Origin of the sequence: Mesorhizobium newzealandense, from assembly GCF_042682145.1 — a bacterium.
Lineage (GTDB): Bacteria > Pseudomonadota > Alphaproteobacteria > Rhizobiales > Rhizobiaceae > Mesorhizobium > Mesorhizobium newzealandense.
Genome location: NZ_JBHUGZ010000008.1, coordinates 1 through 57,671, shown reverse-complemented (window position 1 = coordinate 57,671; position 57,671 = coordinate 1). Strand labels below are relative to the sequence as shown.

General features: G+C 61.9%; 44 protein-coding genes, 1 tRNA gene and 5 pseudogenes (1 of these 50 running past the window's edge). 21 read left to right on the top strand and 29 right to left on the bottom strand.

Annotated features, from left to right (window positions below; translation table 11 throughout):
• Positions 1 to 502, bottom strand: partial view of an HWE histidine kinase domain-containing protein gene (locus tag ACFSOZ_RS13270; RefSeq protein WP_379098326.1) — the 5' portion only. Its footprint begins 551 nt before the window's first position; only the first 502 of its 1,053 coding nucleotides appear in the window; it begins with the start codon at positions 500 to 502; its stop codon lies beyond the left edge, outside the window.
• A gap of 560 nt (positions 503 to 1,062) precedes the next feature.
• Here ACFSOZ_RS13270 and ACFSOZ_RS13265 point away from each other — a divergent pair.
• The 3 genes from ACFSOZ_RS13265 (at position 1,063) to ACFSOZ_RS13255 (ending at position 4,002) form a co-directional block, all read left to right on the top strand.
• Positions 1,063 to 2,637, top strand: coding sequence for a polysaccharide biosynthesis/export family protein (locus ACFSOZ_RS13265; RefSeq protein WP_379098323.1), 1,575 nt, complete (start codon positions 1,063 to 1,065; stop codon positions 2,635 to 2,637).
• A gap of 731 nt (positions 2,638 to 3,368) precedes the next feature.
• A complete protein-coding gene (locus tag ACFSOZ_RS13260) occupies positions 3,369 to 3,566 on the top strand; it encodes a hypothetical protein (RefSeq protein WP_379098320.1) in 198 nt (65 codons plus the stop codon).
• Positions 3,567 to 3,711: 145 nt separating this feature from the next.
• A complete protein-coding gene (locus ACFSOZ_RS13255) occupies positions 3,712 to 4,002 on the top strand; it encodes an alpha/beta fold hydrolase (protein ID WP_379098317.1) in 291 nt (96 codons plus the stop codon).
• A 262-nt stretch (positions 4,003 to 4,264) separates the two neighbouring features.
• Here the strand turns inward: ACFSOZ_RS13255 and ACFSOZ_RS13250 are convergent, their stop codons facing one another.
• From ACFSOZ_RS13250 to ACFSOZ_RS13210, 9 genes and pseudogenes are all read right to left on the bottom strand, one after another.
• Positions 4,265 to 4,996: an ABC transporter permease gene (locus ACFSOZ_RS13250; protein ID WP_379098314.1), complete on the bottom strand. Its 732-nt coding sequence runs from the start codon at positions 4,994 to 4,996 to the stop codon at positions 4,265 to 4,267.
• A gap of 4 nt (positions 4,997 to 5,000) precedes the next feature.
• A complete protein-coding gene (locus ACFSOZ_RS13245) occupies positions 5,001 to 5,708 on the bottom strand; it encodes an ABC transporter permease (protein ID WP_379098311.1) in 708 nt (235 codons plus the stop codon).
• Between the two features lie 162 nt (positions 5,709 to 5,870).
• On the bottom strand, positions 5,871 to 6,668 hold the full coding sequence (locus tag ACFSOZ_RS13240; RefSeq protein WP_379098308.1) for a transporter substrate-binding domain-containing protein: 798 nt from the start codon (positions 6,666 to 6,668) through the stop codon (positions 5,871 to 5,873).
• A gap of 76 nt (positions 6,669 to 6,744) precedes the next feature.
• Positions 6,745 to 8,760, bottom strand: a complete 2,016-nt coding sequence (locus ACFSOZ_RS13235) for a DUF2817 domain-containing protein (RefSeq protein ID WP_379098305.1) — start codon at positions 8,758 to 8,760, stop codon at positions 6,745 to 6,747.
• 22 nt (positions 8,761 to 8,782) lie between these two features.
• Entirely contained in the window at positions 8,783 to 9,793 is a 1,011-nt protein-coding gene (locus tag ACFSOZ_RS13230) for an FAD-binding oxidoreductase (protein ID WP_379098813.1), read from the bottom strand.
• A gap of 6 nt (positions 9,794 to 9,799) precedes the next feature.
• A pseudogene (locus ACFSOZ_RS13225) lies at positions 9,800 to 10,309 on the bottom strand (FAD-binding oxidoreductase); the annotation flags it as partial.
• Positions 10,306 to 11,427 carry a histidinol-phosphate transaminase gene (hisC, locus tag ACFSOZ_RS13220; RefSeq protein WP_379098302.1) on the bottom strand — a complete coding sequence of 374 codons (1,122 nt, stop codon included), beginning with the start codon at positions 11,425 to 11,427 and terminating at the stop codon, positions 10,306 to 10,308. The pseudogene ACFSOZ_RS13225 and the gene hisC, both read right to left, overlap by 4 nt.
• A gap of 43 nt (positions 11,428 to 11,470) precedes the next feature.
• The gene (locus ACFSOZ_RS13215) at positions 11,471 to 12,601 is read right to left on the bottom strand and encodes a 2Fe-2S iron-sulfur cluster-binding protein (RefSeq protein ID WP_379098299.1); all 1,131 of its coding nucleotides are present in this window, start codon (positions 12,599 to 12,601) and stop codon (positions 11,471 to 11,473) included.
• Positions 12,598 to 13,638, bottom strand: coding sequence for an aromatic ring-hydroxylating dioxygenase subunit alpha (locus tag ACFSOZ_RS13210; protein WP_379098296.1), 1,041 nt, complete (start codon positions 13,636 to 13,638; stop codon positions 12,598 to 12,600). Before ACFSOZ_RS13210 ends, ACFSOZ_RS13215 begins: the two co-directional genes overlap by 4 nt.
• Positions 13,639 to 13,760: 122 nt before the next feature.
• Between ACFSOZ_RS13210 and ACFSOZ_RS13205 the strand changes: the two genes are divergently transcribed.
• Entirely contained in the window at positions 13,761 to 14,687 is a 927-nt protein-coding gene (locus ACFSOZ_RS13205) for a LysR substrate-binding domain-containing protein (RefSeq protein ID WP_379098293.1), read from the top strand.
• Between the two features lie 139 nt (positions 14,688 to 14,826).
• Here the strand turns inward: ACFSOZ_RS13205 and ACFSOZ_RS13200 are convergent, their stop codons facing one another.
• Entirely contained in the window at positions 14,827 to 16,233 is a 1,407-nt protein-coding gene (locus ACFSOZ_RS13200; RefSeq protein ID WP_379098290.1) for a mechanosensitive ion channel family protein, read from the bottom strand.
• Positions 16,234 to 16,524: 291 nt separating this feature from the next.
• Here ACFSOZ_RS13200 and ACFSOZ_RS13195 point away from each other — a divergent pair.
• Positions 16,525 to 17,136: pseudogene (locus ACFSOZ_RS13195) on the top strand (cytochrome b family protein); the annotation flags it as partial.
• Between the two features lie 212 nt (positions 17,137 to 17,348).
• Here the strand turns inward: ACFSOZ_RS13195 and ACFSOZ_RS13190 are convergent.
• Entirely contained in the window at positions 17,349 to 18,047 is a 699-nt protein-coding gene (locus tag ACFSOZ_RS13190; RefSeq protein WP_379098287.1) for a sensor histidine kinase, read from the bottom strand.
• A 485-nt stretch (positions 18,048 to 18,532) separates the two neighbouring features.
• Here ACFSOZ_RS13190 and ACFSOZ_RS13185 point away from each other — a divergent pair, with 485 nt between their 5' ends.
• From ACFSOZ_RS13185 to ACFSOZ_RS13160, 6 genes are all read left to right on the top strand, one after another.
• A complete protein-coding gene (locus tag ACFSOZ_RS13185) occupies positions 18,533 to 19,291 on the top strand; it encodes an SDR family oxidoreductase (protein ID WP_379098284.1) in 759 nt (252 codons plus the stop codon).
• A gap of 535 nt (positions 19,292 to 19,826) precedes the next feature.
• On the top strand, positions 19,827 to 20,663 hold the full coding sequence (locus ACFSOZ_RS13180) for an alpha/beta fold hydrolase (RefSeq protein WP_379098810.1): 837 nt from the start codon (positions 19,827 to 19,829) through the stop codon (positions 20,661 to 20,663).
• 91 nt (positions 20,664 to 20,754) lie between these two features.
• Complete coding sequence (locus tag ACFSOZ_RS13175) at positions 20,755 to 21,171, top strand: cupin domain-containing protein (RefSeq protein ID WP_379098281.1); 417 nt, start codon at positions 20,755 to 20,757, stop codon at positions 21,169 to 21,171.
• A 44-nt stretch (positions 21,172 to 21,215) separates the two neighbouring features.
• Positions 21,216 to 21,653, top strand: a complete 438-nt coding sequence (locus tag ACFSOZ_RS13170; protein WP_379098278.1) for a CBS domain-containing protein — start codon at positions 21,216 to 21,218, stop codon at positions 21,651 to 21,653.
• Positions 21,654 to 21,742: 89 nt separating this feature from the next.
• Positions 21,743 to 22,201: a carboxymuconolactone decarboxylase family protein gene (locus ACFSOZ_RS13165; RefSeq protein ID WP_379098275.1), complete on the top strand. Its 459-nt coding sequence runs from the start codon at positions 21,743 to 21,745 to the stop codon at positions 22,199 to 22,201.
• Positions 22,202 to 22,258: 57 nt separating this feature from the next.
• Positions 22,259 to 22,906: an HD domain-containing protein gene (locus tag ACFSOZ_RS13160; RefSeq protein WP_379098273.1), complete on the top strand. Its 648-nt coding sequence runs from the start codon at positions 22,259 to 22,261 to the stop codon at positions 22,904 to 22,906.
• 138 nt (positions 22,907 to 23,044) lie between these two features.
• Here ACFSOZ_RS13160 and ACFSOZ_RS13155 read toward each other — a convergent pair whose 3' ends face one another.
• From ACFSOZ_RS13155 to ACFSOZ_RS13135, 5 genes and pseudogenes are all read right to left on the bottom strand, one after another.
• Positions 23,045 to 23,743 carry a response regulator transcription factor gene (locus ACFSOZ_RS13155; protein WP_379098270.1) on the bottom strand — a complete coding sequence of 233 codons (699 nt, stop codon included), beginning with the start codon at positions 23,741 to 23,743 and terminating at the stop codon, positions 23,045 to 23,047.
• Positions 23,733 to 24,122, bottom strand: coding sequence for a response regulator (locus tag ACFSOZ_RS13150; RefSeq protein ID WP_379098267.1), 390 nt, complete (start codon positions 24,120 to 24,122; stop codon positions 23,733 to 23,735). The genes ACFSOZ_RS13155 and ACFSOZ_RS13150 overlap by 11 nt, the downstream gene beginning before the upstream one ends.
• A 2-nt stretch (positions 24,123 to 24,124) precedes the next feature.
• The gene (locus ACFSOZ_RS13145) at positions 24,125 to 24,766 is read right to left on the bottom strand and encodes a response regulator transcription factor (protein WP_379098265.1); all 642 of its coding nucleotides are present in this window, start codon (positions 24,764 to 24,766) and stop codon (positions 24,125 to 24,127) included.
• A pseudogene (locus ACFSOZ_RS13140) lies at positions 24,763 to 28,378 on the bottom strand (PAS domain-containing protein). The gene ACFSOZ_RS13145 and the pseudogene ACFSOZ_RS13140 overlap by 4 nt, the downstream one beginning before the upstream one ends.
• Before the next feature lie 828 nt (positions 28,379 to 29,206).
• Positions 29,207 to 29,482 (bottom strand): SPW repeat protein, encoded by a 276-nt coding sequence (locus ACFSOZ_RS13135; protein ID WP_379098809.1) that lies wholly within the window; start codon positions 29,480 to 29,482, stop codon positions 29,207 to 29,209.
• A 1,856-nt stretch (positions 29,483 to 31,338) separates the two neighbouring features.
• Between ACFSOZ_RS13135 and ACFSOZ_RS13130 the strand changes: the two genes are divergently transcribed.
• The 4 genes from ACFSOZ_RS13130 (at position 31,339) to ACFSOZ_RS13115 (ending at position 36,540) form a co-directional block, all read left to right on the top strand.
• On the top strand, positions 31,339 to 32,838 hold the full coding sequence (locus tag ACFSOZ_RS13130) for an ABC transporter substrate-binding protein (protein WP_379098263.1): 1,500 nt from the start codon (positions 31,339 to 31,341) through the stop codon (positions 32,836 to 32,838).
• Positions 32,839 to 32,887: 49 nt separating this feature from the next.
• Positions 32,888 to 34,690, top strand: coding sequence for an oligopeptide/dipeptide ABC transporter ATP-binding protein (locus ACFSOZ_RS13125; protein ID WP_379098261.1), 1,803 nt, complete (start codon positions 32,888 to 32,890; stop codon positions 34,688 to 34,690).
• Positions 34,691 to 34,809: 119 nt separating this feature from the next.
• Positions 34,810 to 35,550 (top strand): ABC transporter permease, encoded by a 741-nt coding sequence (locus ACFSOZ_RS13120; protein WP_379098258.1) that lies wholly within the window; start codon positions 34,810 to 34,812, stop codon positions 35,548 to 35,550.
• On the top strand, positions 35,551 to 36,540 hold the full coding sequence (locus ACFSOZ_RS13115; RefSeq protein ID WP_379098255.1) for an ABC transporter permease: 990 nt from the start codon (positions 35,551 to 35,553) through the stop codon (positions 36,538 to 36,540).
• Here the strand turns inward: ACFSOZ_RS13115 and ACFSOZ_RS13110 are convergent.
• From ACFSOZ_RS13110 to ACFSOZ_RS13085, 6 genes are all read right to left on the bottom strand, one after another.
• The gene (locus ACFSOZ_RS13110) at positions 36,530 to 38,395 is read right to left on the bottom strand and encodes a PAS domain-containing sensor histidine kinase (RefSeq protein WP_379098252.1); all 1,866 of its coding nucleotides are present in this window, start codon (positions 38,393 to 38,395) and stop codon (positions 36,530 to 36,532) included. The two genes, ACFSOZ_RS13115 and ACFSOZ_RS13110, sit on opposite strands and share 11 nt — an antisense overlap.
• A 114-nt stretch (positions 38,396 to 38,509) precedes the next feature.
• Positions 38,510 to 39,166, bottom strand: coding sequence for a response regulator transcription factor (locus tag ACFSOZ_RS13105; protein ID WP_379098249.1), 657 nt, complete (start codon positions 39,164 to 39,166; stop codon positions 38,510 to 38,512).
• Positions 39,167 to 39,939: 773 nt separating this feature from the next.
• Positions 39,940 to 40,869, bottom strand: coding sequence for an MBL fold metallo-hydrolase (locus ACFSOZ_RS13100; protein ID WP_379098246.1), 930 nt, complete (start codon positions 40,867 to 40,869; stop codon positions 39,940 to 39,942).
• 569 nt (positions 40,870 to 41,438) lie between these two features.
• On the bottom strand, positions 41,439 to 43,031 hold the full coding sequence (locus ACFSOZ_RS13095; RefSeq protein WP_465264460.1) for an MDR family MFS transporter: 1,593 nt from the start codon (positions 43,029 to 43,031) through the stop codon (positions 41,439 to 41,441).
• 71 nt (positions 43,032 to 43,102) lie between these two features.
• Entirely contained in the window at positions 43,103 to 44,350 is a 1,248-nt protein-coding gene (locus ACFSOZ_RS13090; RefSeq protein WP_379098243.1) for an HlyD family secretion protein, read from the bottom strand.
• 1,328 nt (positions 44,351 to 45,678) lie between these two features.
• Positions 45,679 to 45,754: transfer RNA gene (locus ACFSOZ_RS13085), tRNA-Ile, on the bottom strand.
• Between the two features lie 134 nt (positions 45,755 to 45,888).
• On the opposite strand from ACFSOZ_RS13085, the gene ACFSOZ_RS13080 reads away from it, so the two are divergent.
• Positions 45,889 to 46,602, top strand: a complete 714-nt coding sequence (locus ACFSOZ_RS13080) for an SIMPL domain-containing protein (protein WP_379098240.1) — start codon at positions 45,889 to 45,891, stop codon at positions 46,600 to 46,602.
• Between the two features lie 233 nt (positions 46,603 to 46,835).
• Here the strand turns inward: ACFSOZ_RS13080 and ACFSOZ_RS13075 are convergent, their stop codons facing one another.
• A complete protein-coding gene (locus ACFSOZ_RS13075) occupies positions 46,836 to 47,192 on the bottom strand; it encodes a hypothetical protein (RefSeq protein ID WP_379098237.1) in 357 nt (118 codons plus the stop codon).
• 272 nt (positions 47,193 to 47,464) lie between these two features.
• Complete coding sequence (locus ACFSOZ_RS13070; RefSeq protein WP_379098234.1) at positions 47,465 to 47,911, bottom strand: YcgN family cysteine cluster protein; 447 nt, start codon at positions 47,909 to 47,911, stop codon at positions 47,465 to 47,467.
• Between the two features lie 198 nt (positions 47,912 to 48,109).
• Between ACFSOZ_RS13070 and ACFSOZ_RS13065 the strand changes: the two genes are divergently transcribed.
• Complete coding sequence (locus ACFSOZ_RS13065; protein WP_379098231.1) at positions 48,110 to 50,311, top strand: OmpA family protein; 2,202 nt, start codon at positions 48,110 to 48,112, stop codon at positions 50,309 to 50,311.
• A gap of 333 nt (positions 50,312 to 50,644) precedes the next feature.
• Entirely contained in the window at positions 50,645 to 51,160 is a 516-nt protein-coding gene (locus tag ACFSOZ_RS13060) for a TIGR00645 family protein (protein WP_379098228.1), read from the top strand.
• Positions 51,161 to 51,272: 112 nt separating this feature from the next.
• On the opposite strand, the gene ACFSOZ_RS13055 is transcribed toward ACFSOZ_RS13060, so the two are convergent.
• Both ACFSOZ_RS13055 and ACFSOZ_RS13050 read right to left on the bottom strand, forming a co-directional pair.
• The gene (locus ACFSOZ_RS13055; protein ID WP_379098226.1) at positions 51,273 to 52,139 is read right to left on the bottom strand and encodes an SDR family oxidoreductase; all 867 of its coding nucleotides are present in this window, start codon (positions 52,137 to 52,139) and stop codon (positions 51,273 to 51,275) included.
• A gap of 210 nt (positions 52,140 to 52,349) precedes the next feature.
• Positions 52,350 to 52,688, bottom strand: a pseudogene (locus tag ACFSOZ_RS13050) (response regulator transcription factor); the annotation flags it as partial.
• A gap of 831 nt (positions 52,689 to 53,519) precedes the next feature.
• Here ACFSOZ_RS13050 and istA point away from each other — a divergent pair.
• Positions 53,520 to 55,019 carry an IS21 family transposase gene (gene istA / locus ACFSOZ_RS13045; RefSeq protein WP_379092803.1) on the top strand — a complete coding sequence of 500 codons (1,500 nt, stop codon included), beginning with the start codon at positions 53,520 to 53,522 and terminating at the stop codon, positions 55,017 to 55,019.
• A complete protein-coding gene (gene istB / locus ACFSOZ_RS13040) occupies positions 55,012 to 55,785 on the top strand; it encodes an IS21-like element helper ATPase IstB (RefSeq protein ID WP_095090157.1) in 774 nt (257 codons plus the stop codon). Before istA ends, istB begins: the two co-directional genes overlap by 8 nt.
• A 51-nt stretch (positions 55,786 to 55,836) precedes the next feature.
• Here istB and ACFSOZ_RS13035 read toward each other — a convergent pair whose 3' ends face one another.
• The gene (locus ACFSOZ_RS13035; RefSeq protein WP_379098223.1) at positions 55,837 to 56,427 is read right to left on the bottom strand and encodes a hypothetical protein; all 591 of its coding nucleotides are present in this window, start codon (positions 56,425 to 56,427) and stop codon (positions 55,837 to 55,839) included.
• Positions 56,428 to 56,435: 8 nt separating this feature from the next.
• Positions 56,436 to 57,308, bottom strand: a complete 873-nt coding sequence (locus ACFSOZ_RS13030) for a S1C family serine protease (RefSeq protein WP_379098220.1) — start codon at positions 57,306 to 57,308, stop codon at positions 56,436 to 56,438.
• 169 nt (positions 57,309 to 57,477) lie between these two features.
• Here ACFSOZ_RS13030 and ACFSOZ_RS13025 point away from each other — a divergent pair.
• A pseudogene (locus tag ACFSOZ_RS13025) lies at positions 57,478 to 57,671 on the top strand (serine protease); the annotation flags it as partial.

Below are 57,671 nucleotides of genomic sequence, written 5' to 3'. Positions count from 1 at the left end.
CCGTTGCAAGCGTGTTCTTCACACGATGGTTCAGTTCGTCGATGAGCATTTTGAATTGCGCCTGCTCCTCCTTGTGTTTGGTCAGATCGACGAAGGAGGCAAAATACTGGACGATGGCGCCGCTCTTGTCCTGGACAGGATTGGCGAAAAGACCCGCCCAGAATTCCGTGCCATCCTTGCGCCTGTAAAGTATTTCCGTGCCCACCTCCGCTTTGGCTTCGAACTCGACCTTGATGCGCTTCAGCGCCCCGGCGTCGGTGGCATCCGCCATCAGGAAATTGAAGTGCTGACCGAGCACCTCTTCCCTCGCGTATCCGGTCAGGGCGAGGAAGGCGTCATTGGCAAAGATGATGGGATGGCCGGGTTCTTTCGCATCGGCGAAAACCATGGCCATTCGTGTTGTCTCGGCGGCAACAACGAACGGGCCAAGGTCGTTGTGAAAGCCCGCGACTTCGGCTTCGGCGTCCTGCTGCTCTTCGGACTTGGCGACTACGCTGGACATGTCGTTAACCGGTCGGCGTCCGCTATGCCGTTGACCGCCATCGCGCTTCTCCCGTGGTTAAGGGGCGAAAGCGTGATCGACTCTTTCAATTGCCAGCGCCCACTCACAGGCTGACAACATCTGCTTTGTACGCTTCCGACAGTCAGTTAGCGAGTCGTTCCGCGCCCCGCTGAATTGGCCGCAGCCACGCCTCGCTGGAACGATTGTTTGGAGCTGCCGTTCCTTGACTGCTGCGGACCGCGTCAACCGGGCGTGGCGGTACGGTGAACAGGATGGTTTTCCCGGTTTCATATCCTGACCACGAATGGCAAAAGCGCCTGTCCCGCCCGGTCCCCAGCAACAGTGGCTAATCCTCATGGAAGGTCGAATCGCACAGCAGTCGGCTGTCGAGCCTGGTACGGACGCGTCCGCTTACCCAATTGGGCGATGCAACTTACGCTCTATTTGGTACTCACCACTGCTGATCGATCTTGCTAGGCTCACGCCGTGAGCTTTGTGCTGCGCGTGATGGTCCGTGACCTTTGTGCTGCGCGTGGTCTGTGAGTCATGGAGGTCCAGTGATGGATCATGTCCAGAGGTCCAAGGCCGATTGCCACAGCCCTGCATTCCACGGTGGCAACCGGCGATTCTCAACCATGGCAGCCTCGTTTCATGACACCAGCAAGAGGTCGCGCGGCGCCACGATAAGCCTCATCCCGTTCTGCCTCATCCTGTTGTTTGGTGCCCCAGCAAGGGGTCAATCGGAGACTGACGACAGGCTCGTCCCCCAAGACACTGTCGAGCTAAAGGTCTCGGGGTGGGATGCCTTGCGCGGCGGCGTTACAGAGGGCGTGGAGCTCAACGGTGCTTTTACGATCGATACAGCCGGGACGCTGGATCTTCCGGTCATTGGGCACGTTCCGGCCTTGGGTCTGCATGAGAGTGAATTGGCAAAGCTGATTACCGATCGCTTACAGGCCAGAAGTGGCTTCGACGTGCGTCCCGTCACGACCGTCCAGCGCAGTCAATCGGCAGCGTCTTCGGGCGGCGCCAAGGTCGAGGGACACCCGCCCGGGGCGCCGCCAGACGTGAACGGTTCTCGCACATTGGTGGAGGCGGCCGCGACGGGGCTAGAACGGGAACGATCCAAGACGGATGCGTCACTGACGGTTGCGTCACTGCATGAACTATCGGCCGTTCGCAAGGAGCTTGAGGCGGCTCGCCAGCAGGCGTCTGCAGATCGTCAGTCCGCAGACAAGGTTGAGCAAGTTCTTCGCAGCGAGCTGCAAGCGGCGCGAGAGCAACTTGATACGATGCGGCGCGTCACAGCCGACGCAGGCGCGCGGGCGCGTGCGATTGCAGACGCGACGACTCTTCAAGGGCAAGCCCTTGACGAGCAAAAGCAAAGGGCCGAACGGCTCGCGCGGGATCTGGCGACGGCGCAGCGCGAAGTCGAAAGCTTGCAGGCCAAAGCCGCTCTCGCGATCCACGACAAGGCCGCCGCACTCGGAGCGCACCAGGCTGCGGAGGCTTCCCTGTCTGGAGCGAGGCGCGCGCTTGACGAGGAGCGGCAGAAGGTTGAACGCTTCGAACGCGATCTTGCCACGGCGCACCAATCTCTCGATGCTCTGGAGGCAAGCGGAAAACTGGCCGTGGCTGCACAAGTGGCCGGCATTCGGGGCCGCGAGGTTGCCGAGGCCGCTGCAAAGCGAGCCGGCGAGGCGCTCGCATTGGAACGCGGGAGAGCAGATGCTCTCGAGCGCGATCTCGATGCTGCTCGCCAGGATCGCGACGCGGCAAAAGACGAAGTCGCCCGGCTCTCTGCTGCCTTGGAGCAGCAACGCGAAAGGGCCTTTGGCCTGGCCCGCGACCTCGCTGCGGCGCGCAATGAAACCGACATCCTGAAAGCTCGCGATGCGCCTCGCGATCAGCGCATCGAGCCCGCTCCCAAAGCACCCGCCGGTGATCGCGCAGGCCCTCGTACCAGTGCACTCGCAGGGAAACGGGCCCGATCGGCCCGTGAGCCCGAAAGGCGTGAAATCCGCAAAGTGGTGGTCCGCAAGTCACCGCGACCTGTTCGGCTGACGACGATTAGCCTTCCCGCCGCGTTGCTCCCGACGCGGGCGCCATTGCGCCCAGCACAAGGAATATGGTGATGCGCAAATTTCTGGCTGCCGCATTGGCGATGGCAGTTGCGATCGGGCCTGCTTCGGCTCTTGATGCGGGCCTTGGAGGCAATGTCGGTGGTATCGGGGTCGGCGCCGGCCTGGGCGTTGGCTCGAACGGCGCCTCCGTCGGTGTTGGTGCGAGCGTGGGCGGAATCGGGGGAGCAACCGTTGGAGGATCGGTCGGCACGAGCGGGGGATCGGCTGACCTTGGAGGCAACGTCGGTGGCGTCGGGGTCGGCGCCGGTCTGGGCGTTGGCTCGAACGGCGCCTCCGTCGGTGTTGGCGCGAGCGTCGACGGAATCGGGGGAGCAACCGTTGGAGGGTCGGTCGGCACGAGCGAGGGATCGCCTGGCGCCAACGTTGGAGCCGGCACCAGCCTCAGCGGCGTAAGCGGCGGCGTTTCGGCACCCGGTGCGGGAGACCAATCACCCGGTGCTGGCGCAGCTCCGCCCGGTACGGTAAGTGGTCGAGCGAGCGCTGCGTTGGGAGGTACCACAGGGTCAGCGAGTGTCGGTGCCGGCAAGAAGGCGGCTGCCATAGTCGTGACCAGGGGCGTGCGACACGCAATCGCCCTACCACACAGCCTCTGGCCTTCCAAAGGTGGTCGCGACACGTTCGGGTCAAGCACCACAGCCTATCCGATGCGACGGCTTCAGGTGCCGTCAAAGGCGATACCTGGCACTCCGCCTGCCGTGGTTCGCGTCTGCCGTCAGGCGATCATGGCGGCTGCGAAGCCCCTTGGCGCCGTGCGTGTGCACGCAGTCAGCGCAGGTGCCCTGCGCCGGCATCGTCGCGGCGCCCTCACCGCACCGATTGAGGTGCGGATAGACTATGCAAGACAAGGCGGCATCGAGGTTCGGCAGGCGCGGGTCGGATGTCGCCTCGACGCGGCGGGCTGGGTCGTCGCGGTGATATAGGTTTGATCAATCTGGTGGGTGTCCGACGTCTCACTGGCGGCCACCTCACCTGCGCCGCGAGCGGGATGCCGCGGCCGATCGCGCAGTATCGGCAGCCAGTTCTCCGGCTGCGAGCGCCTGCTCAGGCTCGGCCGGACGCCGCGTCGTGACCGACAAAGCGACCCGCCGTCACTACGCCGCGATCTACGCCAGGCCCGGCGCGATGCATGCCGCATTCGCCCAGTTCCTTGCGATCGACCAGAAGGACGTGGCCGACAACCTCAAGCCGATGGAGACGAAGCTGACGATGCCTGTGCTCGGCATCGGCGCCGAGAAGGTCTTCGGCGCCAACGTAGCAGTGCAGATGCGCAACGCGGCGACAACCGTGCAGGAAGTCACAGTGCCGAACGCCGGCCACTGGCTGATGGAGCGCCCGCGGCGACGATCGCCGAGGTGAAGGACTTCCTCGCGGCGCACTGAGTCCGGCGGCCGCTCCTTCGCCCGAGTCACCCCGATGCCCGTGGATCGCAGGCTTGGGTGACTTAGCGGAGCGAATGCAGGGCCATCAGCGGACCGTGGCATCAGTGACAGGAATCTCAAGCCGTGCGAGGCAACCCGCCCGCGTGACGCTGGCAAACAGGGAAGTTAGAACGGCAGAACCACTGAAGTTGGTAACCTAGCTTGAAGCTGCCGGAGCCACCGGTGTCCAACGCCAAAAGTTACAAAACGGCCGCAGAACCCTGCGGGCGGGGTGCGCTCAATCCTTGGCGAGATTGCGTCTCATGCCGCATGAGAAAACGCTCTAACAAGCGAATGGTCGCAATCAACAACAGATTGATGACCAGATAGAGTATTCCGGCAATGGCGAAAATCTCGAAGATTGCGAAGGTCTGACTCATGAGCCGCTTCGCATAACCGGTGATTTCAAGCACAGTAATTGTGGATGCCAAGCTTGTACCTTTGACGACAAGAATGAGCTCATTTCCATATGCTGGCAGCGCTTGGCGGATCGCAAGTGGGAACTCGATGCGACGGAAACGCAGCATACGCGACATGCCGCAGGCCTGGCCCGCCTCGACAAGACCTACCGGGACGGACATCAATCCTCCGCGCAGAATCTCGGACGTATATGCGGCGGTGTTGAGCGCAAGTGCCAGTACAGCGCAGCGCGAACCATCGCTGATGATCCACCATAAGAGGGCATTATCCCTGATCAGGGAGACTTCCCCAAGCCCATAATAGAACAGGAAAATCTGCACCAGCAGCGGCGTTCCGCGAAAGATATTGCTGTAATATTTGGCGAAGCCTGACAGGAGGCGATTCGCAGATAACCTCATCAGGGCCAATCCCAGACCAAGATTGAAGCCTATCAGAACCGAAATCAGTGTTAGCGCGGCCGTAACCCATAGGCCTTTGAGCAGAACCGGAACCGCGAGCTGGATGAGGTCCATCGTCTTACTTTCTTGTCCGGAGCCTGAGCACGCGTTCGATCCCGTCGAACCCGGCTTGGCTTACAAGCGTGATGACAAGGTAGACGACGGCCGCGATCAGATAAAAGATGAACGGAGGGCGGGTGGAGTTTGCACCTACGTATGAAATACGCATCAACTCCTGAAGGCCAACCACCGAGACCAAGGCCGTATCCTTGATGGTGGTCTGCCAGACGTTGTTTATACCGGGAACTGCGATGCGCAGCATCTGCGGCGCGATAATTCGGCGAAAGATACGGCTGCCTGGCAGCCCGAGAGCGCGCGCAGCCTCGATGTGCCCGTTGGGAATCGCTCCCAATGCCCCACGCACGACCTCGGTCGAATATGCGCCAGAGATGGCGCCGATGGCGATCACTGCAATGACGAAGGCGTAGCCGCTCTCCGCTACCCCTGCGTAGCCGAAAGCGGTGACGACCTTCGTCACGAATTCAACCGAACTGAAAAACAGCAGGTAAATAATGAGCAGTTCAGGAACGCCGCGCACCACCGATGTGTAACCGTCGACTAGAAGTGAAAGGGGAAATATTCTGGCCCATTTGATGAGACCGCATACGATGCCGATCATCAGCCCGGCCGCCATACTGACCACGCCTACGGCAATCGTTACCGCAGCACCTTGCAAGATGGCGGTCACCCAACCAGCTTCCCAAACCTGCCAGAGACCGAATTCCATCTGAGTTGCCCTAGTCTGCCGCGCTAAAGAGACAAATTTGGATGTGAACCGCGCTGGCCGAGTTTGCCAGCCCCGAGGCCGGCGCCATCAGACGAGCGCTAAGCCTGACTTTCGCATGCGCCTGGCTTGGCCAGGCGCATGCGGTGTCGTTTTTGAACGCCGTTATTTGCAGGGCCGGGAAATGTCCGATTTGAACCATTTCTGGCTCGCCTTGCCGATCGAGCCGTCAGCGATCAGCTCGCAAAGTGCCTTGTCGATATTGGCCTTGAGCTCGGTGTTCTCCTGCGCGATGCCAACGCCTATTCCCTCGCCAAGCGTGGGATCGAACGTGCTCTGGATCTTGACGCCGACCAGCTGGAAGTTTTTGCCATCCGGTTTGTCCAGGAAGTCCTGCAGCGCGGATTGGTCGGCAAAAGCAGTGTCGATACGACCACTCGCAAGGTCGATCTGCATTTGGTCGAGCGTATCGTATGTTTTCAGGTCGGCATTCGGCGCACGCTTCTCAAGAAAATGGGCGTGTGTCGTGCCGGCCTGCACGCCGACCTTCTTGCCATCGAGCGATTTCAGCAGTGTGTCGACGTCCGTAACGCCCGCAAGATCTGAGCCCTTTGCTGCGATGAACATGTTGGCCAGTTCGGCGTACCCGACGCTGAAGTTGATTTCCTTTTTTCGATCGGCGGTGATCGACATGCCCGAGATGATGACATCGAACCGCTTGGCTTTGAGCGCGGGGATGAGTCCGTCGAAGGCCTGCACGACGAAATGGCACTTCACACCAAGCTTGGTGCAGAGCAAGGCACCAACATCCGCGTCAAAACCGGTGACGTTGCCATTGGCGTCGGACATGCTCCATGGAGGATAGGCACCCTCCGTGCCGATGGACAGTTCACCTTCGGCGGCAACGGCGCTTGCCATCCCACCCACAAGAAATGCGAGCAGCGTCAAGATTTTCAGTCTCATAGTCAGTTCCCCTTGTTGTTGGTCGTCATTGTTGTTGTCCGGTGCGAACCGAACGCTTCGAGGACGCGGCTTCTCCTCACAGTGTCCGTGCCAGGAATTGACGCAGACGCTCCGAGCGCGGGCTGCCGAACAGCTCCGCGGGTGCGGCCTCTTCCTCCACCTTTCCCTGGTGGAGAAACAGAACCTTGTGGGAGACCTCGCGCGCGAACTGCATCTCGTGCGTCACGAGGATCATGGTGTTGCCTTCCTCCGCCAGTTGACGGATCACCCGCAGCACCTCGCCGACCAGCTCGGGATCGAGCGCCGATGTCGGTTCGTCGAAGAGGATGACTTTGGGACGCATCGCAAGCGTGCGGGCGATCGCGGCACGCTGCTGCTGGCCGCCTGATAACTGGCCCGGATAATGGGCGTGCTTCTCGGCGAGCCCGACCTTCTTCAGCAAGGCGTGCGCGTGTTCGACGGCCTTTTCGCGAGGCTCTTTCAACACATGCCGGGGCGCCTCGACAATGTTCTCCACCACCGTCATGTGCGGCCAAAGATTGAAGTTCTGGAAAACCATGCCGACGCGGGCACGAATTCGCTCGACCTGAGCCATATCGGCCGGTCCAAGACGACCGTTCGCCAACGGCTTCATCTTGATGACCTCGCCGTCGATGGCGACCTTGCCGCCATCGGGCTGTTCCAGAAGATTGATGCAACGCAGGAACGTGCTCTTGCCGGAGCCGGACGAGCCGATCATTGAAATCACTTCACCGGCATGGGCGGTGAGATTGACGCCCTTCAACACCAGAAGGGAACCGAAGCTCTTGTGCAGCTCATCGATCTGCACGGCAGGCGTCGTGATCTTGCCGTCGTCCGCAGGCACCAAATCGGCCACTGTGGCGCGAACAGTTGATGGCGTTTGTCCGGGATGGCGGCTGTTGTCTTTTGCTATCTCGACGGCCTGCAGATCGGTCAACGCGCGGTCGAAGTAGCGCAGGCTGCTGGACAAGCAGGTCCGCTGCCAATCCGGATCGTTCGGGATGAAGGCGGCGCGCAGCGTTTCCCGGATCCGCTTGCCCAGCGGCGAATCGATCTTGCCGAAAAGATGCAGCCAGTTGTCTGCTTGCACCGCCTCCATGACGGCAGGCCCGTCCAGCGTGCCGCATTCAACGACAAGCGGCAGCACGCGCGCGTTCGGTATCGCCTTTCGGACGGCATCGGAGACATAGCCGGTCGCCGTGGTGGCGATGCCGGTGCCTGTCTTGGCGCTTGGACCTGTCAAGACTGTCGCAAGCGCTGGGCCGAAGATGGATTTGCCCCAGGCAAGGCCGGGGTGCTCCGAACTGGCGACCGAAAGCAGAGCCGGATAACCGTAGGGTCCGGCACCCGTATGCAGGTCGAAGACGATGACCTGGCGCGCATCCCCCGCAAAGGTCGTCAGGATTTCGTTCAACGTGCGGTTCGACCAGACAGGACCGCCGCCGCCATAGAACATCCCATCGACGAATTCATACTGACCGGCCTCGACGATCGCCCCCAGCCCGGCGTGCCCGAGTTTTTTCCTCGCCACAGCGAGTTTCTCGTCAGCACCGATGCGATCCGGCCCTTCCCATTCACGGCAAGTGAGGGCGTCGTGAAGACCGGCATAGCCATTGTTGACCGGCGCGGGTCCCGACCAATCTATGAAGTTGCGGTTGAGGTCGACATTGTCTTCGTTGACGCGTCTCGACCACGCTGTTCCCCAAGGGTTGATGAGATGGATCGCAAGGATCGCGGTGTCCTCGGGCAAGCGCCAGGGGCTGTTCTGGTTAAGCCAGGCCGTCTGGCAGGTCGAACCGAATGGTCCCTCGACACCATGTGTGCCGGAAATCAGCACCAACAGTTTCGTCGCGTCGCGGTGTCCAAGCAGCGCAACATCGGTAGCCAAGTCCTCGCCATCTGGGCCGTTAAGCGGATGAAGGTATTCAAACAGTTCCGCGCCCGCCCGCTGGGCCGCCGCGCGAAATCCCTGGCGCAAGGTGGCGAAACCTGCAGCATAGGGTGACACCTGCTCATCATGACGCGCTGTTGAGCCCGCGGGGCGATTGGCAGCTCCGGTCGATCCGTTCATTCCCAGTCGTTCGGCGGCGGGGCTAATCATGGGTGAGATCGTTCTCGTTTTGAGGTGGTAATCGACGCGCTTCGTTGGAAACAAACGGCTCAGCAGACCTGACAAACCAGGCGTCGCAAGGCAGAACCTTGTCGGGATTCATAATCGACTGATCGTCCAGCACTCGTTTCACCCGCTCCATCACGGCGAGCTTTGTCGGGTCAGCCGTCGCCAGGAGCGAATGGATGCGCTTCGACCCAACCCCGTGCTCGGCGGAAAATGACCCGCCGATCTCCCGGATGCGGTGGTAAAGAACGCCCTCGACCGCATCCGCGATCTGGCGAGGAAGCGGACCTCGGCGGTTGAGCACGATATGCAGGTTCCCATCTGCAAGATGTCCGAAGACGTACGGAGCCAGGTCAGATTCGATCGCCGCGAGCCCGGCCAGGATCCTTTCGAGATAGGCTGGAATTTCCGACAATGGGACGGACACGTCGAAGGAAGGTGCGCCGGGATGGGCGCGGTAGATCACGCTGGTGTCCTCGCGCAGCCGCCAGAGATCGTTCTCTTGTCGCCGTGAGCCGGCAATGATGCCTGTCGCCTCCGGAAAACACTCCATCGTTTCTGAGAATATCCGCTCGAAATCCTCTCGCAGCGCATCCTCTCGCGCTCCGCCCAGCGACAGCAGCAGGTATATCGGCTGGTCGAGCGCAACGCCGGGTTCGGACCACTCATGGGCGGCGGCGGCCTGGCTGAAACATGAGTTCCACATTGCTTCGGCCGCGCGCAGATGTCCGACATCTGATTCAAGGGCCATACGGATGGTCTGGAGAGCCGCCTCGACCGAAGGCAGCCCGAACAGCACGGTGGCGGTGGCGCGCGGCAAAGGGTCGAGCTTGACGACCACGCGGGTGACGATGCCGAGCGTTCCTTCGGCGCCGATGAAGAGATGCTTCAGATCGTAGCCGGCTGAATTCTTCACGACCCGCGTAAGATCAGAGTAGACGGACCCATCGGCAAGCACTGCCTCGAGCCCAAGGACGCGATGGCGCATGACGCCATTGCGAAAGGCCATCACACCACCCGCGTTGGTGGATACCATGCCGCCGATCGTCGCCGAGCCGCGCGCGGCAAGATCGATACCGGGCTCCAGTCGATGCTCAAGCGCGGCAGCCTGCAAAGCTTCGAGGGTGACGCCGGCACAGACGACGGCCACGCGTTCGACCGGATCGAGCCGCTCGATGCGATTCATGCGTGCCATCGAAAGGACGATCTCGCCCGACCGCGAGACACTTCCACCGACTAGACCGGTCCGCCCGCCTTGCGGCACGATGGGAATCTGATTTTGGGCGCAGATGCGAACCACCGCCGCGACCTCGTCCGTCGATGAGGGCGCGACGACAATGCCGGCGCCGCAATCTACGCTGTTCGAGCCAAGGTCGATCACCCCGGCATCCGCTCCCGTCAGCACATTCGAGGCACCGACGACGGCACGAATGCTATCGACGACTGGCAGCGGTACCGCATGGTCGATCGAATTCGTTTGCCTTGGGGAAGCGGGGCCGCTCATCGATCCATCAAGCCATGAAGCGCGGCGATCAGCCGGTCATTGTCTGCAGGTGAGCCGATGGTGACGCGCAGATAGCGTTCGTAGCTGGTTTCGCGCCATGCCTTGACGATGATCCCCTGCTTCAGGAGATCGGTGGCGAGGCTCGAACTGTCGCCTTTGCAGTCGAAGAACAGAAAGTTGGTTTGCGACTGTGCAACCCGAAAGCCAAAGCCGGCAAGTGCGGCGGCGGCACGCTTGCGTTCAGCCCTGACGCGGCTCGCCGAGGCCCTCATCCAGCTTTCGTCGGCAAGTGCAGCGATGGCCGCTATCTGCGCCGCAGCGTTGACGTTGAACGGCGTCTTTGCTGCGGCGACCACCCTCGGCAGTTCAAGACCGGAACAGACGGCATAGCCCACGCGCAGTCCCGCCAGCCCATAGGCCTTCGAAAATGTCCGCAGCACCACATAGTCGATGCCACTGCTGCGCAGAACCTCGATGCCGTCAGGGGCGCCGGGATCAGCAAATTCGAAATAGGCCTCGTCCAGGACAAGAAGCGTGCCGGGCCGCACGGCGCCGATCAGCCGTTGCAGGCTGGGATGGTCGAGACCCGGCCCGACCGGGTTCCACGGCGAGGATATGAAAACGATCCGTGGCCGGGCGGCGATCGCCGTCTCGAGCGCGGCAAGATCGAACCCCATTTCGGGTGTCATCGGAATCTTGACGACATCGGCACCGGCCGCCAGCGGCTCTATCTCATGCAGGCCGAAGCTCGGCACCGTCGTGACGACCGAGGCGCCCGGCACCAGGACGGCGCGCGAGATGGCGGCGATCATCTCCTCGGAACCATTGCCGGCAACGATCTGGCCAGGATCGACCGCCAGTTTTTCGCCAAGCGCCGACCGCAGCGCCGTGCAGGCCGGATCGGCATAGCGCCATGGCTCGAACGATGAGGAGGCCAATGCCGCCATGACGGTGGGAGAACACCCATCCGGGTTCTCGTTGCTGGCCAGGCGCGCGATGTCGTGGCGGCCACTCAGCGCCCGCGCCATCGCGATGTTCATGCCGGCATTGTAGGGCGGCAAGGCGGCGATATGTGGATTGAGCGGCAGGCTCGACGCTGGTTTGACCGACTGTTCCAAATCCCGACTTCCGTTTCTTTGCGCCCACGCGCGCACAATCTTGTCAAATATCCAGAACGACTGATCCGCGCGGCTTCGAGCAGCACAGCAGCACTTCGCCTGCGTTCAGTTCGTCCAGCGGTTCTTCGAAATAATCGACGTCGCCCGAAATCAGGTGCGACTTGCATGTGCCGCAGATGCCGGCACGGCAGCTGAACTCCGGCAACAGACCCTGGTTCTCGGCGAAGTCGAGCAACGATGCGGCCGAGCCATCCCAGACGGCCGTCAGGCCCGACTTCCGGAATTCCACGGTTGTCGCCTCCCCGGCCGCCTCGATCCTTGCCGGCTGCGCCGGAACTGCGGGAGCTCGCACGGCATCGGGCTCAAGCACCGTCGCCGGGCCGAAGAATTCGTAGGCAATGCGATGCTTCGGCACGCCAAGCTCGCGAAGCAGGGCATAGATCGCCTGCATGAACGGCGGCGGACCACACAGGTAGAAATCATAATCATCGATCGGCAGCAGTCGCTGCAGTATTTCCGGCGAAATCATGCCCTCGCTGTGGAAGCGTTGGTCGGCCTTATCGCGTTCGGTCGGGGATCGGTAGCAGTAATGAACAGCCAGCCCAGGTCGCGTGGCAACCAGGTCGGTCACCTCGTCGCGCAAGGCATGCACGTCGCCGCTTTCGCAGGCGTGAATGAAGACGGCGCGGCGGTCGGACATCGAAGCCAGTGCATGCAGCATCGACACCATCGGCGTTAGGCCGACGCCGCCGCTGAGTAGAACGACCGGCCGGGTACTGGTTTTGTCGAGCACGAAATCGCCGCGCGGCCCTTGCGCCGTCAGCACGTGGCCGACGTCAACCTCGTCGTGCAAGAAACATGAGCTTTTCCCGTCGGGAAGTCCCGGCGCGGGTGCAGCCTCGCGCTTGACGCTGATCCGATAGCGACCCGCGGCACCCGGCGAACTGGAGACACTGTAGTTGCGCAGCACATATCCCTTGTCGCCAGCGGCTTCCCGCGGAACCGGAATCCGAAACACCAGGAACTGACCCGGTTCGAATGCGAGCCAGTCCTGCGGGTTGGCCGGCTCGATATGGAACGATGTGATGATGGCGCTTTCCTTCACCTTCGCGACCACCTTCAGGTCGCGAAACCCGCTTCTTGCAATACTGTCGCGGGCGGTGAATGCGTTCATTCGGCGGCCGCCAATTGTTGGCTCTCGCTGGCGATCAGCTTGGCGAGGTTGCGGCGAAAACGCAGCGGCCCGACATCGATCTTGAGGTCGAGATTGGGCGTCCGCTTGTTGGCCATGCCCTTGTGCACGGCATTGAGCACGGCGCGATCCTCATCGAACGCGCCGCGCACGGAGGTGGCAAACTGGCGCGAAACCTCCAAATCGTCGGGCGCGAAATTGCGCATCTGGAACCAGTAGTATTTCGTCTGGTTCTCATCGACTGGCGTCATGAAATTGTAACTGTCCATGAGGAATACGTCCTCATGGAGTGGCTTGCCCTCGCCGCCAGTGCGGGCCGGAACGAAAATCGCCTTGATGATCGCGTTGGAGGGGTAGCGCACCTCGTAGTGCTGCTTGCGGTCGCAATTGCCAGCGAATTTGAGGAACGGCGCATAAAATGGCGCGGGCTTGGCATCGACGACCCAGCGCCACACGGTCACGCCATCTGCACCTACCGTGGTTTCGAGCGGCGCATCCTCCATTGCCTGGACACCGCCGAAGGACGATTGGTGTACCCATGACACATGGGAAGGATCGAGCAGGTTGTCGGTCATGTAGAGGTAATTGCAATCGAGCAACATCGACTCGCCGCGATTGACCCCCCAGGTCGGGTCTCCCCAGTGATCGACCTCGAAAATCAAGCCAGGATCGGCCTTTTCTGCTTGGCCCATCCATATCCAGAGCAGCCCGTAACGTTCGGCAATCGGGTAGGAACGAACGCATGCTACATGCGGTATCTTTTCAGCACCGGGCACACGCGTGCAGGTTCCAGTGCTGTCAAAAGTCAGACCATGATAGCCGCATTCGACCGTGTCGCCCTTGATGCGGCCCATGGACAGCGGCAGCTTGCGATGAGGGCACGCGTCTTCGAGCGCCGCCACGGCACCATCCGTCCGGCGATAGAGGACAATGTCTTCGCCAAGGATTCGGGTGGGCTTCAGCTGGTCTGTGACCTCATGGTCCCATGCGGCAACGTACCAACAGTTTCGAAGAAACATGGCGTCCTCCCGAGCTTGTGAACGCCAACACGGGTACCTCTCGGGCACGAGACGACATAGTGCTTGCATCTGCGTTCTATTTTAGAAATGCTAAAACAAGCCGACCCCAGGATCATACCCAGGTGAAAAAAACGCCCCCCCTGCGCGCGATACAGGCCTTCGAGGCTTTCGGTCGATGCGGCAGCGTGACGGCTGCGGCCAATGAGCTTGGTGTTTCCGTCGGTGCGGTCAGCCAGCAAATCCGCAAGGCTGAAGATGTGCTCGGGCTCAGTTTGCTCGAACGCCGTGGCAGGAACGTTGCCCTTACGTCATGGGGACGTACCTACCATGCTGCCATTTCCTCAGGCTTCGACCAGATTCGCAACGCCCAGCACATTGTCGAGCGGGCGCGATCGGAAAGCGCGCTGACCATCTCCTGCCTTCCATCGCTCGCCAGCAAGTGGATCGGGCCAAAGCTTCTGGATTGGCAAACAGGCCACGCCGGTGCGACGGTGCGTCTCATCGGCGCCGAGCAGGAGCCGCGTTTTGACAAGGATCAGGTTGATTTCCGGATCTCGTACGGCACGAAGATTCACGACTACGATCACTATACCGAACTGTTCACGGATTGGGTGGTGCCTGCTTGCGCACCCGGATTGCTGGCCAATCGACCTGTCCGCAAGCCCTCGGATGTTCTTGATTTTCCTCTCCTGGGCATAGAATGGGCACGAGATCATCAATCGCCGCCAAGTTGGGCTGAATGGGCAAGCAGGATCGGCGCGTTACATCGAAAGACGTCCGGCGAAGTTGCCTTTTCGTTGTCGAGCGCCGCGATCGACGCTGCGGTAAATGGAAAGGGGTTTGTGCTTGCCCAATTGTCCATGGCCGCTGACGATATCGCTGCTGGCCGGCTCATCGTGCCATTCGATCAGCGGATCAAGTTGTCTGATGCCTATTTCCTTGCCTGGGACCGTGCGGCGCTGGAGAAGCCATTTGCACCAGAACTCCGTGCCTGGATCGTTTCGATCTCCAAACGCCTGAACGCTTCTCCAGCCGATCGGGATCGGTGAGTGGCATTCACATGCTAACGAAAACCAATCTCGATCGTCACAGAGAGCGGCATTTCGCGCCAGCTAGCAGGCCGCAGCGGCATTCTCGCTCAATCGCTTAAACCATCCCAACGTCGTAGCCGTGACTTATCCGGAATGCTCAGGCAGCGGGATTAGATGTCAGTGGCTTTGGGACGGCCTTAATGCCGTTTTCCTGAAATGCCTGGTGCACGGCGAGCAAAACGGCGCGGCGGATCATGAAGTGTTTGCCCGCTTTCGCCATGAATTTGGCCCGGATAACCAGCGTGCCGTCCTCAACCTCGGCAATTCCCTGGCTCTTGAACGGGGCGAGCAGATCTCCAGCAAGTTCCGGGTTGGCCGAAATATCCTGGCCGATCTTCTTGAAAATCTTGCGGACTTTCTCGACATCGGTGTTGAATGCAACGCGAAAGGTCAGTTTCTCGATCATCCAGTCGCGGCTGAAATTCTGGATCTTGCCAATCTCGCCATAGGGAATTGTCGCCAAGGCACCGCGCTGATGGCGCAACGAAACCGACCGGACCGAGATTTTTTCCACGGTCCCCTTGGCGCCTGACGTTTCGATATATTCGCCGAAGCGGAATGCATCGTCGATCAGGAAAAACAGCCCGGAGACCAGGTCCTTCACCAGCGTCTGCGAGCCGAAGCCGATGGCCAGCCCGAACACACTCAAGCCGGCGATCAGAGGCCAGACATTGACCCCGATCGACACCAGGATCGAGAGCAGCGCCAAGGCCACAATGCTCGATTTACCGACCCCGCTGAGCAGCGGCACCAGCGTGCCCAGCCGTGAACGCGGCGCACCCAGCTCCTCCTCGTCACTAGCTACGGCGGGTAACTCCGCGCGCAAGGCGCGAGTCGTCCCCGTGCCGACCACGTTCCACAGAAACGCCGCCCCCAATATGATCAGCGCCACCCCGGATGCGCCCTTGGCGACCTCTCGCAGATCTATGCCGAACCCGGCAGCCAGCGGTGTCGCCCATAGCGTTCCCAGCATGGCAATCATGATAGCCACCACGGTGAAGCGGGCGGTCTGTCGCCCTGCCGCTGCCACGATCGAGATGTCAGGAGACTCCAATCCGCGCTGCGCCCAGTTCCCGATCATTGCGTCGAGATGCGGCGCGGCAAGAAACATCAACGCGGTCAGCAGAACGGCCGACCCACGAAGCGATGCTCCCAGGGTCAGCGCGGCCTGAGTGCTGAGAAAGGTGATTATCAGGAACGCGATCACGATTGCCGGCCACATTTTGGCGAGACGGGTGCGCCAGCGGCTTCTGGGGCGCGGACCGGCGACGGCGGCAGCCAATGTTGGTCTGTGTCGCCACACCGCCCATGCAAACAGAAGGTAGATCGGAATTCCCAAGCCTGTTCGCAGCAGATCCGCCAAGGCCGGCCCGACGCTCCAGAGCCGCAATGTCGCGAACAGCGTAACGCCGATGAGCGCCAAGCCAATAGCAAGCGAGAGGTCGTGCACGAGCGCCGCCAGGTGGGCGGAGCGCTCTGCGAACTCGGTTCGCCGCGATGCCATCAAGAGTGATCTCACGGCGGCGAGGACGATTAGGCCGAGCACGGTCGCTACCGCCCAAAGGCGAAGGGTTTGCAAAGGCACGCCAGAACCAGCCAGCAGCCGCGCAGCAATGAAACCGATCACCAGCGCCACCACCGCAGCCGCCACGCCCGCGAAGAATCTGCGCCATGCACCACCTGTGGCACTCGCCTTGGCCAACCGCCGGGCGAGCAGGATGAACACGCCGGCGACGAGCGCAACAACCAACACAAAATCGAACAGGAGCCCAAGGAGAGACGTTCCCCCGGCCGCGATGTTGTGGATTTCACACCCTACGCTACCGTAAAGGACGCATTCGGCATCATCGTGTTCCTGTTCTTCTATGCCTATTTCGTCTTCTATCTGCCAAACTTTCTCGGCCATCCGGACAACTACACGATCGCAAATCCGCTGAAGACGCCCGCGCACATCGTGCCGGAATGGTATTTCCTGCCGTTCTACGCGATCCTGCGCGCCATCACCTTCAATGTCGGACCGATCAATTCCAAGTTGGGCGGCGTGCTCGCGATGTTCAGCTCAATCGCCGTGCTATTCTTGGTGCCGTGGCTCGACACCTCAAAGGTGCGCTCGGCGGTTTACCGGCCCTGGTATAAGTTCTTCTTCTGGTTGTTCGTGGCCAACGCCCTCTTTCTCGGCTGGCTCGGCTCACAACCTGCGGAAGGCGCCTATGTCACGATGTCCCAAATGGCGACTCTCTACTATTTCGCGTTCTTCATCGTCGCCATGCCGCTACTCGGATTTATCGAGACGCCAAGGCGCCTGCCCACCTCGATAACCGAAGCAGTCCTGGAGAAGAACAAGGCAGCGTCTACTCCCGGCGCTCCGCGAGACACCGGCCATCGGCCCCGTCCAGAGCAGAAATAGGCGGGTGGCCAAAGATGGCCGATGCGGGCGCAGTCATGAACTTGTGGAATTCCGCCTTGCCGGAATGGCGTGTGGAATCTCATTCCGAGACGGTTGGCTAACGCGCGGCTGGTCGTTCAGACCGATAGCGCTCTCAATTCGTGCTCAAGATAGGCAGGGCCGTCTGAGGCGGTCGCTACGTGATGCGTTTTCACCATTTCAATCTCCCGTGGTTACCGGAAGCCGTCCGCTCGCGCCGGCGCCGCAGGCAATCGCAAGATCACGGTTGTGCCTGACCCGAGTGCGCTGTCGATTTCGACACTGCCGTCGTGCTGCTCGGCGAAATGCTTCACCATCGGCAAGCCGATACCGCCCAGCCCTGGACACTTGGTGGTGAAGAAAGGATCGAAGGCACGGGCCATGGTCTCTTGGGTCATGCCGATACCGCTGTCTGCGACGCGGACCTCGATAAGGGCGGCACGGCCATGACCCGCCATTGCAGCGTCTATCGAAATCGAGCCGCCGTCAGGCATCGCGTCGCGCGCGTTGAACACGAGATTCAGAATCGCGTTCTGCAGGCCCAAGCGATCGCATTTCGCCGCAGGCAAACCGGATCCGACGCGGACCTCAAGCCGGATGTGCGACTCCCATGCGCATCGGATGAGAGCCTCGACCTCAGCCAGGCAGCTACTCAAGTCTGTATGTTCGATCTCTCGAGGCGGCTCGGCGGCTTTGGTGATCGTCTCCCGGACGAGCGCGCCAGCGCGTTGCAGCGCCGTCCTGGCACTGGCGATCACGGGCTCAAGGGCCGGAGCCGTTGAGACGCTTGGGTCTCGGGCGACGCGGTTCAGCGCGGATGACGCAACCTGGATGAGATTGCCCAGGTCATGAACGATGCCGGCGGTCGGCTGCTCCGTGTGCCGGGCGCGCACGGCAATGTCCGTGCTCCCGCCCGGGCCATTGTCGCCGGCTGCGCCTGGTCTCCCTTCTGCGTGTGACAATTGACGTCCTCCCCGGGCTTTGGGCACCTAGTGGGCCTGCTCATCCTAAACGCTACGTGGGCGTGCCATGTCCAGTCGATTGGACCGAGGGTCAGTCCGACGCCTCCAGCCGGCTAGAGAGGCCCACCATGCGATTGCCGGGTAGCGGGTTCGTTGTGCGCGCAAGGGTCGACTATGTATTCCGATGGCCCGGTCGACCCATGCACTTGTACCCGCCGCCCGTCTCATACTGACTAGGATCCCCCGCCAATCGACGCATCGGTCCTAGACCTTCGCATCGCATGACAGATGCTTCCGTTCGATAGTTTGTCAGGCGGCTCCGTCGCATTGTCCATTGCGAAGACAGAGTGATGTGCCGGCTCGATGGCCGCTCAATCAGACAACCAATCCCTGGAATGCAACAAGGAGGTTCGACCATGAAAATCGTGGTTATCGGCGGCACTGGACTCATCGGTTCGAAGACGGTCGAGAGGCTGCGCAAGAGGGGTCATGAGGTGCTCGCGGCGTCGCCGAACTCTGGTGTCAACACCATCACAGGCGAAGGGTTGACCGAAGCTCTTGCGGGAGCGCAGGTCGTTATAGATCTGGCAAATTCGCCATCCTTCGAGGACAAGGCCGTCCTGGAGTTTTTCGAGACCTCGGGGGGAAACTTGCTCTCCGCAGAAAAGCGGGCTGGCGTGAAACACCACATCGCGCTCTCTATCGTGGGCGCCGAGCGGCTACCCAAGAGTGGATACATGCGCGCCAAGATGGCCCAGGAGCGGCTGATCAAGGACTCAGGGATACCTTACACCATCGTCCATTCGACGCAGTTTTTCGAATTCCTGGGCGGCATCGCCCAGTCCGGAACTGTGGGAGATATTGCAACAGTTTCGTCTGCCTATTTTCAGCCGATCGCTTCTGACGACGTCGCTGACATCATGACCGACGTGGCGCTCTCGCCACCGGTCAACGGCGCGATCGAGATCGCAGGCCCGGAGCCGATCCGCATGAGCGATCTCGTTGCACAGTTTCTGAAGGCAATGAACGATCCACGCAAGGTAAGCGCGGATCCCCACGCGCCCTATTTTGGCACGGAACTTGACGACCGCTCGCTCGTACCAAGCGACCACCCTCGCATCGGTGCAACGCGCTTCGAAGACTGGTTCAGCCACGCCCCACTCCAGCGGAACTGAGCCGCTGCCCGCGCGCCGCTCGACGCCGCGCAAGCCTTAAGTTCAAAGGCGAATGAGCGAAAGCGCAAAGATGGATTTCCCTCCGGCGGGGCATACAAGCTTGCCGGATGAAGTAGAATCTAGGAACAATGAAATGACTTACCATGTAAGAGAGAAAGCAGACCGCAACGGTTACTCTCATTTTTACGTCTACGACGACGAGAATTACATAGCCGGCCCGTGGTTAGAAGACTGGCAGGCTACACATTTCATCGAAACGCAGACTGAAGACCGCTACATGGCCAGAGCCGACCGAACGGCTGTAATGCGCGGCCGCAGGAGCAACGGCAAATTGGTCTTGCGCGATGAGCGCGAGCGTCAATCCCGCGCTGTAGGCGACATCGAAGGCGATCCGGTTCGCCGCGCATCGCGCCGCGATGTTTTGTTGGGCGCCCTTGCCGCCACAGTTGCGGCTGGTCTGGCCCGAGCCACACCCGCTCGGGCGGAGGGAGACCAAAAGCGTCCATCTTCCGACGCAAGCAAAGGAGCAGCAAGCATGGGCATGATCACTACCACTGACGGCACAGGAATTTACTACAAGGATTGGGGCCCCAGGAATGCCCAGCCGATCGTCTTCCATCACGGGTGGCCTCTGAGCGGCGACGATTGGGATGCACAGATGGTTTTCTTTCTCGACAAGGGCTATCGCGTCATCGCCCACGATCGGCGCGGCCATGGACGCTCAGCGCAAGTGGGCGAAGGCCACGACATGGATCACTACGCCGCTGATGCTGCCGCCGTGGTCGAGCATCTCGACCTAAGAAATGCTGTCCATATCGGTCACTCCACCGGCGGCGGCGAAGCCACTCACTATGTGGCGCGGCATGGTCAGCGTCAGGACCGCGTCGCGAAGCTCGTGCTTATCGGCGCTGTGCCGCCGGTCATGGTGAAGACGCCTGCCAATCCGGGCGGCTTGCCAATCGAAGTGTTCGACGGCTTGCGCAAATCGCTCGCCGGTAATCGGGCGCAGTTCTATCTCGATTTCGCAAGCGGTCCCTTTTACGGCTTCAACCGGCCGGGCGCAAAGCCAATTCCGGGTGTCATTCAGAACTGGTGGCGGCAAGCGATGATGGGCAGCGCCAAAGCGCAGTATGACGGCATCAAGGCCTTTTCGGAGACCGACTTCACCGACGATCTGAAGGCGATCAAGGTGCCGACACTGGTGATGCATGGCGACGACGACCAGATCGTCCCGATCGCCGGCTCGGCACTGCTCTCATCGAAGCTTCTGAAAAAAGCGACGCTCAAGGTCTACGAGAAATTTCCACACGGCATGTGCACCACCCACGCCGATGTGGTGAACCCCGACCTGCTCGCCTTCATCACTTCATAGGCCAGCGCTGCACCCCTGGCGCGAGCCCGATCGCCGGTCGTCCCTCCCCGGCCGGCGATCCCCCATCAAGACCCAAACCGGAGCCAAGCCAATGATCAAGACCATCTTATGCACCGCTGCTATCGCAACCAGTCTCGCAACGGGCTCAGCGCTCGCCCATGATTCACATGGCGACAAGGCCAAGCTGATTTACGACCACCCGCTGCCCAATGTGCCGGGCAAGAGCATGCGCGCCGTGCTCGTCGAGTACGAACCGGGCGGCACTTCTGCGGGACATACGCATCCAAAATCTGCGTTCATCTTTGCGACGGTTCTCGAAGGCGCAATCCGCAGCCAAGTCAATGACGGGCCGGTAACGACATATCGCGCCGGCGAAAGCTTCTCCGAATTTCCAGGCGACCGTCACGGCGTCAGCGAAAATGCGAGTACGACCGAACCCGCCAAGCTTCTGGCTGTGTTCGTCGTCGATACCAGTGAAACGGAACTGACCACATACAACGACGACTGAGGTCGAGCATCCCCGGATCGGTTTGAACATGGAGGACGGCTGCAATGCTTATCGACAAACTGCATGCCTTGACGTCGCCACGCCTTGCCGTGATCGACGTCAATGCCACGGTGCAAGCAGCCGCCCTTTCGCTTTCCAGGCCCGGCATCGGCCTTGTCGTGGTGTGCAATGGCAACGGCGGCGCCGAAGGCGTGGTGAGCAAATCAGACCTCGTCCGCCATCTCGTCAGATCGGCGTCGTCGGTGCCGCCAGTTTCAGCCCTGATGAGCAGACATATCGTTTCGTGCACGCCGGAGGATGATCTGCGTGAGGTGTGGCAGACAATGGCTGCCACCAGCCTGCAGAACATGCCAGTGGTCGACATAGGCGCCAGGCCTATCGGTATTCTCGACATACGCGACGCGATGAAAGTTCTGTTCGAGCGGGAAGAGATCCAAGAGCAGATACTCTCCGACTACGTTACCGGTGTCGGCTATCGCTAACCGCGATCGTCAACCGTCGGCGCCGATGAAACAGCGCCGTGGCCCCCTGCGAGAAAATGAAACCTTCAATCAACATCATGGAGTCTCACATGACCAAGCGTCTGAATTTCCTGGCCCGCAAGAACGGCGGTATCGAGGGCCTTGTCGCAGTCGAGAGCTGGCTTGCCAGCAGCTTCGATCCGAAGCTGCTCGAACTCGTCAAATTGCGGGTGTCGCAGATGAACGGCTGCGCGCATTGCCTGCACATGCATCGGCAAGACGCCATCAAACTGGGCGAGACCGACGATCGGCTGCTGCTGCTCGACGCTTGGCGCGAATCTGCCCTCTACACGGAACGCGAGCGGGCCGCCCTCGCCTGGGCAGAAGCGCTCACCCGCATCGCCGAGACCCATGCGCCCGACGCAGCCTACGAGGAAGCTCGCAACGCCTTCTCGGAAGATGAACTCGTCGCGCTCTCGATCGGCGTGGCTATGATCAACGCCTGGAACAGGCTGGCTATCGGCTTTCGCCTGCAGCATCCGGCGGACCGCATGCGCGCCGCCGCGTGAAGCCTGCGATCAAGCGCGCCGGCGAAACCGGCCGAAACGCAGTGAGGAGGATTCGACATGAACGGACCCACCAGCCGGATGCTTGCAGGGGTCTCGGTCCCCGATACCCCGCTCGTGCAGCAGGCTCTCGAATATGCGCGGAGAGAATGCGAAGCCTATCTGTTCAATCACGTCGTCCGCTCCTGGTTGTTCGCGGCACGACTCGGGCAGATCCGCAACATCGACCATGACGCGGAAGTCGTCGCGGTCGGGACCTTGTTGCACGACATCACGCTCAACGAGCGTTTTGACGGTCCGCGCCGTTTCGAAGTCGAAGGCGCGGATCTGGCCAGGATCTTCTCACGAAAAGGCGGTGTCGACGAGCGCCGGGCCCAGCTCATCTGGGACAGCGTGGCCCTCAACTCGACCCCGTCGATCGGCCTCTACAAGGAGGCGGAGGTAGCCCTTTGTACTGCTGGCATCTGCCTGGATGTTGTCGGACTCAAGTACGAGACCATCCCTGCGGCAGAAATCGCCAAGGTTGTAGGTGAATTCCCGCGGCTCGAGATGAAGCGGCGCATGACGCGGTGCTTCTGTCACATCGCCCAGATGCACCCGGAAACGACCTACGACAACTTCGCCCGGGACTTTGGCGAACGCTTCGTGCCCGGATACCGGGCGCCTTCTTCCGTCGACATCGTGTTGAACGCGCCCTTTGGAGAATAAGCACCTCCAAGCGCTGGACTGTCCTCTTGGATTCGTCGCACTCGACGAGTTCGGCTTCAACTCGTCGCCCCCTCGCCGGCGACGAGTTGCTGTGCCAGGCGCGCTGGTAGACCCCATTGGGCGGCTCCGGGAAGCGGATCAAGCCAAAGTCTTGGTGGAGCCGGCATCGCGCATCGACGCCGGCAGTGTTTCCCATGCCCGGATCAGCTCTCCGATGGACGCGACCTCCATCTTGCGCATCACATTGCCGCGGTGGAGCTTGACGGTGATCTCGCTGATTCCGAGGTCGAATGCGATCTGTTTGTTGACTCGCCCGTGCGCGACTTCGCGCAGGACCTGACGTTCGCGTGGCGTCAGCGTCTCATGGCGTTCGACATTGCGCTTGACGACCACTGCAGTCGCCCGCCGAGCGGCGTCCATCGCAATCCCCGCAACCACCGCATCAAGCAGGGTTTGGTCGCGTGCTGGCTTGGTGAGAAAGTCGACGGCGCCGGCCTTCATCGCCTGGACAGTCATTGGAATATCGCCATGCCCGGTCAGGAAGATGATTGGCTTGGGGTTGCCGCTTTGGGCCAGACGATGCTGCAGGTCGAGGCCGCTCGTCCCTGGCATGCGCACGTCGAGGATCAAGCAGCCGGGGCCGTCCAATACGTCGGCGTCGAGGAATTCGCCGGTTGAGGCAAAGCAGATTGACTGGAAGCCCGCCGACAGGATCAACTCGGACAGCGCCTCACGAACAGAGGCATCGTCATCGACAATGATGACGAGCGGCTGCTCCGTGTCCCGCTGCTGTGATAGCGGTGCCGATCTCCGCGGGAGCGGCTGCTCACCTGTCATGATCATCCTCCATTTGTTGATTGCGCAAGGCGTCGCCGACCGCCGCAAGCAGGGCCTGGGCATCGAAGGGCTTGCGGAAAAATCCGCTGATGCCCTGCGCGCGGTCCTGATCGGCTATCTCGTGGCGGCCTGTGATCAGGAAGACCGGCAGCTCCGGACGCGTCCTCTTCACCAGGTCACGAAGTTCAAAGCCGTTCATGCCAAGCATCCCGATGTCGGTGATGAGCACGTCCAGGCCCGACAGGCCGCTGATGAGCAACTGTCGCGCCGATGAGAAGCTGCGGGCCACATAGCCGGCTGACTCCAGAAGTTCCTCCAGCGAGTCGAGCACCCGTGGATCGTCGTCGACAACCGCCACAACAGGCCTGACGTTGCTCACGCTCAGCTCCTTCCCGCCCGGCGCGAGTGGGTGATCGGAATTTCCAATCGCTCCGCGATACGCACGAGATCGGCGAGCGACGCCGCCACCATTTTCTGCATGACGTTCCTTCTATGGATTTCCAGCGTGACCTCGCTGATCCCCAGTTCGGCGGCGGCCTGCTTATTGAGCAACCCACTCACCACCAGCGGCAGCACGTCGCGTTCGCGCGGCGTCAGGTCGAGATAGCGTTGCCTCAGCACGCCAAGCTCGGCGCGCTCTGACCTGCTTGCCTGATCCTGGGCAATCGCCGCATGGATTGCGGCCATGAGGTCCGCATCACTGAAAGGCTTGGTCAGGAAGTCCACGGCACCGCGCTTGATCGCACGCACGGATGACGGGATGTCGCCGTGCCCCGTTATGAAAACGATCGGCGGATGATCCCCCTCGGCGATCTGCCTCTGCAGATCGAGGCCGTTGATATCCGGCAATTCGACATCGAGGATGAGGCAGGCCGGCACGTCCGGCTTGTCCATGCCGACATAGTCGCCGGCCGATGCGAACGCGATAGCGTGCATGTCGTGTGACGCCAGGAGTTCGCCGAGTGCCTCGCGAATGCGTTCATCGTCATCGACGATGTAGACAATATGGTCTTCCGTCGTCATGGCGCCGCTTTCGCTGTAACCGGCAACGTGAATAGGAACGTCGTTCCGTGCGGTTCGTTCGCCTCCACCCACAGCCGGCCGCCGTGCGACTCGACAATCGAACGGCAGATCGCCAGCCCCATGCCCATCCCGTGCCCTTTCGTGGTGAAGAAGGGCTCGAATATTCTTTCCGGAAACTCGACGCCCTGCCCACGATCGCTGATCTCCGCCTGGACCACATCGCCCAGTCGGCGCACACGCACCCCAAGGACTCTGTTGCCCGGAACAGAGTCCATCGCATCCATGCCGTTGCGCATGAGATTGACCAGGACCTGCTGGATCTGGACGCGATCGAGCAGCAGAAGCGGAAGATCGCGTTCTAGGTCCGTATCGATGCGGACACGATGCCGCCCCGCCTCCTCCGCCATGAGATCCAGCGCCTCGGCAATGACGCTAGACAGCGTTGTGTCGGTCCGCTGAGTTTCTACGGATTGTTTGAACAAGGCGCGGATGTGGCTGACGACATCCGCCGCTGCGTTGGCGTCCCGAATGACGCGCTCCACCGTTTTCTGTGCGCGCTCGATATTTGGGGGGGGTGGCCGTGAGCCAACGCTGGCATGCATGCGAGTTTGCCACCACGGCCGCCAAGGGCTGGTTGACCTCGTGGGCGATCGACGCGGAGAGCTCGGCCAGGCTTGCCGCCTGGGTCTGACGCGCAAGGTTCTCCTGGGCAAGACGCAGTTGTTCCTGCACCCGAACCTCACCGTCGATGTCCAGGCAGATCACGTTCCACTGCACAATAGCGCCTTCGGCGTTGCGCATCGGCGCGGCGCGTGTCTCGACCCAGCGATATTCGCCATCGAAACGCCGCAGACGATGCCTCCGCGCGTAAGGCTCACCGGTGGACAGCGAATGGGCATATCTCTCCTTGACGCCCGCCACATCGTCGGGATGAACGCCGGCGTCGAGTGTGCCGACCAGCCGGGACTTTCCTGTCCCGTCCAATTCTTCGAGATTGTATCCGAGAAACTCGCGGAGCTGCTGGCTGCGATAAACTGGCTCGCCATCCGGCGCGGCGCAATCGATCATCGCCGGCAGCGTTTCGACAAGCTGCCAGAGGAAGCGTTCTCTCTCGCGCAGCGCCTCCTGAGAAGTCACATGATCGTGGATATCAACGTTGGCGCCGTACCACCGGATAATGCGACCGCTCTCATCGCGGAGTGGATCCGCGTGGCCCTCTGTCCAACGGTATGAGCCATCCCATCGACGGTTGCGAAACTTCAGCTCGAACGGTTCACCCGTGCTGAAGGAATGGGTCAAGGCGCCCTGCAACGCGGCCCTGTCATCCGGATGGACGATGGTTTGAATAGCACTCGGCAATCCGCCCTGAGCATCAAAATCTTCAAGCTTCAGACCGATATAGTCCACCATGGTCTTGTTGATGTATGCTGGCTCGCCGCCAGGCGTTACACACCACATCTGAACTGGCACAGTGTCGATGAGCTGCTGCAGCTGCCGCTCGCTGCGTCGCAGCGCCTCCTCGACGAGCAGTTGATCGTCGATGTCATGCGAGAGCCCGTACCACTCGACGATCCGCCCGCTCTCATCTCTCAGCGGCTCCGCGCTGCCTTCGACCCAGCGGTAGACGCCATCCGCACGCCGCAGGCGATACTTCTTGGAGAAGCGCTCGCCCGTGACGAAGCAATGGTTGAGCGCTTCCGCCAGGCCTGCAGCATCGTCGGGATGGACCGCCGTCTCTATGACAGCCGCCAGCCGGGTCATGCCCGACTTGTCTGCATCTCCTATGTCCAGGCCTAGAAAATTCATTAGGCGCTTGTTGAAGAAGGTCGGCTCGCCCTCCGAACTCAGCCGCCAAAGCATGCTCGGAACCATATCCACGAGTTGCGCGAGTTCCCGCTCCCGGTCGCGCAATGCCTCCTGCGCGCGCACCTCATCGTCGATGTCCATGGCAGCCACGTACCATTGCACGATCGTTCCCGTTTGATTCCGCAGCGGCTCCGCGCGGCCCTCCATCCAGCGATACACGCCGTCTGCGCGGCGTCGGCGATACTTCATGATATAGGGTTCGCCGGTTACGAGGGCGTGGCCAAGTACCTCCCTCATACGGGGTCCATCCTCCGGATGGACGGTTGCCCCTATCATCGCCGCCACGCGGCTCATCCCTGGCCTATCCAAAGCCGCGACGTCATCCAGGCCGATAGATTCTAGCGTACGCTTGCTGAAGAAGGTCGGCTCGCCGTCAGGCGCCATGCGGCCAATGTTAACGGGGACCATGTCGACTAGCAGTGACAGCTCTCGCTCACGCTCACGCAACGCCGCCTGCGCGCGCACCTCGTCGTCGATGTCGAGGGAAACGCCGTACCATTCGGCAACCGTTCCGTCCTCGTCACACCGTGGTTCTACCCGGCATTCCGCCCACCGGTAGTCACCGTCCTTCTCGCGCCAACGAAACCGCATCGTGGAAGCGTTGCCGGTTGCGAAGCAGTTCCACAGCGTCCGCTGCACCTCGGGAGTGTCCTCCGGATGGGTCAGTTCCTGCACCAATGTCTCGATACGCGAGGGCTGGAGAGGATCGAACGTCGGGATAACGGCGCGGAAATGGTCCTGGTATCGCTTGTTGAAGTACAACGGCTGGCCCGTTGACGTAGCGCTCCAAACGCGGACTGGGAGTGCATCGATCATCCGCTGAAGTTGGCGTTCGCTTTGGCGCAATGTGCGCAACGCCACCTGATGCTGCTGGGAAATGGCGGCAACGATGAGCGCCGAGAACGCTGAAATGGCCAGAAACAACTGCAGCATGATGTGCTTTTGCTTCAGAGATTCGGGATCGCCGGCAAATTGGCTGGCACCGGATATCGTGAATACCGCCGTGATCAGCGCAAGGAGGATCAAGGCGACGGCGGCGCCTTTGAACTCGAAACGCACTGCGGCCCAGAGCAGAGGCGGCATGATTATGTAGGCGAAGGGCAGGTAACCGCTGAGTGAAAGAGTTGCGACGCCAAGAAAGATCAGCCCCAGGATGCAGACTTCCATCCAACGCTCCCTCGAGAGCTGAGTCACGTCACGCCAGTTCTGGAACACGACCAGCGCCAGCGGCGCAACGATCAGGACCCCTGTGGCATCGCCGATCCAGAATAGCGGCCAAGCCGCCGTGAAAGTTTGAGATTGCATACCAAACCACGCAAGGGTGGCACTTCCGACCGTCGCGCTTGCGATAGGCGCGATTCCGGCGGCCAATACCACGAATGCGAGAACTTCCTGCAAGGTTTCCAGCCGCACCGGGCGCCTGCAGGTCAGGTTCACGAGCCATGCCCCGACCACAGCTTCAAGCGCGTTGCCGGCATAGATCAGGACGGCCGCAGGCAGCGGACTGTGGAACCACAGGAAATTGCTGAACAGTTCGGCCAGACAGCCCGCCGCCACCCACCACGGCCAGCTGGGCCTGGAGGCGAGGACAAGCGTAGCGATGAAAAGCCCGCTCGGGGGCCAGATGGAAATACCTGTTCCAGGCACGATTGCAAGCAACTGAGCGAATCCGCAGCCCAGGACATATGCCGCAAAAAAAAGCCCCAGGTACGAGAATTGGGGGCGATGCGACCAGACGTGCATCATTGGCTGCTCCTCCAGGACAAGCAAAGCATCGGAACTGTCAGTGCTGCGTATAGCACTTGTGCTAGGTGTCTGGATCTGGGCTTGCGAACTCACGCCCCACCGTAGTCCCACCATGCGCCAGCCGCACCTCATGGAAATCCATGAGGCGAGACGAACTGAGTGGCATGCCCACCTAACCTCCGGAGTGACGCCCCCCTAAACGACCGGAGCGGGTACACCCCGCTCCCTGTTGGCGAGAGTGCGGATTCCCGTGCTCATCTCACGGTAGAGTGCAAACTTTTCCGCGTCCGCTCAGTCGTGTCCAGCCCTTTGATCGGTTTGGTCGGCGCAGCTCAGTGGCGGCCGCCGCATCGGAGATCGCCGGGCTTCTCGAGCAGCAGCGTGGTTGCCAACGCGATCCCTAGCGCAACACAGAAGGCCATGACGTAGGCCTCAGGGCGAAACCTCAACGCGAGGGGCAGCCGTCTCGGTTGCGTCGGCGAAGCTTTTGGTGGCCGGTATTTCGGACATCTCGTCCTCCGGCCGATCTTGCACAGCAGGTCTCCAAACGTCGCATGGCCTGAAAAGGGCTACGGGTCGATCAGGTGCAGGGCTAGGTAGCATCGTCCGATCGTCTAGGACTTCCGATACTTCGGCAGCAGGACCCATTTGCAGCAATCAGTGGACGCGCAGCTCCGCCAACTAACATGGGAGGCCCTACGGCCACGATGCGGTGGCTTCGAGTCCATCATTTCAGCCAGACCGTTTCCCGGGGACGGCCGCGGCAGCAACTCCGCGAGTCCGTCCCCGGTGGTCACGTTTGGACCACATCATCTGCGGGCTTCGGACTTAGTGCTTGAGGGCACCTGCGGACTTGCGACTTGCTATAAGCTGCATGGCAGCGATGGTCGCAACGCAAAGGCCGATCATAACGTGCGTCCACATCGGTCCCTGCGCCGACCCGAATCCGAGCAGGAATGGAGCAACCACTGCCCAGCACCCCAAGGTGAGATTGGACCATTCAGTCCAAGCTCCGTAGCGGTAGAGCGCCACAGCAGAACAGCATACAATCAGCGCACCCACGATCCCCGCGTTCCAAACCGCGAGGGGTAGTCCGGCGAACATGAAGGCAGCGCAGGCCAGGCATGCGCCCAGAATGAGGTTGGTCCATTCCAACCAATTGCTTGGTACTTCACTTGTCATATTCTTCTCCTTTTAGTTCATATGTGCCATAACCATTTCGAATTACTGATATCGAGGCAGGCTGTAGAAGAATGGGACAGTCCGATGCACTAGACTATTCTACGCAGGCATCTGTTGGGCGATGCAAAGGGCTAGGGCAGTTGGTCGCGGGGATGGCACGCACGCGCCGGGGCATAGGAATGCGCATTCACTCGTGAGAGCAGCGCGCTGCCTTGGAGCAGGCCCTTTCACCGGCCATTGCCAGAACAGGGTCAAAAGCAGCGGCGTCGGGCGTATCTCTTCAGGAGGCGTGCCAGCTGGAGACAACCATCGGTGGCTGCAGCTTGGCACCGTAGTGTTTGGCGGCCCCTGGAGCGCGAGGTGCCGATCGACGTGGCCTCGCCTCTCTGGACACTCGTAAGCTGTTTGTTGAGTTCAGCGCGGCGCGTATATCTAAAAGCCCTTCGGCGGCACGAAGAGACAAATCGTATGGCCAGCATTAACGCCCGCCTGATGCGCTTACCAATGGTATTCGCCATCGGGCGAGTTCTTCACCCGCTTATCTTGGTAGCCTCGCCAGTGAATTGCTCGCCAGTGAATTGAATGACGTAGCCTTCCTTCCTTTCTAGTACGACCGGCGACTGCACCTCCTTACAGTGCATATTGCTGCAACAAACCCACGGGTACTTCCACCCTGTCAGGGCGTCGTGTGCAATGGCCCGACCAGGAGTCGAGGATACCGAGCAGAAATGGTGGACTTAACAGGCGACGTGAACGGGCCGAAGCCATCCGACAGGATCCTCCAAGGTGTGTCTCTCTTGGCGACCTCCCAGCACATTTGCGAGCAGAAGTAATAATGGTACGGTCGCCGGTGAAAAGTAGAGCCGCAGTGGATACAGTTCATTGGCTGCCTCCAAGGTATCTGTGCCAGGCCGTATCGTGCCGTTGTTGGCAGCCTGCCGGCTGGACTTGCCTCGATTCAACCTTGATCGCGCGACGCGCGCAGGCTGGCCCCGGGCCCCGCATATGGTGGAGCTCGGGCCTGTAGCGGGGTGCGATGAATTCGCGAACCCCAGATGCCAACTGTGTGGCTATTGACATCCCCATAGCGGTCCGGGCTACGAAACCTGGCACGGCAAGGGGTCTGCGGCGCCACGGCATTCCCGCGAGATCGTACATTGAACCCTCCATGAGGATTGCGGCTGCGGGAAACAGAATGCGCCGGCTCCTCCCGCGAACCAATTCTGCAAGAGTATCTGCTATGCGATGCCACGGTCTTGGCAGGATGCGCCCAGTGGATGGAGATGCTGATCAAAGCAAGCCTTGGACCGATGCCTCAGTGTGTGAAGGCTACTCTGGGCGACAGGGTGGATATATCCTCAACACAATGCCGCAAGGTCGGATGAGAATTGATGTCGGCCGCAGTGCTGTCAGCGATCTCATTCGGTTCGCTCGAACTTTGCTGAGCCGGCGTCCGCGTTTCAGACAATCTATGCCTGAGGATAGGGTATCCTCTGCTCGAGTCTCATAGACTGCGATCGGTGGGCTGACGTATGGTGCAACCAGGCAGTGTATGTCTGGCTGACTGCGCCGATGTCGAGCGACGAAGGAAAGTCTCGACGGAATCGGCGGATGCCGAGTTGAACAAGGGCCTGAGATGCCCTCTTCGGCTAAGGATTTGAGTGCGTATGGCTTGCCGCAGTCCCCTCGCCGAAAGACTAGGCCAACAGGGACAATTGATGCAGACGTCCTACTCTCGTCCGGCCAGACAATCCTCCAGACCTAGCTTTGGCCTCCGCATGCTGGGACTCGCGCTCGGTTTGCTGTTTTGGGCGGCGCCGGCGTTCGCTCAGGAGGTATTGCGCATTCCGTATGTGGCCGATGTCGGCACATTCGATCCGGACAACGGGTTTGAAACCGGCGCGATGAGCGCGATCAACAACGTCTACGAAGGCCTTGTCGAATACCATCCGGGTTCGACCAGGATCGTTGGTCGGCTCGCCAGGAGTTGGGATATCTCGGACGACGGGCTGACTTACACATTCCACCTGGTCGAAGGCGTCAAGTTCCATGATGGCACGCCATTCAATGCGGCAGCGGTCATAAACTCGTTCGAAAGGCGCCGCGATCGTGGGCTGAGCCTGAGCTACTCCCTGGCCAACGTGAAGGACATGAGGGCGCCCGACGGTTCGACGGTCGTGCTCACGCTGGGCCATCCTCAGCCTTCGCTCCTCGATGCCCTTTCCAGTCCGTGGGGGCCCAAGATCATCAGTCCCGTAGCGCTCGCCGAGCATGACAACGGCGACTTCGCGAAGACCTGGCTCAATGAGCACGCGGTCGGTACTGGTCCATTCAAACTGGCTGAATTCAAACGCGGTCAGCGCTATGTGCTCGAGCGCAACGACGACTACTGGGGTGACAGACCGTTCTTCCGGCAGATCCAGATTTCGGTCGTGCCCGATATCAGCCAGCAGATACTTCAATTGCAGGCGGGTGTGATCGATGCCGTGCCGATCAACTATCCGTTCGCGCAACTCACCAGCCTGCCGGGGGGTCTGGAGGTCACCGCGGCCCCGAGCATGATACCGTACGATCTCTTCGTTAAGCCGAACTCGCCGCTCGACGACGCGGAGGTCCGCAAGGCCGTTTTGACAGCAATCAACCCGGCGCTGTGGGTCAAAGACGCCTTTGGAGAGTTCGCAAGCCTGTCAAGGTCGGTGTATCCGAACGTGATGCTCGACCCAATGAATCCGATCCGGTTTCCGACCGACTTCGAGGCAGCGAAAGCCGCGATCGCCAAACATGGCGCGGTCAATTTGGTCATTGGCCTCCATAGCGCGGCCCCGAGCTACAGCCGCATCGCCGACCTGATGATAGCGCAACTGGCGTTGATCGGCGTAAAGGCAACGGCTTACGTGCTGCCTTCCGGCGCTGCTTACACCTTGAAAGACGACCCAAACCCTCCCGATTTGCTGCTCACGATCGCGGGCCCGGATGCCGCTCATCCGGAGAGCCAGGCCAAGGTGTTCTTCACAAAAGGCGGTCCCCTCAACTTTTTTGGCCGAGTCGTGCCGGAAGCCGATGCCATCGTGGATCAGGCCGGGACGTTGACCGACGTCAAGGAACGCGACGCTCTCTACGAGAGAGCGGGGCAGATGTATTTCGATGCCGGCGTCGTGATCCCGCTTGTCGACGTCAACGATGTGGTTGTCCACGCGAAGGGTCTGAAGGACCTTGGACTTCGTCCCGTGTACCCACCCGGCAACATCGACTTCAGCACGGTTCGCTGGGGACACTGAACTCCGGCCGTCCGGTTCGTTCCGGAAGCAGGTCAGGCTCGCACCGCAAATGATCAAGCTTTCGCACCGAATGTCCGAACCTGTGACCGAGTCCGTTCTCGCCGTCAAAGACCTCTCCGTCTTCCTCAGCCGCGAAGGCCGTCCTTCCCGCGTCCTCGATGGCATCAGTTTCGACATGTTTCCGGGCGAGATCATCGCGCTGGTCGGGGAAAGCGGATCTGGCAAGACAAGCATCGGGCTGACGCTTCAGGGGCTCCTGCCGCGCGAATACCTGCCGCAGGTTGCAGGCTCAATCCGGCTTGCAGGGATCGAGCTTGTCGGCGCGGGACGGCGCACCTGGCGGTTGGCCCGCCGCCAACTCGTCCGTGCCATCTCGCAAGATCCGATGGGCGCACTCAACCCCACGATGACGATCCGCCGCCAGATGCGAGAATCCACTGGGGGCGCCGAGGGATCGATCGAAGACTGGCTCAGCAGAACCGGCGTGCCTGACCCGGACCGCATCGCCGATGCGCTTCCGCATCGCCTGTCGGGGGGGCAGCGTCAACGCGTGCTGATCGCCATGGCAATGATGGCAAGACCGAAGGTGCTCATCGCCGATGAACCGACCACCGCGCTCGATGTCACCATGCAGGCGCAGATCCTTGACCTGTTGCGCGATCTGGCCCGCGAGCAGGAGACGGCAATTCTGTTCGTCACTCACGATCTGGCTGTGGCGGCCTCACTGGCCGACCGCGTCCTGGTTCTCTACGCCGGACGCATCGTTGAGATGGGCCGCATACAGGACGTGGCCCGCAATGCCGCGCACCCCTATTCCGCCGGCCTGCTCGCCGCTCGATTCGATCTGGACTCTGATCGACGGCGCCCGCTTCCCACGCTTCCCTCCGAGCGCACGCCCTCCATAAATTCAGAGAACGCCTGCGCCTACGCGACACGTTGCCCGATCGCCCAGCCAGATTGCACGGCGATCCGCCCACCGCTGGCGCCTGCTCCCGTCCACGGTGGCGCGGTCGCCTGCCTTTACCAGGAGCAAACCCCATCTCTCTCGGCGCAGCGCGCTGGTGCGGAACCATGGCCGGCCCAGGCGATCCAGCAAACCGCGGCCTTGAGGTTGTCTAACGTCGGAAAAACATATCCGACAGGCGCCCGATCGTTTTGGGGACGTCGTCAACCGCGCCCCGCTCTCAGGTCGGTCAACCTCTCGATCAAGCTTGGCGAGTGCGTGGCGCTGGTGGGCGAGAGTGGCGCGGGCAAGTCTACCCTTCTGAGGATTGCTGCCGGGCTCGTGGCACCGGACAGCGGCACTGTTACGCGCTTCGACAAGCTTCCTCCGCAAGTCGTGTTCCAAGACCCCGTGGCGGCGCTGACTCCCTGGCTCACGATCGGCGAGCAGATCGGCGAGCGCCTGAGGACCATTTCGCTGGACAGTGACTACGGCCGACGCCGCGTCGGTGAGGCAATAAAGCTGGTCGGGCTCGATCCGGTCCTGATGGACGCGCTGCCGGCCGAGATGTCGGTCGGGCAATGCCAGCGCGCCGTTTTAGCTCGCGCGGTAATCGTCCCCCCAAGGCTTCTGCTCTGCGATGAACCGATCAGCGCCATGGACGTGTCGCTGGCGGCCACCACATTGAACCTTCTTAGCGACCTTCGGCGGCGGCTCGACATGGCGATGCTGTTCGTGACCCACGACCTGGCGGCAGCCAGGATCATCGCCGACCGTGTCGCGGTGCTGAAGGACGGCGAGTTGGTCGAGGTTGCCGATCCAGATGCCATCATTGCCGCGCCACAGTCCGCCTACACGCGCTCCCTCATCGAGGCGATGCCTAGCCTGCAGGCGGGAGGCGGACGATGACTGGCAGGCCGAGCCCGGAGACCCTGCCTGCGCGACCTCGGTTCAACTGGCGTGATTTCTTCCGGCGTGCCGGTCGGCTTGAAAGCATCGGCATTGTCGGCGTACCTGTCGTCACCCTTGTGGCCGTGCTGGCGCCCTGGATCACGCCGTTCGATCCACAACTGCGCGTCGCCGGGGCCTACCTGCCGCCTTCGGCCGAACATTGGTTCGGCACCGACGAGATCGGCCGCGACCTGTTCTCGCGGGTGATCCTCGGCGTTCGATATACGTGGCTGCCAGGGCTTGCTGTTATCGGTTTCAGTCTCACTTTGGGCTCTCTGCTCGGACTGATTTCGGGCCTCATGGGCGACAAGGTCGATCTGGTCATCGAGCGGATCGTCGACTTGTTCTTAGTCCTTCCAGCAACGCTCATCGCGCTGGCTGTCGTGGCTTCGCTTGGCCCCGGGCTCGTCAACACGATGATCGCGCTCGCGATTTTCTGGTGGCCCTGGTACGCGCGCATATCCCGTGATGAAATTCGTCGCCTCAAGGCCCGTCCTCATGTCGAGGCAGCGCGTATTGCAGGGGTCCGCGGTCCGCGCCTGCTGTTGCGTTACTTGTTGCCGGGTGTGGTCCCGGCGTTGGTCATCGGGGCGTCATTGGATGTCGCCAACATCATCATGACGTTGTCGCTGATGTCGTTCCTTGGCCTTGGACTGCCTGCACCGGCGCCTGAACTCGGAGCGATGACGTCACGCACCCTCGACAGTCTCACCGTCCATTGGTGGCTGCCGATCCTGCCGGCCGCGATCATCTTTCTCCTCTGCCTCCTCGCCAACCTTGCGGGCGACGGCATTCGCGCCGCGCTGAGGGGGACCTAGATGCTGGCATATCTCACCAAAAGCATCGTCGGCGCCGTTGTCGTTCTCCTCGTGATGAGCTTCATCGTTTTCGGTCTCCAAAGCATCATACCCGCCGATCCAGCGCGAGCCATTGCCGGGCCGAGCGCTCCGCCAGAAACCGTCGAAGCGATGCGCAAGCAGCTCGGATTGGACGACCCGGCTGTCGTTCAGTACGGGCGCTTTCTATTGCGCCTCGCGCATGGGGATCTGGGGACGTCGGTAAGAACCCGGCGGCCGGTGTCTGACGACATACGGCAATACCTTCCCGCCACGCTTGAACTCGGACTGACGTCCATCGGTGTGGGAGTGGCGCTGGCCGGCGTCATGGCGGCACTTCAGTTCCTGATTCCGAGATCGGCCGGCATAAGGCTCGCTATGGTGGGGGTGGGCTCCACCCCGATCTTTCTGTCGGCCTTACTTCTCACCTACTTTTTCTGGTTCCGGCTCGATTGGCTTCCCGGAGCGGGGCGGCTTACCAACCGCGACTTCGCAGGCCCTACGGGATTCAACCTCATTGATGGAATACTGGCCGGCCGGCCCGAGGTCAGCGCCGACGCGCTGCTGCACATGATCTTGCCGGCGCTTGCACTGGCGTTGCCCATCGGCGTAGCTGTTGGGCGAAGCCTGAACGGAGCGCTTCACGACGTTATGAGTCAGGCGTATGTTCGGACAGCACGCGGCAAGGGTCTCAGCGAAGTAAAGGTGCTATTGCACCACGGTTTGCGCAATGCTGCCACGGCCCCACTGTCCATGCTCGGCCTGCAGATCCGCCTTCTCTTCGGCAATTTGTTGATTGTCGAGCGCGTCTTCGGATGGCCTGGTCTGGGTCTTTACACAGTCCAGGCTTTTGCCAGCGCCGATCTCCCAGCAGTGCTGGGCGTCGCCATGGTCTTCGGAATTTTGTACATCATGGCCAACACGCTCATCGAGATCGGGCAGTCGATGGCCGATTCCCGGATCAGCCTCTGAAAGCACCCACTCCGTCGCTAACTGTCGCAGCGTTAGGTGTCTTGGCCGAGTTGGCAGCGCTGGTGGGGAGGCTGAAGGTTATCGAGGCCCCCCCTGTCTCGACATTTTCGGCCCAAAGCCGTCCGCAGTGTGCCTCGACAATCGATCGGCAGATTGCCAGGCCCATTCCCATTCCGTCCGGCTTGGTTGTGTAGAACGCCTCGAAAATCAGTTCCGGATTGCTAAGCCCGCGGCCGCGATCTCGCACTTCGACCTCGACTGTACCGTCAATCTGACGCCGCGACACGATCCGCAGGCTTCGCACGTTAGTGGCGACGTCATGCATCGCTTCGATGCCATTGCGGACGAGGTTGAGGACGACCTGTTCCATCTGAACGCGATCGGCAGCCACCTCAGGAAGGTGGGGATCGAGGTGAAGATCCAGCTTGACGCTGCTCGATGCGAGCCTGTCACCCAGCAGATCACATACTTCACGGATCACGGCGTTCAGATCGATCGCGTGCGGTTCGCCTTCAGTCTTGCTGAACAGCGCCCGGATGCGGCTGATCACCTGCGCCGCCGCGTCGGCGTTTTTGATGATTTTCTGGGCGACCCGACTGGCGTGATCGAAGTTTGGCGGATCGGCGTTCAGCCATCTCTGGAACGCGCCGGCGTTGGACACGACCGCCTGCAGTGGCTGGTTGAGCTCGTGCGCAATGGACACCGACAGTTCGGACAGGCTGGCGGCGCGCAAGGCGCGCGCGAGCCGCTCGTCCGCAAGACGCAGGGATTCCTGAGCGCGGACCTCATCGTCGATGTCGAAGTTGACGCCGTACCATCGAAGAATGGTGCCGTCTTCGTCGCGTAGCGGTTCGAAGCGCGAATCGATCCAGCGATATTCGCCATCCTTCCGGCACAGCCTACCTTTGTGCTGGAGTGGCTCTCCACGGGCAAAGGACTTCTGGAACACGGCCTTGACGGCCGCCCGGTCATCTGGATGGAACAACTCCACATGCGAGGCGAATTGGCGCGTGCCACGCGGTTCCACCTTGGTCGAGTCGATACCCGCCCAATCGACGAAACGTTTGTTGAAATAGTACGGTAATCCCGCCGGCGTCATGAGCCAGATCATGGTTGGAACCGTATCGACCAAAAGCCTGAGCTCCCTCTCGCTCTGGCGCAGCGCGGCTTCCGCCTTGCGCCGGTCGTCGATGTCTTCGGTATGGCCATACCAGCCGATAATTCGCCCCCGCTCATCGCGCGAGGCAACACCCGTATCGCGAAACCATCGATAGGTGCCGTCGAACCGGCGCAAACGCTGCTCTTCGATCATCGGCTCGCCCGTCTCTAGGCTGTGGCGCCATTGCGCCATACTCGTCTCGACATCCTCGGGATGGACAAATCTCAGCCACCAGGAAAAGTCGTCGGCATCCATGATCTCGCGCATTTCTTCGGCGGAGACGCCAACGTACTCGAGGGCTGCAGCATTGGGGAACCGAAGGCGCCCGTCCGGATTGGCGGACCAGCCGAGGCCCGGAATATCGGCGACACTAGGTCCGGCTCGCCGATTGGCCTGGTCAAAAAAGCTCATTCTTCTGAATATGTTCACTACCAGCCAGAGGCCAAAAGCGGCGGCAACAAACGCCACCAACCTGACGGCGCCATCCTCGGCCCCATATGGCGGAAACATCACAGATGAAAGCAGACTACCTGCGACAATCGCCGCCAATCCCGCCTTCCATCCCACGCAGATGCATATAACTGCAATGGCGACCAGCAGGCCGGAAGGCTCGCCGGCAAACAATGCAAGTGAGACTGTCGCAGCGCCGATCGCCGCAGCCACGGCGCGGCGTTGTGTCATTGACGTCAGTTCCATTTCAGACCCTCCCGAAACCGCCTATGCGCCGGTTTCGGCATCAACCCCCGCGGACCACTGCGCCTCGCTTCGCCCATATCCTCCCTACAGCGAGAGCCGCATCTCAAGCGGCGTTCAGCGCATCTCAGCCGGCAGAGACTGGCAAGCACTCAACAGATGCGTGAGGGACCTTGCATTCATCTTCTTCATCATGTTGCTCCGATGGAGCTTCACGGTGATTTCGCTGATGCCAAGATCGAAGGCGATCTGCTTGTTCATCGCCCCGGAGACTACAAACCTAAGCACCTCACGCTCGCGGGGAGTGAGCGTCTCGTAAAGCGCCATGGTCTTGCGCGATACGGTCGCCGCGGCTCTTCGGGCAATATCGGCATTGACGGCTGCCGATATTGCGTCGAGGAAGGTCTGGTCGCGCACAGGCTTGGTCAGGAAGTCAACCGCTCCCGCTTTCATCGCCTGCACGCTCATGGCGATGTCGCCGTGGCCCGTCAGGAACACAACCGGCGTCTGTATGCCCTTTGTCAGTAGGAGATGTTGAAGATCGAGGCCGCTCAGACCCGGCATACGTACATCGAGAACCAGGCAAGCCGGGCGATCGGGAAGCTCTGCATCCAGCACTTCCTGGGTCGAAGAGAACGATATCGACTCAATGCCGACCGAATTCAGCAACTCCTCGAGGGAGTCGCGGACCTCTGTGTCATCATCAACGAGAATCGCTATGGGGCTGCCTTCGCTTCCTGAAAATCCTCCGGGTGCTGAATCTAGCGCGCCCATGATCCTCGCCTCAGGGAGATCTGCTGGATACGAAATTGGCTTCGTTTACATAGAATATTATCAACCGCGTGTCCGCCACACGTCAACCATGACCTGGGTTTGATGCCTGCCGCTTGGAACCGATTGAGCGACAGATAGTCCCGTACATGCCCCACCAACGTGTGACGTCACCGTCGGAACTTAGATAGCGGAATTAGGAGCGGCAGCGCTACTACGCCAAAGTGCGATCGAGCAGAGAGGTTTCGATGCCCAACCTATGCTTCGGTATAGGTCTGCATAGCCCAAGGAAAGCCGCGCTGTGACCGGCGCCTGCGCCTGTGCCTGACCAGCCAACACGAGGGCGATCCCGAAGACGAGCGGCCTGGCAATCAGCATAAACATCGCAGTCAGGTTTCCGAGACGTCGTGCCGGGCGCGCCAGGTTCCTGCCCCCCACCTCGCTAGTCCTAATCAAAAAGCGCTCAGTACTCCCAGAAGGTCGGCCGGCGGCAGACGAATCAGGATTGCGAGGACCGCGCGCAGCCTCTGCACGATGCAGACGGGCGGTGCCCGAGCGCCTCGTCCATGACGCGGCGGATGGTGAGCGCGCAGCGGCCGCCTTTGGGGTTGCAGCCGAGACGGCCATAGACCCGGCCGGTCGAGTGCGGCCGCCCCGCCGTGACGGCGGAGCGGACATCCTGATCGGTCAACACATTCCACGAACAGACGATCATGGCGCTATGTTTCTCGACGGTGACGTCATCTAGGCTGGTTCGGTCTTAGCCTAGCGAGCGGTCAGTAGTCCCAGACGGCCGGCACACAACGAAAAGCGTCGCCGTCCACCGCCACATGGCAGAGGGACGGGAACGGCAGGTGAGTGGCCACCAGCGGCTCGCGGTTCGCCGCGAGCTCCCGCATAAGACTGACGCGGACGCGGGCCGCCTCCTCGGGGTCGTGTTCGAAGCCATTGTGCCAGTCGGGATGGTCGAACCCGACCTGGAATACGAGGTCCCCGGCGAACGTCAGCCGGTCGCCGCCGGACGCCAGGCGGACCACGCTGTGCCCGGGGGTGTGGCCGCCGGTGCGGCGGACGACTACGCCTGGCGCCACCTCGTGCTCGTCCTCGAACGTGCGTAGCTGGCTGCGGTAGTCCTGCACGAACCGCTTGGCAGCACGCCGAAGCGCGTCCGGGAACCCCTGTGGCATGGAGACGCGAGAGAAATCGGGGGACTCCCAAAACTTGAGCTCAGCGGCTGCCACGTGAATCCGCAGGTCCGGACGCAGCCGCTCCTTCACTCCGTCGACGAGCAGCCCGCCAATGTGGTCCATGTGCATGTGGGTCAGCACGACGTCAGTCACTGATGCGAGATCGATGCCGGCGGCCTCAAGTCGATGAATCAACTGGCCGGCCCGGGGCAAGTGCAAGTCCGGGTCCGCCCCTAGCCCAGCGTCGACGAGAATGGTCTGGCCGCCGCTGCGCACCACGACCACGTTCAGCGGCCACTCGAGCATCTCCGGCGACAGGAACTCGTCCTCCAGCCAGGCTGCCCGGACGGCCGGGTCGACATTGTATGCCATAGTCTGGGATGGAATTGGTAGTATTCCATCGCTGACAATCAACACGTCAATCTCGCCGACCTTGAGTGCGTAGCGCGACGGAACCAGCTCGTCAGGCCCCGGTCGACCGGAGTGTGAAATGTCGTCCAGGCTCATGTGTGTGCTCATGTTTGTCTCCTGTTGATCGCCTTTCCCACGGCCATATCGGCCGCCTCCACCGCTGGCCCCCGTGGATTGGCACGTGCCTCCATGGACGGCCGATCGGCGTCTGCTGAGGAGATTGCGCCGCCCCAGCCTGCGCGACCATCGAACGGAAGCGTCGGTCATGCCATGCAAAGGTCTATGGCAGACCCTTCGCGAGCTTGGGTGACCCCGCGCAAACATCAGAAGGCCGCTCAATCCAAGCTAACGGCGGCTGTGCCTCTTGCCTGTCGGCGCTACACCAGCGCGTGGGACATCCTGTTCCGCGGTATAAGCCGCCCACGGCCTTGATGCAGTCGACTTCACGCGCGCCCTCAACATAGCGTTCTGATGGCTCTTATCGGCATAGCGTTCTGATGGCTCTTATCGGCGCGCTGGTCGATTGAACAGGTGGGGTCCCTCTCGAATGGTGATAGGTCACAATCACCAACCTTGGAGGATATGCATCATCAAGAGCTAATCTCGCGACAGTCGGAGACTTCATGCGTAGCCGTGTCGGCCGTCACTAGTCTGACTGATCGCGTTGGCCGAGTCGCTCAGTGCGCGCCGCCGGCTTCGATTCGGCCGGGTTTCTTCAGGAGCAGAGTGGCTGCGAGCGCGATCACCAAGGCAATCCCAAGCAGGAAGAACGTGTCGCTGAAAGCCATAATGTAGGCCTGCTGTCGGACTCTCAGTGCAATCGCAATCACCCCTTTGTGCGCGGCGAGCGCGTGGTCGCTAACGCCACGCGACAGGAAGTAGGCGGTGAGCCTCTCGATGCGGGAACGCGTTGCCTCTTCAAACAGTGAGACCGACTGCACCAGCACGTTCGAATGGTACTGCTCGCGCTTGGTGAGGAAGGTCTGCAGCAGCGCGATGCCGACGGCGCCGCCTAGGTTGCGGATCATGTTGAACAAAGCCGATGCTGAGCCGGCGTTCTCCTGCTCGATGCCTGATACGGCGATCGCCGAGAGCGGTGCGAAAACCAGTGCCTGGCCGATGGCCCGCACAATGTTCGGCCAGAACAATTGGTCGCTGGCATAGCCGGCGGTCATGTGCACGTTCATGAAATTCGAGGCGGCGAAGAGTGCAAAGCCGGTCACAATCACAAGGCGCACGTCGAAGCGCTGCATCAGATAAGGAACCAGCGGGATCAGCACGAGCTGCGGCAGGCCGGTCCATGCGAGCACCATGCCGATCTGCTCGGCATTGTAACCTTGGATGCGCGCGAGATAGACTGGCAGGATGAAGACCGACCCGTAGAGTGCTGTTCCCAGCATGAAATTGGCCAGGATGCCGAAGCCGAAATTGCGACGCACGAGCAGCCTCAGGTTGAGCAGCGGATGGCTCGAGGTGAGTTCGATCCAGACGAATAGCGAGAGCGACACGGCCGCGACGATCGCCAGCCGCAGGATGAAAGGCGAGCCGAACCAGTCCTCCTTGTTGCCTTCCTCGAGCACCGTCTGCAGCGCGGCGAGCCCGACGGCCATGGTCACGATGCCGGACCAGTCGCCCTTGCCGAGCAAGGCGAGCCGCATCGGCTGGCGGTCGAGCGAGAACCACAGCATGCCGACCATCAGCGCGCCGGGCACCAGGTTGACGTAGAAGATATACTGCCAGCCCCAGTTCTCGGTGAGATAGCCGCCGATTGTCGGGCCGATCGCTGGCGCGAACGTTGCTGACATTGCGAAGAGCGCCAGTCCGATCGGCTGCCTGGCCTTGGGAAGCAGTGTGATGACGATGGTGAAGGCCATCGGGATAAGCACGCCGCCAGTGAAACCTTGGATGGCCCTCAAGACGATCATCTGCCCGAGGTTGGCGGCAAAGGCACAAGCCACTGAAAAGGCGAGGAATAGTAGTGCGTTGGCGATGAGGTAGTTCCGCAGCGAGAAGACCTGGGACAGCCATCCTGTCAGCGGGATTACGACGATCTCCGCGATGAGATAGGCGGTCGAGATCCAGCCGCCATCGTCGATGCCGGCTCCGATGGCGCCCTGGATGTCGGCCAGCGAGGCATTGACGATCTGAATGTTCAGCACAGCCATGAAGGCACCGAGGGTGGAGCCGACCACCGCCACCCAAACCCGCGGCGAGGCGGCGGTGCCAGCGGTTTCGGTCTCGTTCCGGGCGGTTCGAGCCGGAGTTGGGATCGACGACACGATGCTTGTCACGGCTGCCACTCCTAGCGTGCAGGGAGACGAGCCTAAATGCCCGCGAATTCCTACTCGGCGCGCCCCGTCGCGGCCTCGGCGTTCCAATTGAGGGAGAGCGTATTGGACTGTGCGGACCTGCCATTCGCGGCAAGCACCGTTGCCTTGGTGTCGATGGTCGGCTCGACCGACATGCCAGCCCTTAGCAGGCCACCGAGCTCGTGGTCGTCGATCGCTATCTTCACCGGGATGCGCTGCACGATCTTGGTGAAATTGCCGGTCGCGTTGTCGGGCGGCAGCAGCGCGAACTCGAGGCCGCTTGCCGGTGACAGGCTGTCGACGTGGCCCTCAAGCTCGACGCCAGGGAAGCCGTCGACGGAAACACGTACCGGTTGGCCGTCGCGAACATATGTGAGCTGTGTCTCCTTGAAGTTGGCGACCACATAAATGGCATTCTGCGGCACCACCGCCATCAGCTGAGTGCCGGCCCCGACATACTGGCCAACCCTCAGCGCGCGCGCGCCGACGGTACCGTCGACTGGCGCACTGATGGTCGCATAGGAAAGATTGAGCCTGGCCTGCTCGCCGGCGGCCTGCGCCCGGTCCACCAGCGCAAGCGCCTTGTCGCGTTCTGTAGCGAGAACATCAATCCTGATCTCAGCCGCAACGACCGAAGCTTGGTCGCGCGCCAGACCGGCGGCTAGCTGGTCCGCCTCGGCGCGGCTGGCATCGGCCTTCTGGGCTGTGCCAGTGCCACTCCTGGCCAGCGTGGCGTAACGGTCGGCGTCGGCCGTGGCGAACCTCAGCGAGGCCTGAGTTGCAGCGACCGTTGCCTTCGCCTGGTCGATCAGCGCCCGCTGCAGCACGATCTGTGCGTCGAGATTGCGGACGGTCGCCTCGGCGGCCCGCATGTCGGCCTCGGCCTGGTCGAGCGCGGCGCGGAAGTCGCGGTCGTCGATGCGTGCCAGCACCTGTCCCACCGTAACCTGCTGGTTGTCGCGGACCAGCACCTCGGCGACGTAACCTGAGACCTTCGGTGCGATCGTTGTCGAATCGGCCTTCACAAAAGCGTCGTCGGTCGACTCCAGATATTGGCCTGTCGTCCAATAATCGTAGCCGTAGTAGGTGCCGGCAATTGTGCCCGCCAAAAGCGCAACGGCGGCAAGGACACGCTTGAAGCTCCGACGCCGCGTCGGCGGTACGATTTCGTTCGAGGTCACTGGCGCCAGGAGCGGCAAAGGGGCCGAAACTGGAGATCGAAGGTCGCCGCTCGCCGCAGCGCTGGAAGTAGCTCCAGGATCGAGAAGGTGCTGCGTCATTGCCGATGTTCGCCGTGCAGTTTTTGCGATACGCATCGCGCGTCGACCATACCTGCACAGCCTCCGCAGGCAGGCCCCGGGCAGCGCATGTGGTGGAGCTCCGGCTGGTAATGTGGATGCAAGGACGTCCTGAAACGTTCGGTCGAGTTGCGCAATGCGAGACCAAGCTCGCATGCCGCAATTTCCTCTCCGCTCGAAGCATCCCTCGGTGCGACAGGAGCGCGGTTATCGCCAGACAGCGCAGCGAGTTCTGTTTGAATCGAGATAGTCCGTCCGGGCGTTCCCTCCCCTGCCATCCGCAGAAATTCCGGGCGCAATCCATAGCCGCGCTGGGCAGCAATTCGATTGAATGCCTGCAGCAGAGGTAGCATGAGAAAACTCCTCTAGAGGGTGGTTATGCGTTGTGTGCCTGATCCAATGTCTGCCTAAGCGCCAGGCATCGGCATCACCGTGTCAGCGGCTTCAGCAAGTAGATCGCTTCCGAAAAGTCGCACCTAGTGACTAAAAAGGCTACGCTATCAAACAGATAGGCTTGCCTATCCCGTCGTATCGTGGATCTAGAAATTGTGTTTCCGCTTTACCGCTGCCGGTGGGACGGCGGTACGCGAAAGTCCCTGACTGCTAGAATGTCCACAGCCTGCGGCGAGCCCGCATTTGCCATTTAGCCAGTCTTCCTAAGTCGTTCACTCAGGAAGCATAGACGGAGGTATTGAACGCCCGCTTTTCCCAATGGCCGAGGTCGCCGCGACGAGGAGGCAACAGTTCGCCCGGATCCTGCGACTAGTCGCCGAACGACGGCTGTCGCCCGATCCCGCGTGTCAGGCTGGCGACATGTGTTCCGGTGGGACACTCTAGTAACTTTTTTGGTCAGGCGACGCCCTAGCGCGACCATCGCATCCAACAGCTCCTCAAGCTCGAAAGGTCGAGTGCGCTCCGAACGCCGTTGCGCGATAACACATGGCGGCCGCAACTTCGCCAGCAGCGCCTTTACCTTACCGGGCTGAATACGTTCCAAAAGAATTCCATCGGCGACTCGGCTGCCAAATCGGCCGAGACCAACCCGAATGGCGAGCGTCCTCGAGCATTTTGAGACTGTGGCCGAAGTCAGAACCCGCCTAATTGCACGTCGTTGCCGCCGATTACCGCACGCATCGTTGCAGGGCCTTTCGAAACCAGGGGGCCTGAGCTACGTGTGACGGGTGCTATCAACGAGACGGAGAAAATTGACGAACAGGCCCAAAACCATTTCACTCAAAGTCATTGACTTATTCGCTAACGCTCGATTCATTCTCGAAGAATTAGGCGTAACGTATTGATATATAATAATTTGGTGGGCCCGGAGGGACTCGAACCCCCAACCAAGCGGTTATGAGCCGCCGGCTCTAACCATTGAGCTACAGGCCCCACGCGGGCTGGATTAATGTTTTTCGCATCGCGGCACAAGGCTTTCCCGTCAGGCTTCCGCAGATCGCCCAAATCAACCCATAATCGCACTCTACGCGACCCTTGCGACTTGATCGCAGACCGAGGAGATTTTCATGACCAGACACCTTTTGCCTCTCGCGCTCGCCGCTGCAATCGCTTTTCCGGCGATGGCTGGAGCCACCGATTTGCCGACGCCGCCCCGCATCATCGTGTCAGGCGAAGGCGAAGCAACCGTAGCCCCCGATCTGGCGGTCCTGACGCTCAGCGTCATGCGCGAGGCCAAGACCGCGCGCGCCGCGCTGGACGCCAACAACGACGCCATGGCCGCCGTGATCGCGGCGATGAAGTCGGCCGGCATCAAGGATCGCGACCTGCAGACCGCAGGCATCCAGATCAACCCGCGCTACAACTACACCAACAAGCCGGACGGCAGCCAGGAAGCCGAACTCGTCGCCTACCAGGTGACCAACACGCTGTCGGTGCGGGTGCGCGATGTCGACAAGACGGGCGAGATTCTGGACAAGGCGGTGTCGCTCGGCGTCAACCAGGGCGGCGGCATCGCCTTCACCAATGACAACCCGGCGGCGACCGTCACCGAGGCCCGCAAGAAGGCGGTTGCCAACGCCATGGCCAAGGCCAAGACGCTGGCCGAGGCCGCCGGCGTCAGCATCGGCCGGGTGCTTGAGATCACCGACCAGAACATCGCGCCGACGCCAATGCCGATCAACGCCAAGGCCTTCGATGCCGCAGCCGGTGCTGCGGCTCCGGTACAGGCCGGCGAGAATTCCTACAACGTCCAGGTCACCGTCACCTTCGAGTTGAAGTAAGCGGCTTTGACGACCAGTGGCCGAGCCTTGCTCGGCCCCCGGATCAACTGCCGGATACCGTGCATGAAAAACCCCGCGGGATTGCTCCCGCGGGGTTTTTCGAGCCACACCCTTCAGACGGAAAGGGGCCCAGCTACCCGACCGACCTTCGTAGAAGGTCGTGTCTCCCGGCTAACCCTCGCGGAGGGTTTTGCCGCTGCCGACCTTCGAGAAGGTCGTGTCTCGAGCTGATCTCAGCGATAAATCACCGGGCAGCCGCGGTCATTTGCGAACACGACGACAACACGGTCGCCGTCCTGGCGGCCCGCCACCTTTACCGTACGACGGTTGACGTCGACGATGCGGACGCGGTGGAGACCCATGCGCTCGGCCTTGTCGAGGGCGCGGTCCGGCGAACAGCCACGGCGCCACTCGCCACGGCGTTCATCACGGCGATGGCGATAGCCGTCGTCACCGGCATAGACGCCGAAACGCGTGTCGTTGTTGTTGCCGAAGCCGAGATACAGGCTGTCGGCGTGAGCGGGGATGGCCGCCAGCGTGCTGAGGCCGACCAGTGCCGAAAGGGCTGCCGTCTTCATGGTGTTGAACATCGTCTTCTCTCCTTGTTGCGGGCTTTCGCCCGTCCTCGTGAACCGATGGGGGGAGAATGCACGTGTCTATCTGAACTCTTTGCGAACCGGCTGTTCATCTCCGGTTCATGTGGCGAAAAGGAATTCGCCGGGCCATTTACCATCGTCCACCGCAGGGGTGAATGTTCCAAAACGCCTCAGTCAGGGCCCGGTTCCCAATCCAGCAGATCGGCTTTGAAGATCAGGGCTCGTCGTCCCTGCGCGAGCTACCGCTCGTCGTCCCTGCGCGAGCCCTACGGCTCGTAGTCCAGCATGTAGTCAAAATAGTCTTCCGGCTCGGCCAGGTCGGTCTCGCTCGCCTTGACCCGGCCGCGCATCGATATGCCGGCTTCATGCACGGTCTCGGCGCTGCCCGACACCAGCCGGTGCCACCAGTAGAGATCATGGCCCTCGGCCACCAGCCGGTAGGCGCAGGTGCTGGGCAGCCAGCTGATCGTGCGAACATTCTGCGGTGTCAGCCCGACGCAGTCGGGAACGCGTGCCAGCCGGTTGGCGTAGTCCGAACAGCGGCAGCTCTGCGCGTCGAACAGCCGGCAGCCGACGCTGGTCCAGTAGATCTCGCCGGTGTCCTCGTCCTCGAGCTTCGACAGGCAGCATTTGCCGCAGCCGTCGCACAACGACTCCCACTCGGCCGGGCTCATCGCCTCCAGCGCCTTGGTTTTCCAGAATGGCGTTTCCATTCCCGGGATGTGGCCCCAGCCGCCGGCAAGGTCAAGCGCGACGAAGGTCCGAATGCGGCGGTCGCCAGGCGGAATGACACGAAGTTGCCTTCAAAAGGTCCGCCAATCGCCCCGTCCGGCCTCTATCCCAACCAAACTGGAACCAATCGGCTCGAGATCGGTTTCGGCAAGGATGGGACCCCATAAGGAGAATTTTCGATGAAACGCCAACCACGGATTCTGGCAGGCACCGCACTTGGCCTGCTGATGGCATCCGCGCCGTTGGGCGCGTTCCCGCTTCAGGGAAGTGCCGCGTCCGGCCCCGCCCAGCACTCGTCAGCCGCGTTCATCTTGGCGCAGGCAGCGTGCGCCGAGGGCGAATCGGCCGAGGCCTGCGCGCAGAAGCAGCAAGCGGAGCCGAAACAAAAGCACGAACGGAAAAAGGCCGAGCCGGAGCAGCAGGCGGCGCCCGCCCAGAGCGAGCAGCCCGCAGAGCAGGAGCAGCCGCGCAAGAAGCGTGAGAAGCAGCAACAGCAGACGGAGTCCGCCCCTGCCGAGCAGGCCGCTCCAGCCGTCGAGGAGCAGCAGCCGCGCAAGAAGAAGCGCGACCAGCAGCAGCAGACCGAGCAGGCGCCGGCCGAGCAAGCCGCTCCAGCCGCCGAACAACAGCAGCCCCGCAAGAAGAAGCGCGACCAGCAGCAGCAGACTGAGCAAGCGCCGGCAGAAGCGGCACCCGCGGAGCAGGCAGCACCAGCCGCTGACGAACAGCAGCCGAAACCGCGCAAGAAGAAGCGCGATCAGCAACAGCAGACCGAAGCGCCGGCCGGAGAGGCACCCGCCGGCCAGGCCGAACCTGCCAACGACAACCAGCAGGTCGAGCAGCCCAAGCCGCGCAAGAAGCAAAAGCAGGATCAGCAGGCCGAGCCGACCGAGGTAGCGCCAGCCGTCGCGCCCGCACAGAAGCCTGAGAAGCAGAAGAAGCCTATCGAGGCAGCCAAACCGGCCGTCGTGCCGGAAGCCGCGCCGACGCCGACCGAGAAGGCAGCTCCTGCCGGCGAACAGCCGGCCGCCCAAGGCGAGCAGCCGCAGGACAAGACCAAGAAGCACGGCAAGAAACCTGTCACCGGCGAGCAGCCTGCGACGGCCGAACAACCGGCCAGTGGCGAAAAGCCTGCCACCGGCGAGCAGCCGGCCAATGCCGAGAAGGCCGCGCCTGTCCAGGGCGAGAATCCTGTGCAGGGCGAGGCGCCTGCCGATCCGAACGCCGCTCCGGTTCTGGACAGCCAGAAGGATGCCGAGCGCAAGGGCGGCAGGAAGCAGGGCAACAAGAATGCTCAGCAGAATGGTGAGCAGCAGAGTGATGGGCAAAATGCCCAGCAAGGTGGCGATCAGGGCGAAAAGCCCGTGGTCGCGCCTGTCGATCAGGGTCCGCCGCCCACCGACGACAAGGCTGCCCAGCAGGAGATCAAGCCCGAAAAAATGGTCCCGGTGACGGAGGAAAAAGGCACGCGTGTCGATCGTGCGCCCGACGAGAACATCCGTGACCGCCGCCGCCCCAAGGGCGTCGACGTGCTCAAGGAGATCGGCGACCGCGTCATCATCCAGCTCAACAACCAGACGATCGTCCAGAGCAATGACGGTCCGCGCATGAACCGCGGCGCCAAGGACGTCTACTACGAGGATCTGCCGCAAGGCCGTACACGCGAGACGGTCGAGCGCGACAATGGCGTCCAGATCGTCACCATCCGCAACCGCTATGGTGATGTCATCCAGCGTTCGCGCATCACCCCCGACGGGCGCGAATATGTGCTGAGCTATGTCGAAGAGCGGGACTACCAGGACGAGGGTGACTGGCGCGATCCCGGCGACGACCTGCCGCCGATGCGGCTGACGATCCCGCGGCGGGACTACATCCTCGATTCCGAGGACGTCGAGAGCCCGGACGACTACTACACCTTCCTCGAACAGCCGCCGGTGGAAAAGGTCCAACGCCTCTATTCGATCGATGAGGTCAAGCGTTCGGCCCGGGTGCGCGACATTGCACGCCGCGTCGACCTCGACACGCTGAACTTCGAATTCGGCTCGGCCTCGATTTCCGACACCGAGGTGCAGAAGCTTGAGGGCGTCGCAGGCGCCATGGAGAAGCTGTTGAAGAAGAACCCGGCCGAGACCTTCCTGATCGAAGGTCATACCGACGCCGTCGGCAAACCGGAGGCGAACCTTGCCCTGTCCGATCGCCGCGCGGAATCGGTGGCGGAGGCACTCACCAATGCCTTCGGCATCCCGCCGGAGAACCTGACGACGCAGGGCTATGGCGAGGAGTATCTGAAGGTCAACACGGCCGCGCCCAACCGCGAGAACCGGCGCGTCGCCATTCGCCGCATCACCTCGCTGGTGGCGCCGGTCGCCAGCAACAATTGATCTGCTTTTCCAGAGACTTGAGAAGGCTTCTGGAATCAGATCGGCAAGAAAAGACCCATCCCGGCCTACCGGGATGGGTCGGACCGCGGACAGCACGCCGGTTCAACAAGAATTGTACCGGCATTAGAGCCGGCTCATTGAATCGCGGGCTCACCCACCCCAGATTCTGGACAGGGCGTTCCCTGCCCCGTCCCGACTCCAGCGGGACGCATTGAGCCCCGCCGGTCCCTCACCGGCGGGGTTTTTTGTCTTGCAAACAGGGGCGACCTGACCGAAATACGACCCACCTGCCCTACGGCCCGCTATCCAAAGAGAACCAACCGGAACCACCGTATGAAGCGTCTCGAACTCGCCATCGAATCGATCATCCTTGCCTCGCGCTGGCTGCTGGTCGTCTTCTATCTCGGGCTGGGCGTGGCGCTTGCCATCTATGCGCTGTCCTTCGGCAAGAAGCTCTACGAGTTCGTCACCGTGGCCTTCACGCTCGGTGACACCGACACCATCCTGAAGATGCTCGGCCTGATCGATGCCGCACTGGTCGCCTCGCTGGTGGTGATGGTCATCATCTCGGGCTACGAGAACTTCGTCAGCCGCTTCGACGACGAGGACGGTGGCGTGCATTGGCTGGGCACGATCGATGTCGGTTCGCTGAAGGTCAAGGTCGCCTCGACCATCGTCGCGATCTCCTCCATTCACCTCTTGCAGGTGTTCCTCAACTCGTCCTCCTACACGACCGAACAGCTGATGTGGCTGACCATCATCCACCTCGCCTTCGTCGTCTCGGCGTTCATGCTCGCCTATATCGACCGGCTGATGGGCCTGAGCAAAGGCAAGAAGGGCGAGGAGTGAGGCTGGCGCCTGCCCGGGCGTTGAATCATTCCGGCAGGATCGTCACCCTATCGCCTTGCATGAGCAGGATTTTCCGATGCTGTTGGATTGGCTGTTGGCTGCGCTCGAGCCGCTAATAAATCCCTTTGATCTTCGTGCTCGAATTTGCGAACACCTCGTCCGGCACGAAGAAATCGCCGGCCAGCGGCCCGGTCGCGCCTGGCGCATAGACCGTAAAGTCGCTGACGCCCTCGGCGCGCAGCACCTCTTCGTCGATGTAGAAATTGCCGGTCGCCTCGCGTGATGGCCGCATGAAGATCGCGTGCGCGGCATCGGCCATGATGTCGGGCGAACGGCTCATCGCCGCCACCGTCGCGCCGCCAAGCAGATTGCGCACCGCGGCCGTGTCGATGGTCGAGATCGGCCACAGCGAATTGACCGCGATGCCGTCCCTGGCGAACTCGGCGCTCATGCCCAGCGTGCACATCGACATGCCGAACTTGGCCATGGTGTAGGCAACGTGGTTCTTGAACCATTTGGCCTTCATGTCGAGCGGCGGCGCCAGATTCAGGATGTGAGCATTCCCTGCCAACTTCAGGTGCGGAATGCACATTTTCGACACCAGGAAGGTGCCGCGCGTGTTGATCTGGTGCATCAGATCGTAGCGCTTCATGTCGGTCTCCAGCGTGCCGGTGAGCTGGATCGCGCTGGCGTTGTTGACGCAGATGTCGATGCCGCCGAACTTTTCCACGGTCTTTGCGACCGCCTCTGCAACCTGCGCCTCCTCACGGATGTCGCACAGCACAGGCAGTGCCTTGCCGCCGGCCTGCTCGATCTCTTCAGCCGCGGTGTAGATCGTGCCCGGCAGCTTCGGATGCGGCTCGGCGGTTTTGGCGGCGATCGTCACATTGGCGCCATCACGCGCGGCACGCAGCGCGATCGCCAGCCCGATGCCGCGCGACCCGCCGGAGATGAACAGCGTCTTTCCCTTGAGCGACATTTCCTTGCGCCTCCCTTGATACAGCAGGCGCGAACCTTTGCGCGGCAGGCGACCACAGCGCAAGGCCCGACACGCTGGACGCCGAGTTACGCTGCGTAGGGTTATGACCAATGCATGTCGCCCAAAAGTGGCCCCGGTTTTGGGACAACGGCATGCACAAAAACAAAGACCTAAAGCGCGGCGCCTGAATCCTTTCAAACGCGACGCGCTCTAGACCAGCACCAGCCCCTGGCGCATCGCAATGGCGATCGCGTCGGTGCGGTTGGCGGCACCGAGCTTGATCAGGATTGCGGCGACATGGAACTTCGCCGTGTGCACGGAAATGTTCAACCGCCGCGCGATCACCTTGTTGGGTGCGCCCTCGGCCAGCAGCGCCAGCACTTCCGCCTCGCGCGGCGACAGCGAAGGCCGGGCGGCGTGCTCGTCGGAGGCTTCATCCTCGAACAGCTCACCCTCACCGGTATGGAAATCGTCATGGCGCCCGCTTCTGCCATCGCCCGATACGCGATAGCCGGCCGCCGCCAGCCGCGCCGCCGCGGCGATCAACAAATGTCGATGGCGGTTGAGAACCGCGTATAGATGGCGCCGAGAGGGAATTGATGCGGAATTCGGCTCGGAGTGGTGCTGAATGACGCTGATGATCTGATTTGGTTGGGGATGAGAGCGCGGGATGCGCCGACAGGAGCCCGGAGGGCGACTGAGGCGCATCCCGCGCTGCGTCCGCGCATGCTACATGTGCGGAGCGCCGCAATCAGACATCGACCCACTACCACGTAAACTCGATGTCCTATCCCAACGGCCCGTGTGAGGGACTTGCAGGTCCCCGGGCACTGATGCCGACTGGTTCACGGTATGCGCCAGCATAATGGCATTGGCGCATTCCGTCGAGCTTTTCCCCGCAATCCCGACGGCGTTCCGAGAGGTTCGCCGCCGCAATGCAAACCGGTCGTTTCTTTCTCTGCGCACGGTGCCGCTCACAGGTCTTGCTTTGCCGGCATTGCGATCGGGGTCAGCGCTTCTGTGGTTCTGACTGCGCCCATGAAGCCCGCCGTGACAGTCTGCGTGCGGCGGGGCTGCGCTACCAGAACACCCGCCGGGGCCGCTTTGCCCACGCCGACCGCTCCCGCCGATATCGCCAGCGCTGCAAAAACAACGTGACGCATCAGTCTGCACCTTGTCTGCCGGATGGTTCACGACTGAACGCGCCCCTGATCGACGGCACCGTCGCACTGGACGACGTCACCGCTGAAGCGGTGCCATCGATCCCTCCGGCTCCGTGCTGCCGGCGCTGCAGTTGTCGGCTGCCGCCGTTCTTTCGCGGCGGCTTCGTGCGTCGCCGAGGGGCCTATGTCCGTCAACACGACTATGGAGACCCAACCGATGACCATATCCGCCGAGAAGGAAGCGATGATCCTGCGCCTGTACCACGTTGAGAGGTGGCGCTGTGGAACGATCGCAACGCAATTGCATTGCCACCATACGACGGTCTTCCGGGTTCTGAAGGAGGCCGGTCTGCCCCGCCACAGGCCGGTGATACGTCCCGCCGAGATCGACCAGTATCTGCCGTTCGTCCAGCGGACGCTTGAGACATATCCAGACCTGACCGCCAGCCGCCTGTACGGGATGGTGCAGGAGCGCGGCTACAAGGGCTCGTCCTCCCACTTCCGGCATATGATCGCGCTCCACCGTCCGCGCAAGGCTGCGGAAGCGTTCCTGCGTCTGCGCACCCTGCCGGGCGAGCAAGGCCAGGTCGACTGGGCGCATTTTGGTCACATCGAAATCGGCAAGGCTCGCCGCCCGCTGATGGCCTTCGTCATGGTGTTGTCCTACTCGCGCGACATCTATCTGCGCTTCTTTCTTGATGCCCGCATGGAAAACTTCCTGCGCGGCCACGCCGGTGCGTTCAACGCCTGGAATGGTTTGCCCAGGGTGCTGCTCTATGACAACCTTAAGAGCGCTGTGCTTGAGCGTCACGGCGATGCCATCCGGTTCCATCCGACACTTCTGGCCTTCGCGGGCCATTATCGCTTCGAGCCCCGTCCCGTCGCCGTGGCGCGGGGCAACGAAAAGGGCCGCGTCGAGCGCGCCATTCGCCACATCCGGGAAGCCTTCTTCATCGCCCGCAAGTTCAAGGACCTCGACGATCTGAATGCCCAGGCCGAACAATGGTGCCGCAACCAGGCCGCCGACCGGCCATGCCCCGAGGACCGGACGATGACGGTTCGTCAGGTGTTTGCGCAGGAGCAGCCCATGCTTCTGCCATTGCCCACCAACCCGTACCCCATCGAGGAGCAGATCGCCGCGAAGGTCGGAAAGACACCCTATGTCCGCTTCGACCTGAACGATTACTCGGTTCCCCATACTCATGTCCGGCGCACGCTCACCGTGCGCGCCGATCTCGCCCAGGTCCGGATATTCGATGCCGCCACGATGATCGCCAGCCACCGCCGCAGCTACGACCGGGGCCAGCAGATCGAAGACCCCCGGCACCTCAAGGCGCTCGTCGCCGTCAAGCGCGAAGCGCGCCAGCATCGGGGCCTCAACAGTTTGACGCGCGCCGTGCCGGCCTGCCAGAAACTGATGATCCACGCCGCCGAGCGCGGCGCCAATATCGGCGCGATCACCAATGCCATGCTCAAACTGCTCGACCTCTACGGCGCCACCGAACTCCAGGCCGCCGTCGAAGATGCCTTGCAGGCCGGGGCCTCTCATTCGAGATCGGTTCACGTCGCGCTCGAACGCCGCCGGATCGCGCGTGGCGCTCCACCGCCGGTCGAAACAAGGCTGCCGGAGCATGTCCGCAAAAAGGATACGGTCGTACAGCCCCACAAGCTCGACCGTTACGATCAACTCACTTGCGCAGGCAACGACGATGAATAATCCCGGCATCCTGTTCAACCGCGCCAGGGCGCTGCGCCTCAATGGCCTGATCGCCCACTGGGACGAAATCGCCGACGCGCCGTGGCTGGCCGCCGTGCTTCAATGGGAGGAAGAAGAGCGCTCCGACCGCTCATTGCGGCGACGCATGCGCGCCGCCAGGCTTGGCCACTTCAGGCAACTGGCCGATTACGACTGGAAATGGCCGCGTCGTATCGATCGCGCCGCCATCGAGGAACTGATGACGCTGTCCTTCGTCAAGGAGGCCGCCAACATCGTCCTTATCGGCCCTAACGGCGTCGGCAAGTCCACGCTCGCTCTTAACGTCGCCTACCAGGCGCTGGTCGCCGGCCATTCGGTCCTCTTCCGCACCGCCAGCGAAATGCTCGGCGAGCTCGCCGCCATCGACAGCGATTCCATGCTCCGCCGAAAGCTGCAGTACTATGCGGCGCCCGATATCCTGGTCATCGACGAGGTCGGATATCTCTCCTATTCCAACCGTCATGCCGATCTGCTGTTCGATCTCATCAGCCGCCGATACGAGAAACGCTCGACCATCGTCACCACCAACAAGCCCTTCGCGCAATGGTCGGAGGTCTTCCCCAATGCCGCCTGCGTCGTCAGTCTGGTCGATCGCCTTTTGCACCATTGTGAGGTCATTCCCATCGAAGGCGATTCTTACCGCTTCAAGGAAGCCTCCGAGCGCTCGAAGGCGCAGCGTCAACAACGCACCAGCCACCCCGCTGACGAAAAGGAGCCTGCAGCATGACCGGAAATCCTCATCAGCCGTCCGGTCTCGGGCGTGGAATCCAGTTCATCGTCAATGCCGAATGGACACCCGAGCAAGCAGCCGCCGTCTTCGAACTCCTCGACGATCTGCGAGACTGCATCTGGAGCCGTTACGCTCCCCACATCCAGCAGTTTGTCCGTCACCAACAAGCCCCTGACCATCAGCACCCTTCCAGCGACGAGCAGACAGGGCAAAAGCCCCATCCTCTCGATCCCTCCTGGTAAAAAATACAAAGCGGCCCCATCGGGCCAAGCGGCCCCATCGGGCCGCTTTCTCCCCCACAATCCTCGGCACCATTTGTCCGCGCTTTCTCGCAGCCGTTAACAACAAATCGTCCGCGCCCGCGGGCATTATCGCCATCACCTCGCCGGCAGGCCGCTCGCCGCTGCCCGACAGCAGCACCCGTGGCGTGGAGGCCGGCACGGCATCACCACTGCTGTCGTCAACGATGGCGACATCGGCGGTACCGCCGCCAGCCACGACCGGCAGCAGGTCGTCGCTCGCGGCAAGCGAGGCAGCCAGGCGCTCGGCGCGCCCCGCATCGCCAAGCGCAACCAGCACCACCAGCCGCCGCGAGGCGGCGCCGTCATGCATGATCACGTCGCTGGTGGGCGTGTCCATCGCTCCTCTCAGGAAAGCGGCTTTTCGCCGATGGTCAGCACAACGTCGCGCTGTTCACCGCCGCGCACGACGCCGAGTGTCACCGAAGCGCCGGCGCTGTCGGGCCCGAGCCTGCGGATCAGGTCGCGCGGGCCATGCACGGCCTCGCCGTTCCACGCCACGATGATGTCGCCGAGCGAAAGGCCGGCGGCCTTGGCCGGGCCTTCGTCGTCGAGGCTCATCACCATCGCGCCATGCGCGTCGCGGTCGCGCACCGGGTGCAGGCCGGCGCCGAGATAGCCGCGCGCGACATGACCCTTCTCGCGCAAGGTCGCAACCGCCCGCTCGATCGTCTCGTACGGCATGACCAGCGCCCGGTGGCGCGGCCCGAACAACAGCATGCCGATCAGCGCGCCCTTGGCATCGAGGACCGGGCCGCCCTCGAAACGGCCGCCCGCGCCGACCGCCAGATTGATGCGCCGGTCGATGGTGCCACCGCGCATCGAGCGCCAGGCCGGGCCGACCTCGCCGACCGAGCCCGACACGGCCAGCGCCGATCCCTGGCTGTTGCCGATGGCGATGGCGATGTTGCCGGGCCGCACCGCATCGGCCTTGGCAAGCGAAGGCGCCTTTGCCGCATCGGCCGGCTTCAGCAGGGCGACGCCGGTGGAAGGATCGCGGCCGACCAGTTCGGCCTTCACCGTCTCGCCCGACGCCAGCGTCAGCTCGATCTCCTCGCCAGCCTCGACGGCTTCCTCGGCGGTGACAAAATAGCCGTCGCGCCAGTGGAAGGCGCTTGCCGTGCGATGATGATGCGTGGCCAAACTCGCCGTGGCCGGTGCCACCTTGGCGGCGAGGTCGGCGATGGCCTCGGAAAATGCGCTGAGATTGAAATCGCTCATAGTGGTCTCCTGGGTTTCTTGCATAGCCCAGATATCGCGCGGCAGCGCGCTTGGAGGTACTCGTCTGACGGCTAGTTGCTGGTTCGACTGGCCATCTGGTCAGGTCGCGGCGGTTCCGGCCGCTCCGCACATATAGTCACGATCTATACTGAACACACGGAGCCCACCCATGGCCCTCGCCGCCGCCAAATTGCAAACCGACGACGCATTGCTCGACGCCTATTCGACGACGGTCGCCGACGCCGTCGACCGCATCGGCCCCGCCGTCTGCCGCATCGAGCGCATTGGCGGTCAGGGCGGCCATGGCTCCGGCTTCGTCATCGCGCCGGACGGGCTGGTCGTCACCAATTTCCATGTCGTCGG

What these genes read in the sequence shown, in the direction of transcription:
- ACFSOZ_RS13135 (WP_379098809.1), bottom strand. Translation starts at nt 29,482, where the DNA reads ATGTTCGCCGGACTACCCCTCGCGGTTTGGAACGCGGGGATCGTGGGT.
- ACFSOZ_RS13200 (WP_379098290.1), bottom strand. Translation starts at nt 16,233, where the DNA reads ATGGCATCGCGGCGAACCGAGTTCGCAGAGCGCTCCGCCCACCTGGCG.
- ACFSOZ_RS13105 (WP_379098249.1), bottom strand. Translation starts at nt 39,166, where the DNA reads ATGGGCGCGCTAGATTCAGCACCCGGAGGATTTTCAGGAAGCGAAGGC.
- ACFSOZ_RS13170 (WP_379098278.1), top strand. Translation starts at nt 21,216, where the DNA reads ATGCTTATCGACAAACTGCATGCCTTGACGTCGCCACGCCTTGCCGTG.
- ACFSOZ_RS13240 (WP_379098308.1), bottom strand. Translation starts at nt 6,668, where the DNA reads ATGAGACTGAAAATCTTGACGCTGCTCGCATTTCTTGTGGGTGGGATG.
- ACFSOZ_RS13245 (WP_379098311.1), bottom strand. Translation starts at nt 5,708, where the DNA reads ATGGAATTCGGTCTCTGGCAGGTTTGGGAAGCTGGTTGGGTGACCGCC.
- ACFSOZ_RS13165 (WP_379098275.1), top strand. Translation starts at nt 21,743, where the DNA reads ATGACCAAGCGTCTGAATTTCCTGGCCCGCAAGAACGGCGGTATCGAG.
- ACFSOZ_RS13180 (WP_379098810.1), top strand. Translation starts at nt 19,827, where the DNA reads ATGGGCATGATCACTACCACTGACGGCACAGGAATTTACTACAAGGAT.
- istA (WP_379092803.1), top strand. Translation starts at nt 53,520, where the DNA reads ATGACCATATCCGCCGAGAAGGAAGCGATGATCCTGCGCCTGTACCAC.
- ACFSOZ_RS13075 (WP_379098237.1), bottom strand. Translation starts at nt 47,192, where the DNA reads ATGTTCAACACCATGAAGACGGCAGCCCTTTCGGCACTGGTCGGCCTC.
- ACFSOZ_RS13250 (WP_379098314.1), bottom strand. Translation starts at nt 4,996, where the DNA reads ATGGACCTCATCCAGCTCGCGGTTCCGGTTCTGCTCAAAGGCCTATGG.
- ACFSOZ_RS13265 (WP_379098323.1), top strand. Translation starts at nt 1,063, where the DNA reads ATGGATCATGTCCAGAGGTCCAAGGCCGATTGCCACAGCCCTGCATTC.
- ACFSOZ_RS13215 (WP_379098299.1), bottom strand. Translation starts at nt 12,601, where the DNA reads ATGAACGCATTCACCGCCCGCGACAGTATTGCAAGAAGCGGGTTTCGC.
- ACFSOZ_RS13185 (WP_379098284.1), top strand. Translation starts at nt 18,533, where the DNA reads ATGAAAATCGTGGTTATCGGCGGCACTGGACTCATCGGTTCGAAGACG.
- ACFSOZ_RS13090 (WP_379098243.1), bottom strand. Translation starts at nt 44,350, where the DNA reads ATGACGCAGCACCTTCTCGATCCTGGAGCTACTTCCAGCGCTGCGGCG.
- ACFSOZ_RS13230 (WP_379098813.1), bottom strand. Translation starts at nt 9,793, where the DNA reads ATGCGCCATCGCGTCCTTGGGCTCGAGGCAGTGCTTGCCGATGGGTCC.
- ACFSOZ_RS13175 (WP_379098281.1), top strand. Translation starts at nt 20,755, where the DNA reads ATGATCAAGACCATCTTATGCACCGCTGCTATCGCAACCAGTCTCGCA.
- ACFSOZ_RS13145 (WP_379098265.1), bottom strand. Translation starts at nt 24,766, where the DNA reads ATGACGACGGAAGACCATATTGTCTACATCGTCGATGACGATGAACGC.
- ACFSOZ_RS13235 (WP_379098305.1), bottom strand. Translation starts at nt 8,760, where the DNA reads ATGAACGGATCGACCGGAGCTGCCAATCGCCCCGCGGGCTCAACAGCG.
- istB (WP_095090157.1), top strand. Translation starts at nt 55,012, where the DNA reads ATGAATAATCCCGGCATCCTGTTCAACCGCGCCAGGGCGCTGCGCCTC.
- ACFSOZ_RS13260 (WP_379098320.1), top strand. Translation starts at nt 3,369, where the DNA reads ATGGCGGCTGCGAAGCCCCTTGGCGCCGTGCGTGTGCACGCAGTCAGC.
- ACFSOZ_RS13035 (WP_379098223.1), bottom strand. Translation starts at nt 56,427, where the DNA reads ATGGACACGCCCACCAGCGACGTGATCATGCATGACGGCGCCGCCTCG.
- ACFSOZ_RS13110 (WP_379098252.1), bottom strand. Translation starts at nt 38,395, where the DNA reads ATGGAACTGACGTCAATGACACAACGCCGCGCCGTGGCTGCGGCGATC.
- ACFSOZ_RS13130 (WP_379098263.1), top strand. Translation starts at nt 31,339, where the DNA reads ATGCTGGGACTCGCGCTCGGTTTGCTGTTTTGGGCGGCGCCGGCGTTC.
- ACFSOZ_RS13115 (WP_379098255.1), top strand. Translation starts at nt 35,551, where the DNA reads ATGCTGGCATATCTCACCAAAAGCATCGTCGGCGCCGTTGTCGTTCTC.
- ACFSOZ_RS13160 (WP_379098273.1), top strand. Translation starts at nt 22,259, where the DNA reads ATGAACGGACCCACCAGCCGGATGCTTGCAGGGGTCTCGGTCCCCGAT.
- ACFSOZ_RS13055 (WP_379098226.1), bottom strand. Translation starts at nt 52,139, where the DNA reads ATGTCGCTCAAGGGAAAGACGCTGTTCATCTCCGGCGGGTCGCGCGGC.
- ACFSOZ_RS13060 (WP_379098228.1), top strand. Translation starts at nt 50,645, where the DNA reads ATGAAGCGTCTCGAACTCGCCATCGAATCGATCATCCTTGCCTCGCGC.
- ACFSOZ_RS13030 (WP_379098220.1), bottom strand. Translation starts at nt 57,308, where the DNA reads ATGAGCGATTTCAATCTCAGCGCATTTTCCGAGGCCATCGCCGACCTC.
- ACFSOZ_RS13100 (WP_379098246.1), bottom strand. Translation starts at nt 40,869, where the DNA reads ATGAGCACACACATGAGCCTGGACGACATTTCACACTCCGGTCGACCG.
- ACFSOZ_RS13080 (WP_379098240.1), top strand. Translation starts at nt 45,889, where the DNA reads ATGACCAGACACCTTTTGCCTCTCGCGCTCGCCGCTGCAATCGCTTTT.
- ACFSOZ_RS13125 (WP_379098261.1), top strand. Translation starts at nt 32,888, where the DNA reads ATGATCAAGCTTTCGCACCGAATGTCCGAACCTGTGACCGAGTCCGTT.
- ACFSOZ_RS13065 (WP_379098231.1), top strand. Translation starts at nt 48,110, where the DNA reads ATGAAACGCCAACCACGGATTCTGGCAGGCACCGCACTTGGCCTGCTG.
- ACFSOZ_RS13070 (WP_379098234.1), bottom strand. Translation starts at nt 47,911, where the DNA reads ATGGAAACGCCATTCTGGAAAACCAAGGCGCTGGAGGCGATGAGCCCG.
- ACFSOZ_RS13155 (WP_379098270.1), bottom strand. Translation starts at nt 23,743, where the DNA reads ATGACAGGTGAGCAGCCGCTCCCGCGGAGATCGGCACCGCTATCACAG.
- ACFSOZ_RS13210 (WP_379098296.1), bottom strand. Translation starts at nt 13,638, where the DNA reads ATGTTTCTTCGAAACTGTTGGTACGTTGCCGCATGGGACCATGAGGTC.